Annotated in this window: 47 protein-coding genes (2 of these 47 cut by a window edge); 17 read left to right on the forward strand and 30 right to left on the reverse strand. The window is 67.9% G+C overall.

The features are described from left to right. The 3 genes in view from NOV74_RS09315 to rlmN are tightly spaced (at most 29 nt apart) and all read left to right on the forward strand, a layout consistent with a single transcriptional unit that may run on beyond the window. Positions 1-323, forward strand: partial view of a hypothetical protein gene (locus NOV74_RS09315; RefSeq protein ID WP_257311413.1) — the 3' portion only. Its footprint begins 118 nt before the window's first position; only the last 323 of its 441 coding nucleotides appear in the window; its start codon lies beyond the left edge, outside the window; it ends in the stop codon at positions 321-323. Next, positions 320-1,204, forward strand: a complete 885-nt coding sequence (locus tag NOV74_RS09320) for a DMT family transporter (protein WP_257311416.1) — start codon at positions 320-322, stop codon at positions 1,202-1,204. The genes NOV74_RS09315 and NOV74_RS09320 overlap by 4 nt, the downstream gene beginning before the upstream one ends. A 29-nt stretch (positions 1,205-1,233) precedes the next feature. Continuing rightward, positions 1,234-2,310 carry a 23S rRNA (adenine(2503)-C(2))-methyltransferase RlmN gene (gene rlmN / locus NOV74_RS09325; protein WP_257311419.1) on the forward strand — a complete coding sequence of 359 codons (1,077 nt, stop codon included), beginning with the start codon at positions 1,234-1,236 and terminating at the stop codon, positions 2,308-2,310. Positions 2,311-2,319: 9 nt separating this feature from the next. Here rlmN and NOV74_RS09330 read toward each other — a convergent pair whose 3' ends face one another. After that, positions 2,320-2,871 (reverse strand): metal-dependent hydrolase, encoded by a 552-nt coding sequence (locus NOV74_RS09330; protein WP_257311422.1) that lies wholly within the window; start codon positions 2,869-2,871, stop codon positions 2,320-2,322. A 143-nt stretch (positions 2,872-3,014) separates the two neighbouring features. Then, positions 3,015-4,115 (reverse strand): hypothetical protein, encoded by a 1,101-nt coding sequence (locus NOV74_RS09335; protein WP_257311425.1) that lies wholly within the window; start codon positions 4,113-4,115, stop codon positions 3,015-3,017. Between the two features lie 183 nt (positions 4,116-4,298). On the opposite strand from NOV74_RS09335, the gene dut reads away from it, so the two are divergent. Then, the gene (dut, locus tag NOV74_RS09340; RefSeq protein ID WP_257311428.1) at positions 4,299-4,754 is read left to right on the forward strand and encodes a dUTP diphosphatase; all 456 of its coding nucleotides are present in this window, start codon (positions 4,299-4,301) and stop codon (positions 4,752-4,754) included. Here dut and NOV74_RS09345 read toward each other — a convergent pair. Next, positions 4,733-6,691, reverse strand: a complete 1,959-nt coding sequence (locus NOV74_RS09345) for a sensor domain-containing diguanylate cyclase (RefSeq protein ID WP_257311430.1) — start codon at positions 6,689-6,691, stop codon at positions 4,733-4,735. The genes dut and NOV74_RS09345 overlap by 22 nt on opposite strands. Positions 6,692-6,821: 130 nt before the next feature. Here NOV74_RS09345 and NOV74_RS09350 point away from each other — a divergent pair, with 130 nt between their 5' ends. After that, positions 6,822-7,580, forward strand: a complete 759-nt coding sequence (locus NOV74_RS09350) for a dienelactone hydrolase family protein (RefSeq protein WP_257311433.1) — start codon at positions 6,822-6,824, stop codon at positions 7,578-7,580. A gap of 48 nt (positions 7,581-7,628) precedes the next feature. Here NOV74_RS09350 and NOV74_RS09355 read toward each other — a convergent pair whose 3' ends face one another. The 4 genes from NOV74_RS09355 to NOV74_RS09370 all read right to left on the reverse strand — a co-directional run bounded on the left by NOV74_RS09355 (position 7,629) and on the right by NOV74_RS09370 (position 14,873). Next, the gene (locus NOV74_RS09355) at positions 7,629-10,919 is read right to left on the reverse strand and encodes a S41 family peptidase (RefSeq protein WP_257311438.1); all 3,291 of its coding nucleotides are present in this window, start codon (positions 10,917-10,919) and stop codon (positions 7,629-7,631) included. A 246-nt stretch (positions 10,920-11,165) separates the two neighbouring features. Further along, positions 11,166-12,191 (reverse strand): 16S rRNA (cytosine(1402)-N(4))-methyltransferase RsmH, encoded by a 1,026-nt coding sequence (gene rsmH, locus NOV74_RS09360; protein ID WP_257311441.1) that lies wholly within the window; start codon positions 12,189-12,191, stop codon positions 11,166-11,168. 16 nt (positions 12,192-12,207) lie between these two features. Beyond that, positions 12,208-13,680, reverse strand: coding sequence for an aminotransferase-like domain-containing protein (locus NOV74_RS09365; protein ID WP_257311443.1), 1,473 nt, complete (start codon positions 13,678-13,680; stop codon positions 12,208-12,210). A 50-nt stretch (positions 13,681-13,730) separates the two neighbouring features. Further along, on the reverse strand, positions 13,731-14,873 hold the full coding sequence (locus NOV74_RS09370) for a TIGR03118 family protein (protein ID WP_257311446.1): 1,143 nt from the start codon (positions 14,871-14,873) through the stop codon (positions 13,731-13,733). A 173-nt stretch (positions 14,874-15,046) separates the two neighbouring features. On the opposite strand from NOV74_RS09370, the gene NOV74_RS09375 reads away from it, so the two are divergent. Continuing rightward, complete coding sequence (locus tag NOV74_RS09375; protein WP_257311449.1) at positions 15,047-16,105, forward strand: hypothetical protein; 1,059 nt, start codon at positions 15,047-15,049, stop codon at positions 16,103-16,105. On the opposite strand, the gene NOV74_RS09380 is transcribed toward NOV74_RS09375, so the two are convergent. Continuing rightward, positions 16,106-16,792, reverse strand: coding sequence for a cupredoxin domain-containing protein (locus NOV74_RS09380; RefSeq protein WP_257311452.1), 687 nt, complete (start codon positions 16,790-16,792; stop codon positions 16,106-16,108). Positions 16,793-16,846: 54 nt separating this feature from the next. On the opposite strand from NOV74_RS09380, the gene NOV74_RS09385 reads away from it, so the two are divergent. Beyond that, positions 16,847-18,982: a serine/threonine-protein kinase gene (locus NOV74_RS09385; RefSeq protein WP_257311455.1), complete on the forward strand. Its 2,136-nt coding sequence runs from the start codon at positions 16,847-16,849 to the stop codon at positions 18,980-18,982. A 7-nt stretch (positions 18,983-18,989) separates the two neighbouring features. On the opposite strand, the gene NOV74_RS09390 is transcribed toward NOV74_RS09385, so the two are convergent. Further along, a complete protein-coding gene (locus tag NOV74_RS09390; RefSeq protein WP_257311457.1) occupies positions 18,990-19,856 on the reverse strand; it encodes an alpha/beta fold hydrolase in 867 nt (288 codons plus the stop codon). On the opposite strand from NOV74_RS09390, the gene tsaA reads away from it, so the two are divergent. The 3 genes from tsaA (at position 19,850) to NOV74_RS09405 (ending at position 21,786) form a co-directional block, all read left to right on the forward strand. Beyond that, positions 19,850-20,374, forward strand: a complete 525-nt coding sequence (gene tsaA / locus NOV74_RS09395; protein WP_257311460.1) for a tRNA (N6-threonylcarbamoyladenosine(37)-N6)-methyltransferase TrmO — start codon at positions 19,850-19,852, stop codon at positions 20,372-20,374. The genes NOV74_RS09390 and tsaA overlap by 7 nt on opposite strands. A gap of 81 nt (positions 20,375-20,455) precedes the next feature. Continuing rightward, a complete protein-coding gene (locus NOV74_RS09400) occupies positions 20,456-21,019 on the forward strand; it encodes a hypothetical protein (protein ID WP_257311463.1) in 564 nt (187 codons plus the stop codon). Beyond that, entirely contained in the window at positions 21,019-21,786 is a 768-nt protein-coding gene (locus NOV74_RS09405) for a class I SAM-dependent methyltransferase (RefSeq protein WP_257311466.1), read from the forward strand. The genes NOV74_RS09400 and NOV74_RS09405 overlap by 1 nt, the downstream gene beginning before the upstream one ends. Here the strand turns inward: NOV74_RS09405 and trhA are convergent. Beyond that, positions 21,783-22,541 (reverse strand): PAQR family membrane homeostasis protein TrhA, encoded by a 759-nt coding sequence (trhA, locus tag NOV74_RS09410; RefSeq protein WP_257311469.1) that lies wholly within the window; start codon positions 22,539-22,541, stop codon positions 21,783-21,785. The two genes, NOV74_RS09405 and trhA, sit on opposite strands and share 4 nt — an antisense overlap. 45 nt (positions 22,542-22,586) lie before the next feature. Here trhA and ggt point away from each other — a divergent pair, with 45 nt between their 5' ends. After that, complete coding sequence (ggt, locus tag NOV74_RS09415; RefSeq protein ID WP_257311471.1) at positions 22,587-24,239, forward strand: gamma-glutamyltransferase; 1,653 nt, start codon at positions 22,587-22,589, stop codon at positions 24,237-24,239. A gap of 136 nt (positions 24,240-24,375) precedes the next feature. Here the strand turns inward: ggt and NOV74_RS09420 are convergent, their stop codons facing one another. The 11 genes from NOV74_RS09420 to NOV74_RS09470 all read right to left on the reverse strand — a co-directional run bounded on the left by NOV74_RS09420 (position 24,376) and on the right by NOV74_RS09470 (position 40,660). After that, complete coding sequence (locus tag NOV74_RS09420) at positions 24,376-26,727, reverse strand: S9 family peptidase (protein ID WP_257311473.1); 2,352 nt, start codon at positions 26,725-26,727, stop codon at positions 24,376-24,378. A 50-nt stretch (positions 26,728-26,777) separates the two neighbouring features. Next, positions 26,778-29,570 (reverse strand): AAA family ATPase, encoded by a 2,793-nt coding sequence (locus NOV74_RS09425; RefSeq protein ID WP_257311476.1) that lies wholly within the window; start codon positions 29,568-29,570, stop codon positions 26,778-26,780. Next, a complete protein-coding gene (locus NOV74_RS09430; RefSeq protein WP_257311479.1) occupies positions 29,567-30,691 on the reverse strand; it encodes an exonuclease SbcCD subunit D in 1,125 nt (374 codons plus the stop codon). Before NOV74_RS09430 ends, NOV74_RS09425 begins: the two co-directional genes overlap by 4 nt. Before the next feature lie 97 nt (positions 30,692-30,788). Then, positions 30,789-32,546 carry a 30S ribosomal protein S1 gene (locus NOV74_RS09435; protein ID WP_257311483.1) on the reverse strand — a complete coding sequence of 586 codons (1,758 nt, stop codon included), beginning with the start codon at positions 32,544-32,546 and terminating at the stop codon, positions 30,789-30,791. A 342-nt stretch (positions 32,547-32,888) separates the two neighbouring features. Then, entirely contained in the window at positions 32,889-33,449 is a 561-nt protein-coding gene (locus NOV74_RS09440; protein WP_257306194.1) for a NifU family protein, read from the reverse strand. A gap of 2 nt (positions 33,450-33,451) precedes the next feature. Then, the gene (sufU, locus tag NOV74_RS09445; protein WP_257311485.1) at positions 33,452-33,901 is read right to left on the reverse strand and encodes a Fe-S cluster assembly sulfur transfer protein SufU; all 450 of its coding nucleotides are present in this window, start codon (positions 33,899-33,901) and stop codon (positions 33,452-33,454) included. After that, positions 33,898-35,133, reverse strand: a complete 1,236-nt coding sequence (locus tag NOV74_RS09450) for a cysteine desulfurase (RefSeq protein ID WP_306672396.1) — start codon at positions 35,131-35,133, stop codon at positions 33,898-33,900. The genes sufU and NOV74_RS09450 overlap by 4 nt, the downstream gene beginning before the upstream one ends. Further along, a complete protein-coding gene (gene sufD / locus NOV74_RS09455) occupies positions 35,130-36,407 on the reverse strand; it encodes a Fe-S cluster assembly protein SufD (protein ID WP_257311488.1) in 1,278 nt (425 codons plus the stop codon). The genes NOV74_RS09450 and sufD overlap by 4 nt, the downstream gene beginning before the upstream one ends. Next, a complete protein-coding gene (sufC, locus tag NOV74_RS09460; protein WP_257311489.1) occupies positions 36,404-37,168 on the reverse strand; it encodes a Fe-S cluster assembly ATPase SufC in 765 nt (254 codons plus the stop codon). The genes sufD and sufC overlap by 4 nt, the downstream gene beginning before the upstream one ends. A gap of 117 nt (positions 37,169-37,285) precedes the next feature. Continuing rightward, entirely contained in the window at positions 37,286-38,725 is a 1,440-nt protein-coding gene (gene sufB, locus NOV74_RS09465; RefSeq protein ID WP_257311492.1) for a Fe-S cluster assembly protein SufB, read from the reverse strand. 81 nt (positions 38,726-38,806) lie between these two features. Next, positions 38,807-40,660, reverse strand: coding sequence for a tetratricopeptide repeat protein (locus tag NOV74_RS09470; protein ID WP_257311494.1), 1,854 nt, complete (start codon positions 40,658-40,660; stop codon positions 38,807-38,809). Between the two features lie 71 nt (positions 40,661-40,731). Here NOV74_RS09470 and NOV74_RS09475 point away from each other — a divergent pair, with 71 nt between their 5' ends. Together NOV74_RS09475 and NOV74_RS09480 are read left to right on the forward strand one after the other, a co-directional pair. Beyond that, the gene (locus NOV74_RS09475) at positions 40,732-41,253 is read left to right on the forward strand and encodes a tetratricopeptide repeat protein (protein WP_257311497.1); all 522 of its coding nucleotides are present in this window, start codon (positions 40,732-40,734) and stop codon (positions 41,251-41,253) included. Between the two features lie 143 nt (positions 41,254-41,396). Beyond that, positions 41,397-41,765, forward strand: coding sequence for a cytochrome c3 family protein (locus NOV74_RS09480; protein ID WP_257311499.1), 369 nt, complete (start codon positions 41,397-41,399; stop codon positions 41,763-41,765). Between the two features lie 8 nt (positions 41,766-41,773). Here the strand turns inward: NOV74_RS09480 and NOV74_RS09485 are convergent, their stop codons facing one another. Further along, positions 41,774-42,727 carry a hypothetical protein gene (locus NOV74_RS09485; protein ID WP_257311501.1) on the reverse strand — a complete coding sequence of 318 codons (954 nt, stop codon included), beginning with the start codon at positions 42,725-42,727 and terminating at the stop codon, positions 41,774-41,776. Between the two features lie 519 nt (positions 42,728-43,246). On the opposite strand from NOV74_RS09485, the gene NOV74_RS09490 reads away from it, so the two are divergent. Beyond that, on the forward strand, positions 43,247-44,056 hold the full coding sequence (locus NOV74_RS09490) for an MqnA/MqnD/SBP family protein (protein WP_257311503.1): 810 nt from the start codon (positions 43,247-43,249) through the stop codon (positions 44,054-44,056). A 138-nt stretch (positions 44,057-44,194) separates the two neighbouring features. Here NOV74_RS09490 and NOV74_RS09495 read toward each other — a convergent pair whose 3' ends face one another. Next, the gene (locus NOV74_RS09495) at positions 44,195-45,289 is read right to left on the reverse strand and encodes a S1C family serine protease (RefSeq protein ID WP_257311506.1); all 1,095 of its coding nucleotides are present in this window, start codon (positions 45,287-45,289) and stop codon (positions 44,195-44,197) included. 194 nt (positions 45,290-45,483) lie between these two features. On the opposite strand from NOV74_RS09495, the gene NOV74_RS09500 reads away from it, so the two are divergent. Next, complete coding sequence (locus tag NOV74_RS09500; RefSeq protein WP_257311509.1) at positions 45,484-45,945, forward strand: Hsp20/alpha crystallin family protein; 462 nt, start codon at positions 45,484-45,486, stop codon at positions 45,943-45,945. 50 nt (positions 45,946-45,995) lie between these two features. On the opposite strand, the gene NOV74_RS09505 is transcribed toward NOV74_RS09500, so the two are convergent. The 7 genes from NOV74_RS09505 to NOV74_RS09535 all read right to left on the reverse strand — a co-directional run bounded on the left by NOV74_RS09505 (position 45,996) and on the right by NOV74_RS09535 (position 54,501). Beyond that, positions 45,996-47,195, reverse strand: coding sequence for an FG-GAP repeat domain-containing protein (locus tag NOV74_RS09505; protein WP_257311511.1), 1,200 nt, complete (start codon positions 47,193-47,195; stop codon positions 45,996-45,998). A gap of 100 nt (positions 47,196-47,295) precedes the next feature. Beyond that, complete coding sequence (locus NOV74_RS09510) at positions 47,296-48,654, reverse strand: acyclic terpene utilization AtuA family protein (RefSeq protein ID WP_257311514.1); 1,359 nt, start codon at positions 48,652-48,654, stop codon at positions 47,296-47,298. 30 nt (positions 48,655-48,684) lie between these two features. Next, a complete protein-coding gene (locus tag NOV74_RS09515) occupies positions 48,685-49,950 on the reverse strand; it encodes an ABC transporter permease (protein WP_257311517.1) in 1,266 nt (421 codons plus the stop codon). Further along, complete coding sequence (locus NOV74_RS09520) at positions 49,947-51,179, reverse strand: efflux RND transporter periplasmic adaptor subunit (protein WP_257311520.1); 1,233 nt, start codon at positions 51,177-51,179, stop codon at positions 49,947-49,949. The genes NOV74_RS09515 and NOV74_RS09520 overlap by 4 nt, the downstream gene beginning before the upstream one ends. 113 nt (positions 51,180-51,292) lie before the next feature. Next, complete coding sequence (locus tag NOV74_RS09525) at positions 51,293-52,516, reverse strand: ABC transporter permease (protein ID WP_257311522.1); 1,224 nt, start codon at positions 52,514-52,516, stop codon at positions 51,293-51,295. Next, positions 52,516-53,760: an efflux RND transporter periplasmic adaptor subunit gene (locus tag NOV74_RS09530; protein WP_257311525.1), complete on the reverse strand. Its 1,245-nt coding sequence runs from the start codon at positions 53,758-53,760 to the stop codon at positions 52,516-52,518. The genes NOV74_RS09525 and NOV74_RS09530 overlap by 1 nt, the downstream gene beginning before the upstream one ends. Next, the gene (locus NOV74_RS09535; protein WP_257311529.1) at positions 53,761-54,501 is read right to left on the reverse strand and encodes a YIP1 family protein; all 741 of its coding nucleotides are present in this window, start codon (positions 54,499-54,501) and stop codon (positions 53,761-53,763) included. Between the two features lie 216 nt (positions 54,502-54,717). On the opposite strand from NOV74_RS09535, the gene rocD reads away from it, so the two are divergent. Both rocD and NOV74_RS09545 read left to right on the forward strand, forming a co-directional pair. Further along, positions 54,718-55,929 carry an ornithine--oxo-acid transaminase gene (gene rocD / locus NOV74_RS09540; protein ID WP_257311533.1) on the forward strand — a complete coding sequence of 404 codons (1,212 nt, stop codon included), beginning with the start codon at positions 54,718-54,720 and terminating at the stop codon, positions 55,927-55,929. Between the two features lie 100 nt (positions 55,930-56,029). Further along, a protein-coding gene (locus NOV74_RS09545) for a hypothetical protein (protein WP_257311536.1) crosses the window boundary here: on the forward strand, positions 56,030-56,406 show its 5' portion. Its footprint extends 34 nt past the window's final position; the window shows 377 of its 411 coding nt (coding positions 1-377); the start codon lies at positions 56,030-56,032; its stop codon lies off the right edge, out of view.

Here is a 56,406-nt window from a genome sequence, read left to right on the forward strand (position 1 = left end):
GGGGGCCGGGCCGGGGCTACGGCACCTTCGCCAACTTCATTAAGTACACCGCGCAGGTGAACAGCTTCATGCCGGCCCGCACCATCCCCTTCCTGGCCTGGGCGGCCACCGTCGCGGAAGCCAGCCTGGGCCTGGCGCTGCTCCTGCCGCTGCGGGGCCGGGCGGCCCGCGTCGTGGCCCTGGCCAGCGCGGCCCTCCTGGCCGTCTTCGGCCTCGCCATGGCGGTGTCCTTCGGCCCCAAGGAACCCCTCGACTACTCTGTCTTCTCCGCGTCCGCAGCGGCGCTGCTCCTGGCGCGCCGCTCTGAATCCGAGGCTCCATGAACGATCTGTCCCTCTACCTTGTGTCCGTGCTGATCTGGGGGTCCACCTGGATCGCCATCACCTTCCAGTACGGGCGGGTGGCGCCCGAAGTCTCCGTGGTCTACCGCTTCGCCCTCGCCGCCCTCCTGCTGGCGGCCTGGTGCCTTCTGCGGGGGCTAAAGCTCCGGTTCACACGGCGGGAGCACGGCTGGCTGGCCCTCCAGGGCGCCCTGATGTTCGGGATCAACTACGTCTGCGTCTACCTCGCGGAGCAGCGGATCCCCTCGGGCCTCATGGCGGTGATCTTCTCCCTGCTGGCCATTCTGAACCTCCTTGGCGCGCGGGTCTTCTTCGGGACGCCGGTGGCGCGGAAGGCCCTCGCCGGGGTGGCGCTGGGCATCGCCGGGGTGGGCCTGGTGTGCCTGCCGGGCGCGGGGTTCGGCGCCGGGTCCCTCCAGGCGGGGCTGGGCCTCGCCCTGGGCGGCACCGTGGCCGCCAGCCTCAGCAACCTGGTCTCCCAGCGCAACCAGCGGCACGGCATCCCGGTCATGCAGGGCAACGCGGTGAGCATGGCCTACGGCGCGGCCTTCGTGGCCCTCTACTGCGCGCTGGCGGGCCGGCCCTTCACCTTCGACGCCTCGCTCCACTACCTGGGCTCCCTGGCCTTCCTGGCCGTGTTCGGGTCGATCCTGGCCTTCGGCGCCTACCTCACGCTCGTGGGTCGCATCGGCGCGGGCCGGGCGGGCTACGCCATGGTCGCCATCCCCGTGGTGGCCCTGGCCCTCTCCACGGCCATGGAAGGCCTGCGGTGGCACTGGGGCCTGGCCCTGGGCGTCGGCCTGTGCCTGGCGGGGAACCTCCTCGTGCTGCCCGGGACCCGCCCGCGCCTGGCTCGGGCGTGAGAGATCGGCCGGGCCGATAGACTGGAGGCATGACGAACGCCGCGCCCATGCCCTGGGATCGCCCCGCCCCCGAGCGGGAGGGGATGCCTTCGGCGTGGTCGCTGTTCCCGGAGGACCTGGCGGCGCTCGGCTGCCCCGGCAGCGCCCTGGAGACGTTCAAGCGCCTGCACCGGCCCTGGACCTGGCAGGACGGCGCGCCGGACCTGGGCTCGGGCATCCGCCGCTGGCTGGAGGGCGTGGCGGACCTGCGCCTGCCGCGCCTTGCCGAGCGCCAGCCCTCGGCGGACGGCTCCACCAAGCTGGCCCTGGAGCTGGCGGACGGCAAGCGCATCGAAGCCGTCCACATGCCGCGCAAGGTGCGGAATCCGCGGGTGACCTACTGCATCTCCAGCCAGGTGGGCTGCGCCATGGGCTGCACCTTCTGCGCCACGGGCAGCATGGGCATCCTGCGCAACCTCCAGCCCGGCGAGATCCTGGGCCAGGTGCTGGCGCTGATGTCGGCCCTCGGGCCCGACCGCGGGCACGAGCTCACGCTCGTGTTCATGGGCATGGGCGAGCCCCTGCACAATCTCGACCATCTGCATCACGCCATCCGCCTCATGTGCCACCCGGCGGGCCTGGGCCTGGGGAAGAACCGAATCACCGTGAGTACCTCGGGCCTGGTAAGCGGCATCGAAAAGCTGGCGAAGCTGGAGCCCCGGCCGCTGCTGGCCCTCAGCCTCAACGCCACCACGGACGAGGCGCGCAGCCGCACCATGCCCGTGAACCGCGTGTGGAACCTAGCGCGGCTGCGGCAGGCTCTGGACGACTGGGGCCCCAAGCGCGGCGAGAGGTTCTGCTTCGAGTACGTGCTCATCGCCGGCGAGAACGACACCGAGGCCGACGCCCAGCGTCTTGCCGACTGGCTGGGCGACCTGCGCAGCGGTCACAACCTGAACGTCATCCCCATGAACGAGCATGCTGCCAGCGCCTTCCGCGAGCCCGGCGAGGACCGCGTGCAGCAGTTCGCCGAGTGGCTGAAGGCCCGGGGCTGCTTCGTCACCGTCCGCCGCAGCCGGGGCCGGGATGTGCAGGGGGCCTGCGGGCAGCTGGTGAAGGGCCGCTGAGCGGCCGGATCAGGGTGTTTCCTCGGAGCGCTTGCGCAGGCGGAGCCACTGGAAGGCCCGGGGCGCACTGAACACCAGCAGGGCCGGGATCCCGATCCACACGACTTCAGTGCCCAGGGAGAACAGCAGCCAGTCGAACAGCTTCCCGGAGAGGGGGATCGGCGACACGAAGATGGGTTGCCAGACGCAGACGAACCGGGCCTTCGAGAACGGCAGCAGGAAGGCCACGCCGGTTCCGCCGAAGGTGCAGGCATCCAGCAGGCCATGGGAGAAGGCCGCTGAAAGGAGGCAGGCCCAAGGACGCGGGTTGCGGAGCTCGGACCGGAAACCGATCAGCATGGCCCCGGTGGCGATGAGTACGGCGGCGATCAGGGAGTGGCTCATCCCCCGGTGGGAGAGGCTCGTGCCATCCAGGAACGGAAGGAATCCCGTAAACCAGTCCAGGTCCGGCGCCAGCGCGCAGGCCATGGCGAACGCCCAGGTCCGGCGGGGGGGCCGGCCCTTGGTGAAGGCTGCGCTGATGGTGAGGCCCGCGAGGGCGTGGCCGAGAAGGGAGGACATGGGGGTTCCAGGAGGTCAGAGTCGAGACAGGCCCGGTTCAAGGGGAACCCGACACGCTCGCAGGTGGTTCGACCGAATCCCGCCCGGGGGACTGATGACTGCTCGGCAGAACGCGCAAGCCACCATGGTATCCCAGCTGGCGGTCACTCCGCGACGGCGAACACCACCTTGTCGTTCTTGAAACGGGGCAGGGAAAGCAGTTCCACGGTGGCGGTCTGCCGATCGGTGCTTAGGGATAGGCGGTAGTGCTCGCCCTGGGTGTAGGACCCGGGGACGACGCTCACCTTGGCGATATGGCGCAGGCCGAGATCCTGGGCCCGGATTAGGATGGTGCGGCCGGACCGGAGATCCAGGTTCTGGGTGAACGCGGCGTCGCGCCAGGTGCGACCCGATTGGTCCTTGCCAAACAGGGGGACCTCGATGATCCCCGCCCTCTCAAGCGCGTCTTGCACGCCGACGAGGTAGTGCAGAGAGTTCAGCCGGGCGAGCTGCTCGGCATTCTCGGACTGAAGGCGGGCTTGCCCTTCGAGGACAAGCGCCCGCTCCGCCTGGATGGCGGCGATCTCCTGTTCGATGTCCAGTTTTTGACTCTCCAGGGCCTGCAGATCCCGCTGGAGCTGGCGGCCGACAGCCACGGCCTGGTCGCGCTCGCCGATGAGCGGATTCGGATTCTGCCGGGCGAGGCTACGGGGGGCGATCGAGGCCATGCCTTGCGAGACCCAGGTGCCGTATCCGCCGTTGGCGTAGAAGTGGTAGACCTCGAAGCCCGGGGCGAGGCGCTCCGAGATGATCACGCGGCTCAGGGCTTTTCTGGCTTCTGCGTCTGAGAGCCCGTGACTCTTGAGGAACCGCAGCGCCAGCCCGTAGTGGCTGTCATTGGGCCTTGCGATTTCCGGCGCAGGCAGGGCGGCCTTGAGCTCCACCAGGTGATCGTTGAGGGCTCGGAGCTCTGCATCCTTCTGCAGGATCTCCCGGAGCAGGCCCTGGCGGGAGGTGTCCTTCTCGATCCGGAGCCGCGCCTCGAGGGCCTGCTTCTGGTCTTCGGTCAGCAGCAGGGGATCGGCCGCGAACCGGAGGTCCCCGACCCCGGCCAGGCCGAGCCTCCGGAACTGCTCGCTCCAGGCCTGCCGGAGCTGCTGCGCGGCCTCGTCGGCCTGGGACGCCTTCGCCGTCAGGGCGAGGATTTGTGGATCTTCCCGCTTGCAGGCCACGAAGGCCGTCGAGAGCGAGGCCAGCAGAAGCATGGACGAGATCCACCGGCGGCCAACCAAGACCAACACCCCCCCGAGCTAAGGACAGCCCAGAACGCCCGGGACAGCCCTTCGAGTGTATTCAGCCTGGAGGATCCAGCCAAGGAACCGGCCTGGGCGTGAGAGGGAGGCCGATTTCCCTTTGCACCCCCGCGCCCTTGCGCTGAATCTTTTTGGATGCGCATTCCTGTCCACCAACTCCCCCACGGCCTTGGCCTCGATCTGCCGGAAGCGGCCACGGCGCATGCGGCGGGCATGGACTTGCGGGCCGCAATCCCCGAGGGCGATCGGTGGGAGATCACCCCCGGCCAGCGGCGGCTGGTGCCCACGGGACTGGTGCTGGCCATTCCCCAGGGCTTCGAGGGCCAGGTGCGGCCCCGCTCAGGCCTGGCCCTGCGGCACGGCCTCACGGTGCTGAACGCGCCCGGCACCATTGACGCCGACTACCGGGGCGAGGTGCAGGTACTGCTCATCAACCACGGCGAGGCCCCCTTCGAGCTGCGCCGCGGCGAGCGCATTGCCCAGCTCCTGGTGGCCCCGGTGGAGAGCTGGACCTGGCTCCCCGAACCCAGCGTCGAAGCCCTGGGCGACACCGGGCGCGGGGGCGGCGGCTACGGCAGCACGGGGCGCTGAGCGGCTGGATTCGACGCCACCCGGTTCCGGCCACCCTCCTTGGCGCGATAGAGGGCCGCATCGGCCCTGGCCAGGATGGCATCCGGATCGGCGTCGCCCGGATCGAAGGTGGTCAGGCCGAGGCTCACGGTCAGGGTGATGGGCCCCGCGCCGGATGGGACCGGCGTGTGCGCCACCTGATGCCGGAAATGTTCCGCAAAGGCCACGGCGCCCGCCTCGCCGGTGCCGGGAAGCAGGATGCCGAACTCCTCCCCACCCAGGCGGCCGAAGAGGTCCAGCCGCCGCAGCCGCATCCGGGCCAACTCCGCGAGGTGCCTGAGCGCGAGGTCCCCGGTGGCGTGGCCGTAGGTGTCGTTCACCCGCTTGAAGTGGTCGAGATCCAGCAGCAGGAAGGCCGCGGGTTTCTGGAAGCGCTTATGACGCGCCAACTCCATGTCCATCTCCTGGAGGAAGCGGCGGCGATTGGCCACCCCCGTGAGGGGATCCGTGGTGGCCAGGCGCTGCAGTTCCTCCTCCATGGCCTTGCGCTGGGTGATGTCCTCCTTGACGGCGAGGTAGTGCGTCGTCCGCCCGCCGACATCCACCACGGGGGAGATGCGCGCCAGTTCCCAGTATTCCTCGCCGTTCTTCTTCCGGTTGACCAGTTCCCCTTCCCACGGGAGGCCTCGGTTGAGGGCGGCCCACATGTCCTCGAAGGTCTTCGGGGGGGTGTGGCCGGACTTGAGGATGCGGGGATTCTGGCCGATCGATTCCGCCAGCGTGTAGCCCGTGGACCGGGTGAAGCCCGCATTGACGAACTGGATGTCGGCGTGGGTATCGGTGATGACGATGGAGGCGATGCTCTGCTCGACTGCCGCGGACAGGAGCCGCTGGGATTCGGCCAGCCTCTCCCGCTCGGTGACATCCTGGCCGAGGGCCAGCAGGCCGATGATGGTGCCGTCGGCATCCCTCAGGGGCTTATCGTGCCACTCCACCAGGATCCTCCGCCCGTCCCGGGCCAGGATCCCGCTGGTGTTCGCGGTGCTCCTCCCTCCGGCCACCGCCTCCTGGAAGCGTGCCCTTGCCTCGCTCTGCTCCGCTTCCAGCGGGAAGATGGCGAACCAGTCAGCGTTCTGGAGCTCAGACTGGGCGTAGCCCGAGAGCTCCTCCATGAAGCGGTTGAAGCGGAGGATCCGCCCCTCCAGGTCGAGGACGATGACGATGGCCTGGGCCGTGTCGATCAGCCCTTCCGCGAAATCCCGCTCCCGGCGCATGGCCTCTTCCAGGTCCTTCCGTTCCGTGAGGGTCCGGGCCGCGGCCGCGTGGGCCTGCTCGAGGCTCTCGGCGAGGCGGCCCTGCTCCAGGCCCAGCCGGATCGAGACCTCGAGCATCCTGTGCAGGTGCTTGGCTCCCGAGAGGATGTAGCCCATGAAGACGAGGCTCATGAACCCGAAGGCCCACTGGACGGGGGTGTGGGCCTTGATCAGGACCGCGGCCGCCATGGGCAGGCCGGCCAGCCCCACGAAGGCCTGGAGGGCCGCCGGGACGGAGACCAGGAGCGGCACCACGCCGGCGACCATCCCGGCCACCACCAGGCCCGTGAACAACCGCGCCCCTTCGCCGCCGGTGAACACGAACAGGAGGGCGCCCGCGCCCCAGCTGGCGGACAGGAAGGCCGTCGCCCGCACATAGCGCCGCTGCCAGGCGAGGGGCGTTTCAGCGTTCGGAGAGATGGCGTGGTGCCGGGCCAGCGCGTAGCGGGCGGTGCCCGCTGCAGCAATCAGCGCCCACCAGCCCGCGGCCACCCACGGCGGGGTGTCCTGGGTGGCGTTCACCCCGGCCAGCAGGGCGGCGTTGACCAGATGCGCGGCCCAGGTGAAGGGGGCGTTCCTGAAGAGCTGATCGGTCAGCCGCCGTTGGGTTTCACATTCGATGTCGGAAAGGAGGGAGTTTGCCATGCTCGGGTCCTGAGAGGCCGGTTCCGCGGAGGGGCCGCGAAAGGACCACCCCTTCTTTTCGGCCGGTGGACCTCCGGCCTGGAATTCCAGTTCAAACAGCTATAGGATCGGTCTCCCAGCCGGAGGCACCATGCGATCCGCCGCCCTCGCCCTCTCCCTCGCCGCTCTGCCCATGTTCGGGGGCCAGCCGCTCACCTATGCCGATGGCGCCACGAAGCTGGCGGGCTACCTGGCCAAGCCCTCTGCCGCCAAGGGCAAGGTGCCCGGCGTGGTGGTCATCCACCAGTGGATGGGGCTCACGGACCATGAACGCAAGGTGTCGGACAACCTGGCCAAGCTGGGCTACGTGGCCCTGGCGGCGGACATCTATGGCGAGGGCGTGCGGCCCGCGAACACCGCCGAGGCCGGCAAGCTGGCGGGCCAGTACAGGGGCGACCGGGCCCTCTACCGGCGCCGCATCGCCGCGGCCCTCGACGCGCTCAAGGCCCAGAAGGGCGTGGACGGCAGCCGCGTGGCGGTGATCGGTTTCTGCTTCGGCGGCACGGGTGCGCTGGAAGCGGCCCGGGCGGGCCTGCCCGTGAAGGGCGTGGTCTCCTTCCACGGCGGCCTGGATGTGCCGGCGGACTTCAAGCCCGGTCCCATCTCCGCCAAGGTGCTGGTCTGCCACGGGGCGGACGATCCCTTCGTGCCCGCCAAGGACGTGGCGGCCTTCCAGGACGAGATGCGGGCATCCAAGGCGGATTACGTGTTCGTGGCCTACGCCGGTGCCGTGCACGCCTTCACCCAGAAGGAGGCGGGCAGCGACAACTCGAAGGGCGCCGCCTACAACGAGGCCGCCCACCGTCGCAGCTGGCAGCACATGAAGGACTTCTTCCAGGAGATCTTCTAGCGGTACAAGGCTGCGCCCCGCGGTCGCGGGGCGCAGGTGTGGAAAGCCTCAGTTGGCGCGGTTCGGATACGCGGGCTTGCGGGTGGCGGCAGGCTGCTTCTTGATAGCCGCTTCCACTTCCTGGATGGCCCGGTCCAGCTGGGGGTCCTTGCCCTGGGCCAGCAGCGCGGGATCGTCCATCACCTCGATGTCGGGGTCCACGCCGTGGCCTTCGACGATCCACTTGCCTTCCTTGGAGTAGATGCCGAAGGTGGGCACGGTCACGCCGCCACCGTCGATGAGGGCGGGGGCGCCGCTGATGCCGATGAGTCCGCCCCAGGTGCGGCGGCCGATGAGGGGGCCGAGGCCGGCCTGGCGGAAGTAGTGCGGGAAGAGGTCTCCGCCGGAGCCGCTCCAGCCGTTGATGAGCATGGCCATGGGGCCCGCGTGGGCGATCTGGGGCCACTGCCAGTCCTTGCCATCGCGCACGCCCCAGTAGTTGAGGGTCTTGCGCCCGAGCATCTCGATGAAGCGGTCGGGGATCTGGCCGCCGCTGTTGAAGCGCTCGTCGATGATCAGGCCCGCCTTGTCCCACTGGCCGCGGAACTGGCGCACCAGGTCGTTCTGCCCGCCGATGCCCGTGTCAGGCACGTAGATGTAGCCGATGCGGCCATGCGAGGCCTTCTCCACGTACCTCCGGTTGGCCTCGATCCAGGCCCAGTAACGCAGCTGGTAGTCATTGACCAGCGTGTCCACCGTCACCTCATGGGCACCGTCCAGGGAGGGCTTGTCATTGACGGTGAGGAGCACGGTCTTGCCGGCCAGGCCCTGGAAGGCCGCCCAGGGATCTGTGTGGGTATCGAGGGGGTTGCGGTTCACGGCCAGAAGGTAGTCGCCCTCCTTCACCTTCAGGCCCGGCTGGGCCAGAGGGCCTCGGACCTGGGCATCCCAGTCGGCGCCACGGAGGATGGTCTTGATGCGGAAGGCGCCGTTCTCCAAGGCGAAATCCGCGCCCAGCAGGCCCACACCCAGCTTGGCTGGCACCTCCTGGTCACCGCCGCCCCGGTAGGCGTGGGAGGCGTTCAGTTCGGCGATGAGCTCGCCCAGGACGAAGTTCACGTCCTCGCGGGTGACGCAGTCCTTGAGCAGCTTCTCGTAGCGGGCCTTCTGGGCCTTCCAGTCCACCCCGTGCATGCCCGGGTCGTAGAACAGGTCGCGCTCCAGGCGCCAGGTGTCGTTGAAGATCTGCTGCCATTCGGCTTGGGGATCGACGGTCATCATCAGCTCGCCCGTCGGCAACTTCTTCTCGAACTTCTGGTCGGGCTTGAGGTCGATGAGGGCGTACTCCTGCTTCCGGTTCACCAGCACCTTCTTGCCGTCGCCGCTGAGGAGAGCGCCGTCCACGTCCGCCAGCACGGCCTTCTCCTCGCGCTGCTCCAGATCGTAGGTGTATAGGGTTGCCTTGGTTTCGCCCATGGGGTTCAGCTGGGCGGCGCGGCGGTAGACCAGCTTGCCCTTCGCTGCAGCCAGGTCTGAGTAGTAGCCGGCAGTCGGTGACAGCAGCACCATGCGGGCTTCCAGGCCCTCGAGGTCGATCTCCACGGGCTTGGTCGGCTCCTTCTTGCCGGCATCCTTCTTGTCTCCGTCCTTCTTGTCCGTGCCGTTGCCTTCCTCCTTCTTGTCCTCCTTCTTCTCGTCCTTTGCGCCCTCCGCCTCATCCGCATCGTTGCGGGGAGCCATGGGCGAGGCCACATCCTTGCGGAGGGGGAGGGCGGCGAGGCGGGTGGTGGCGGCGTAGACCCAGGTGCCATCCACGTCGCTGTAGGTGGGGCTGAACTGCTGGCCGGTGGTGAGGAAGAGATACTTCCCCTCGGGATCGAAGACCGGATCCTCGGCGTTGTAGAAAGGCGACGTCGCCTCATGCCGCTGGCCGGTCCGGGTGTCGTAGAGGGCGATCACCCGGTTGCGGTTGGCGGTGTCGCAGGGGTAGGCGAACCAGCGGCCGTCGGGGGACCAGCTGGCGCGGAATTCCTCCAGGGGGTTCTCGAACATGTAGAGGCCCTTGTCCACCGCCTGTACTTTGCCGGTCTCCAGGTTGCAGAGGTTGATCCGCATGGCCTGGTCCGCGAAGACCACGTGCTTGCCATCCGGGGACCAGGAGATGCGGTAGCGGAAGCCCGGACCCAGGTGTGTCACCTGGCGCTCCTGGCCGGAACCGTCCGCGGGCCGCACGCACAGCTCGTACTCGCCGCTGCGGTCACTGAAGTAGGCGATCTGCTTCCCGTCATGGGACAGCGCGGGGAAGCGCTCCGCGGCACCGGGTGTGCGCGTGAGGTTGATCACATAGCCCTTCTCTGCAGGCACGGAAAAGGCTTCGCCGCGAGCCTCGAAGACCGCGCGCTTGCCCTGGGGAGACAGCGTGGGATTCTTCAGCAGCTTGCTGGCGTTCTCTTCCCGGGGCTTCAAGGTGGCCTGGTCTGTCACCACCTCGACCTTCACCTCCACGAGCTTTTCGGAGGGCAGCTCGATGCGGTAGAGCTGGCCGCCGGCCTCCAGCACGATGTCCGAGGGGCCGACCGCCGGGAAGTGGGCGTCGTAGTCCTTGAAGAAGGTGATCTGCTGGAAGGCCTTCGTGGCCAGATCGTAGGACCAGATGTTGGCTCGCTTCACGCCATCGCGATCCGACAGGAAGTAGAGCTTCCCGCCGTGCCACATGGGCTGGGAGTCGTTGGAACCACCTTCGCTGGGCAGGCGGCTGGCGGTCTTCTTCTCCAGGTCGTAGAACCAGATCTCCGAGGCCATGCCGCCGCGGTAGCGCTTCCAGGTGCGGAAGTCCGTGCTGATGGGCTGGTAGGCCAGGATCTTCCCGTCCGGGGACAGGGCGCCGAACTCGGCGTAGGGCAGAGGGAGGGCCCTCGGCAGGCCGCCGTCCTTGGGCACGAGGAAGAGCTTGTTGAAGCGATCCTTACCGGATTCCATGCCGGAGGCGAACAGGATGGATTTCCCATCGGGAGTCCAGTCCACCATGCGGTCGGCCATGGGGTGGTGAGTGACCCGCGTGGGAACACCGCCAACCACGGGCAGGGTGTAGACATCCAGGTTCCCGTCGTAGTTGCCGCTGAAGGCCACTTCCCGGCCGTTCGGCGAGAAGCGGGCGAAGGACTCCTCGCCCTTGGGCGTGGACAGCCGCTGGGCCATGCCCCCGGTCTTGGGGGCGATCCACAGGTCGTTGGCGTAAGTGAAGACGATCTGCGTCGCCGACACATCGGGATAGCGCATCAGCCGGGCGTCGATCTGCGCCGTGGCGCTGACGGAAGCCGCCACGACAATGGCGGTGGCGAAGAAGGGAAGCAGGCGCATACGGCTCTCCGGGTTCCTGAGGGGTCCAGGCATGTTACGCAGAAGCCGCCGGGAAGGTTGAGGGCCGATGCTCACTTGCTTTGGACAACCTGATCGTTCCCGCTTGCGCTCGGACCACTTCCCCTTCATGCAACGCTACCACCGGCCCTCGGACCGCTACGACCTTGCCTGGAACCCGGAGGGCCTGATGCAGCAGGCCCCGCTTCGCGCTGGAGCTGGGGCGGCTGGCGGCTTCGGCCCGCTGACTCAGGACGCCCGCACGGCCCAGCGCAGCTTGGCGCTGGTGGAGCGGGGATTGGCGCGGCGCTCCTCGGGCGAGGCGCGGAGGGGCTCGGGCGCGGCCTCCGCGTAGAGGCCTTCCCGGAGGCCCTGCTGGAAGGCCTTCTTCACGCGGCGGTCCTCGCCGGAGTGAAAGGTGAGGATCGCCACGCGGCCGCCGGGCTTCAAGGCGCCGGGCAGCTGGGCCAGGAAGCGGTCCAGCACGCCGAACTCATCGTTCACGGCAATGCGCAGGGCCTGGAAGGTGCGCTGGAGGGCCTTCTTGATCTCCTCATCGCCGAGGTCTCGCAGGGCTGCCCGCATGGCCTCCGCGAGGTCGCGCGTGGTGCGGATCTCCCGGCCCGCCACTTCCTGGGCGATGGCGACCGCATGGGGCTCGTCGGCGTTCTCCGCCAGTAGCTCCGCCAGGGCCGGCGCGTCCAGCGTGGCGAGCAGGTCCGCGGCGGGGCGGCCCTTCTGGGGGTTGAGGCGCAGGTCCAGGGGCCCCTCCGCCTTCCAGGTGAAGCCGCGGGCCGGGTTGTCGATCTGCATGGAGGACACGCCCAGGTCCGCCAGCACCAGGTCGAAGGGACCGAGCTCCGCCGCCACCTTGGCGAGGCTGGCGAAGTTGGTGCGGCGCACGACCAGCGCGGTATCGTCGAAGCCCAGGGCCCGCAGCCGCGCCTCGGTGCGGGGCAGCTCGAGGGGATCCACGTCCAGGCCTACGAGGCGCCCGCCGGGCTGGAGCCGCGTCAAGATCTCCCGAGCATGGCCGCCGTAGCCCAGGGTGGCGTCCAGGGCGACCTCACCCGGCTTGGGCGCCAGCGCCTCGAGGATCTCGTCCACCATGATCGACCGGTGAGTGCCGGCGGGCGTGTGCCCCCGGGCCGCCACCTTGGCCTGCTCCTCGGCGTAGCGCTCCGGCGCTAGCTCCTTGTACTTCTCCTCGAAGCGCCGGGGGTGGGTGCCCTTGTAGCGGGGGCGGCGCGGGGGTCGCTGATCCTGGTCGTTCATGCAGCCATGGTAGCCGTCAGCTGCCTCTGACCTCGGCCAGGGCCAGAGCCATGCGTCGGCAGGCCTCGTTCTGTTCGTCCAGGTCGTGGGCGGCGAAACCCAGGCTCAGATAGGGCACGGGCTGGTGGTGGAGGTCGTACAGGCTCCCCGGGTAGACCACAACGCCGTGGGCCAGGCAGCGCTCGGTCCAGGCCTCGAGGGGCACGTCCTCGGCCACGCGGACCCACAGCGAGAGGCCTTCCCGGGGGTTCTTCACGGAGATGGCGGGGTGGAGGTGGAGCAGCAGGCGATCCACCATGGTCTCCCGCCGCTCGTCCGTGAGCTTCCGCACCCGCCGCAGGTGCCGCACGATCTCGCCGTCGCGCAGGGTCTCCTCGATGGTGGCCTCCTGCACGAGGTTGCCGGGCCAGTCCACCAGCTGCCGCTGCTGGGCCAGCGTCTTGATGAGACCCGCCTCGCCCGCCAGGAAACCCACCTGCAGGCCCGGGGCGAGGATCTGCTCGAAGCTGCTGAAGTAGAGTACGCGGCCTTTGGGATCCTCGCTGGCGAGCGGGAGCCGTGGGTTGCGTTCGCGGTGGAAGCCCAGGGCCGGGTCGCCCTCCAGGATGCGGAAGCCGTGGGCTTCAGACAGCTGCAGCAGCCGCTGGCGCCGGGCGGGGTCGAGGCTCACCTGGGTGGGCTGCTGGGGCGCCGTGGTGAGGTAGAGAAGGCGGATGGGTTCCCGACGCAGGAGAAGCTCGAGGGCCTCCACATCCAGGCCGTGAGCGTCCACGGGCACCGCGAAGAGCCGGACGCCGGCGGCCCGGAAGGCCTCGGCCACCCGGAACTGCCCGGGGTTCTCCACGGCCACCGCGTCCCCGGGCGCGAAGAGCACCCGCGACACCAGATTGAGCGTGCTCATCAGGCCCCGGGTGAGCAGGAGGTTGCCCGCTTCCACCGAGAGGCCGCGCAGGTCGCGCAGCATCTTGCAGAGCGAGTTCCGCAGGTCCAGCAGGCCCCGGGGATCCCAGCCGGGCTGGAGTAGGCGCTCCGGATGCAGGCGCAGCACCCGGCCGTAGGCGCGGTGGATGGCATCGGTGGGCGTGAGCCGCAGATCCGTGGTGTCTGGAAGAAGCTGGAAGGATTCCGGTGCGGGCATTCCGGGCTGGAAGAAGGGGCCCTCCCGGGGCGTGGTCCGCTTCCAGGAGGCCGAGTCCTGGGCGGCGATGCCCGCAGGGGCGTCGAGGACCACAGGCTGGTTCCGGGCGATGAAGGTGCCGCGATCGGGGGAGGCCTCGATCCAGCCCTCGGCCTCGAGCTCGCGATAGGCGGCCAGGGTGGTGTTCCGGTTCACGCCGAGGAGCTCGGCCAGGGCCCGGGTCCCCGGGAGGGCATCCCCGGGCTTGAAGCGCCCGTGGCGGATGCCCTCCTCGATGGCCTTCACCAGCTGGAGGTACAGAGGCTCGGCATTGGATCGGTCCAGCGCGATGGCGAGATCCCAGCTGCCCATCCGACTCCCTGTCACGACCAGCATCCGATTCGAAGATGTTCCCGTCAAGGTTAGTAGCCGTACGGGCCGCCGCCAGTCCCGCCGCCCGTTCCGGTGGCGCCGTAGCTGATGGTGGCGAAGAGGCCGTGGGTCTGACCCTGCGGACCCGCCGCGACGTAGAGCTGGGTGGACTTCCCCGCCGAGGCGTCATTGCCGAAGGCCATCCCCCAGAGACCGCTGACGGAAATGGGCGTGCCCGCCGGTCCCTTGAGCTGTCCCATCAGGGCCCCGGTGGCGGCGTTGTAGGCGGTGATGCGCCCATCCCCGAAGTTGCCCACCAGCAGCGCGCCTCCGAAGGGACCGAAGCCTGCCGGAGCCAGGGCGAGGCCCCAGGGCGCGTTGAGGGAGCCGCCCGTGGCGAGGCGCTGGACGAAGGTGCCGTCGAGGTTGAAGACGCTCACGATGCCAAGTCCGGTGCCAGTGGTCTCCCGCGGGTTCCCGGCGCTGTACTGGGCGTAGGTCACGTAGAGCTTTCCAGCCAGCACCTGGACGTTGTACGGCGAGTAGCCGGCCGGGAGAGCCGGATCCACCAGGGCGCCCGTCCCAAGGGTCACGGGGGCATAGGCGGCGTCGAACACGTCGACGGTTCCCCCGGCCAGGTTGGCGGCGTAGAGGTAGGTCGCGCTGGCCGAGATGCCCTGGGCCAGCCCGGTGTAGATGGCGCCCGAGGCGGAGTGGTCCACCCTGCGGGTGACCGTGGTCCCGGTGCTCCACCCGGAGATGCATCCGTCCAGGGAGGCCATGATGAAGCGGTCCCCCATGAAGCCGGAGCTGGCGTTGAACACCATGCCCGTGGGGCCGCCCACGGTGCGGCCCGCCACGATGGGATCGGATACCACAAGGGGGGTCGCCAGCATCTGGCCGAGCCCGTCATACACCGTGGCGGTGGCCGTGCCCTGGTTGGCCAACCAGAACCGCGTGGTCGGACCGTAGGCCAGGCCCCAGGGGTTCACCAGGTTGGCGTCGGTGGTGGTGGCGGCAGCCGTGGCCTGGTCCGCCACGAGGCTGGTGATCTGGTAGGTGGGCGGAGGTGGGGGCGGGGTGCTGGTGCCGCCACCACCCCCCCCGCCGCAGGCCGCCAAGCCAAGCAGGGCCGCGCCGAGGAGGCCGGTCGAGAGGGAACGCAACGTGGGACTGGCAAAGTGCAGGGGCATGGATGCCTCCAGTTCGTGGGCGGGTCCCTGAGTCGGGGCCCGGGGTCGAATGCGTCCAGGGTGGGGTGTGGGGGAGCGCGCTCCAGATCCGGTCCGGAGATGAGAGGCCCTCCGGTGCCTCGGGGACGATCGGGGTGGGCTACCATCGCCAGGACCGCTTCCTTCGGAGGCTGATGAGACCGCTCTGCTGGATCCTCCCCCTGGTGGCCCTGGTCCTCGCGGCCCAGGAGTCCAGTCCCTTCGCCCCGGAGGCTACCAACCTTTGGGCGCCCGCCTGGGAACTGACACTCCGGGGGGACCAGCTTTCGGCTCCGGGGGCCCCGGACGAGGCCTTCCACCGCATGGACGCGCAGCTGCGCCTCCGCTGGACCTGGGAGTCCGGCCCGCTACGCGTCGAGGCCGGCACGCGCTCCGCCGTGGGCTCCGACGGCAACCGCTTCAACGCGGCCCGCTGGGACCAGCAGCCTTCCAACGGGACCCAGGCGGATGTGGCGCGGGGGATCGCGTCGTGGGTCTCTGAGCGGGCCTTCGGCTCCCTGAGCCTGGGGCTCCAGGGCAGCGGCCTCCTGGCCCCCCAGGCGCTGTGGGATCCGGACCTCCGCTTCCTGGGCGTCGGCGGGCGGTTCGGGCTGCGGGGCGCCGGGGGCATGCTCGAGGAGGCGGGTATTCGCGTGGCGGCCGGCCGGGTCCGCGACCTCCTGGGCGGACGCGTGGACCTCGCCGCGGGACAGCTGGTGCTTCGGGTCGACACCGGGCCCTGGTCCTGGACGGCCCATGCCGGGCGCTGGGATCTGGCCTGGGATCCCGGCGGCGAGCGGCTTCGCCAGTTGCCGGGCCACGATCCGACGGCCCGCCAGCGGCTGGTGGTGGACGCGGCCGGGGCCTCGGGCACCTGGCACGCGATCCTGCCCGTGGAAGCCGGGTGGTCCGGCGCCAGGAACCGCGAGACCGGCGAGACGTCGGAGGAGGTCCAGGTCGCCGTGGGCAGCCGCGAGCGGGTCTTCTGGCCCCAGCTCGCCCTCACCTGGCAGCGACTGTCCTCCACGGGCACCCTCTACCCGGTGAACGGGGACGAATGGTGGTACTACCGGCGGGCGCGTGGGCCCCGCGCCGACCTGTCCCTGCCGCTGCCCCATCACTGGATCGCCACGCTGGTGGTCCTCCGGCAGCGGACGGACGGCGCAGAGGAAACGGTCACCCGGACGATGCTGGTGGTGCAGAAGCGGTTCTGATCAGTAGGCCCGGTCGTCCGCCAGGGGCGGGTAGTCCTGTCCGAACTTGTTCTTGTGGGGCTCCAGGGCGGGCAGGGACAGGTCCAGGTCCCAGCTGCCGTGGGTGACCTCGGCGCCGATCCGCACGGTCCAGGCCTTCTCGCCGGATTCCGGGTGCCAGAGGCGCAGCCGGTAGGTACCCGGCGGGACCCGATCGAAGGCCACCCCGGCGCGGCCGTCCAGCACCTGGGCGAAGGGCGTCGTCACCACCCAGAGGAAGGCGTTCATCTGATGGTGGACATTGCAGTAGAGCTTCACGAGGCCCGGCCGGGCCACCGTCACCTTCGGCGCGTCTCCGGGCTGGTACTGGCCCGTGTCGAAGCGGTTGCCCTGGGTGACGCTGAACACGTTGTGCAGGATGTGGTCGAGGTTGGGGAAGGCCACCTTGGTGCCGGGCGTGGCCAGGGAGACTCGGGGACGGAACTGCTTGCCCAGGGTGCGGATGGTCACGGGCTTCGAGGGTCCGGGCGGCGGCACCGGCGCGTCGATGGGTTCCAGGATGGCCACACAGTCCTTCAGGGAGGCGCGGATCCGGCCGTCCTTCTCGTGCAGCCGCACGGGGCCTTCGAGACCGCCCGCCAGCAGGGGGACGGCCAGGGCCAGGGCCAAGGCCAAGGTCGGCAGGCCGTTCACGGGGACTCGAATCATGCTGGGCATCCGGGGTAGATTCGAGCCAGTATAGCCACCGACCAAGGAAGGCCGATGCCGCAGCCCATGAGCTGGTACCGAACGCTGGCGTGGACCTTCTTCCTCCGGCAGGCGGCGGCCATCGCCGCCCTCATCGCGCTCATCCTCTGGGTGGCCTACAGCGAGGCGGAGCGTGGCGCGCGGACCACGGCCGCCGCGAGCCTCTCCGCCGGACGGTACGTCGTGGAACGCGCCTTCGAACAGCAGGGGCGGTCGCTGGATGCGGGCCTGGAGGTCTTCACCGAATATTCGGGCAACGTCGCCCTAGTGGAGCAGGCGCTGGAATCGGGCGCCTCTGCGAGCCTGGCGGACACGTTGGCGGACAACCTGCCGCGCCTTGGGGCCGACCTCGCCCTGGTGGTGAAGCCGGACGGCAACCTGCTGGCCACCACCGGCCCCGGCGGGCGCACGGATTTTCCGGAGGCGGGGATCCTGCAGATGGCCCTGGCGCCCGAGGACGCCGAGGCGGCCGGTCATCCCGGGCCGTCCTACCGGGGCTTCCTTCGCGTGGACTGGGGGAATCGTCCCGGGGTCTACCATGCGGTGGCCCGACCCCTGCGATCCCCCGGCGGCCGCGCGCTCGGGGCCATGCTCGTGGGTGTGCGGGTGGATGACCGGATCGCCCTGGACCTGCGCCGCATGGCCGTGGCCGGGCCCCAGCGGGGCGATCCCGCGCCCCACCTGGTCCTGCTCAGCCGCTTCCAGACCCTGGGTGCCACCCTCCAGGGGTCCGAAGAGCTTGATCGCCTCCTGGCCCGGGACCCGTCCCTCCTGGCGGTGCGGGGCCGGGTCCTCGATGGCCAGGGCTCCGGCGTGCTGCGCTTCCGGGTGGGCGGGCTGAATTACCTGGGCCTGGTCTCCCCCATCCGGGGCGTGAATGCCCTCGATCTGGAGATGGCCGACGTCCTGCTGATGCCCGTGGATCCCTTGCTGGCACCGTTCCGCAATCTCCAGCGGGCCATCCTCGCCGCCGGGGCCGTGGGGCTGCTCGTGACCCTGGGCCTCAGCCTGCGCTCGGCCCGGAAGGTGACGGCCCCGCTCAAGGAGCTCGCCACAGCCACAGAGGCCCTGGCGGCCGGGGAGCATCCCGGACCCCTGGCCCTGGTGCCCAGCCAGGACGAGGTGGGCGTGCTGACGCGGACCTTCAAATCGATGGTGGCGGAGCTGAAGGCCAAAGATGAACTCCTGGCCCTGCTGGCCGCGACTCAGCGTCCTTCCGCGCCTTCCCCGCCGGCCCGCGACGGCGAGGCCACCTTGCACCTGGTGCCATCGGCAGCCATGCCGGCGGGCGAACCACTCCCCGGCCCGCTTCGGATCGGGGGGACCTTCGCCGGCCGCTACCGGGTGGAACGGCTGCTGGGCCGGGGCGGGATGGGTGTGGTCCTACAGGTGCGCGACCTGCAGCTCGAGGAGGAGGTGGCCCTGAAGGTGGTCCGGCCAGCTTTGGCCTCGGTGCCCGCCTTCCTGGATCGCCTCAAACAGGAGATCCGTCTGGCCCGGCGGATCACCCACCGCTACGTGCTCCGCATCCATGATTTCGGCGAGAGCGATGGCATTCCCTTCGTGACGATGGAATACCTGCGCGGCACCACCCTCCGGGAGCTGCTGGACGGGCGGGGACGCCTCCCGCTGCCGCTCGTGCTGCGCATCGTCCGCCAGGTCTCGGAGGGCCTGGAAGCGGCCCACCTCGTGGGCGTGGTCCACCGGGACATCAAGCCGGCGAACGTGCTGTTCGACACCCGGGGCGACGCCAAGATCATGGATTTCGGTCTCGCCGCGCCGGCCGCGGGTGCCGCGCCGGGGGACGCCGAAAACCTCATCGGGTCGCCGCGATACATGTCCCCCGAACAGATCCGCGGCGAACGGGTGGATGCCCGGGCCGATCTCTACGCGCTGGGGATCATGCTCTTCGAGCTGTGTTCGGGAAGCCCGCCCTTCGAGAGCACCCGCATCGAGGAACTGCTGGCCCTGCACCTGGACGCGGCGCCGCCAGCCCTGGCCGAGGCCGTGCCGGACCTTCCTCCGGACCTGGGCCTCCTGGTGGCCCGGCTCATGGCGAAGCGTCCCGAGGATCGGCCCCAGTCCGCCGCCGAGGTGGTGGAGATCCTGAAGGCGCTAGCCTCCAGCGGTGGCGCCACCTCCCGGTTGTGAACCGCCCTCAACGCCGGGGCAGCTCGCCGACGAAGTCCGCCATCGCTGAAAGCACCTGCGCCTCCTGGTCCTGGTGGGGGGCGTGTCCGCACCGGGGCAGCTTGAGCAGTCGCGTCTCCGGCACCTGCTCGGCGAGGACGTCGACCTGCCGCAGGGTGGCGTATTCGTCGTCCTCGCCCTGGATGGCCAGGACCGGACAGCGGATGTCGCGCAGGCAGGCCTCGATGTTCCAGTCCCGAAACGGGGCCGACAGCCAGAGGTCGTTCCACTCGCAGAACACCCGGGGCGCGTCCGCATGGTACCGGGCCAGCTTCCGCGGCCAGTCGGTGGTGGCCCAGGCCTCCCGGGCCGCCCGCAGGCCCGCCAGAGTCTCCTCCTCCACGAACGCGTGCGGCGCCATGACGGCCACGCCCAGGGGCGCGTCCGGAAAGGTGCTGGCGAAGATCAGGGCGATGCTGCCGCCGTCGCTGTGGCCGATGAGCACGGGGTGCTCGATGCCCAGGGCCGCGAGGAAGGCGGGCAGGGCCTCCTCCGCTTCGCGGTGCAGGTAGCGGGGCGTGCGCGGTTCCGGGTAGGGGTCGGACGAGCCATAGCCCGCGCGGGATCCCGCCACCACCCGGCATCCGGTGGCCGCGGCTAGCCTGGCGGGGAAGCTCCGCCACATCTCCACGCACCCCAGCCCCTCGTGCAGCAGCACCAGGGTGGGCCGCCCTTCGGCGGAGGCGCGGAAGTCGCGGTATTCGAGGCGCAGGGCAGCGACGGTGAGGTGCCTCATGGGCTCCGGCCGGCGTGCGTGGATGGGGGCGTCCATGGCCCCAGCATAGCCGCCGGGGCCCAGGATGGCCGCCGGGGCGCTACCCTTCGGGCATGGCATCCTTCACCTTCCGTCCCATCGGAATCCTGCGCTCGCCCTACGCCACGCGCATCGACGCGCCCCACCAGCCCACGGTGGTCGAGGGCACGGAGACGGGCGCCCCCGTCGAAGCCACGCTGGAGCTGGACCCCTCGCTGCCCGAGTCGGTGCTGCGTGACCTGGAAGGCTTCGAGCGTGTGTGGCTTCTCTTCGCCTTCCACCTCAGCGAAGGCTGGGCACCGCTGGTGCAGCCGCCCCGGGGGCCCCGGACCAAGCGTGGCGTGCTGGCGACGCGCTCACCCCACCGGCCCAACCCCATCGGCCTCTCCTGCGTAGAGCTGGTGGCCGTGGAAGGCCGCACCCTGCGCCTGCGCGGTGTGGACCTGTTGGATGGCACGCCGGTGCTGGACCTGAAGCCCTACGTGCCCTACGCCGACGCCTTTCCGGAGGCCCGCGCCGGGTGGATCGACGCCGTGGACGCGGCCACGGGGCACCGCTCTGCGCCGGGCCCCAGGAAGCCGCGGCAGCCGAAGGCTTGACGCCGGCCTGGCGCGGGCTTGACGCGACCGGGCGCGCAGGGCCACCCTGAGGCACCCCAACCCCTCACAGGAGCCCACCCCATGGTCCCGTTCTCCCAGCTCTGGCTGCCCATCGTGCTGTCCGCGGTCATCGTCTTCGTGGCCAGCAGCCTCATCCACATGGTCCTGAAGTGGCACAACTCGGACTACCGCGCCCTCACGAACGAGGAGGAGGTCCGCGCCGCCATCCGCAAGGGCTCGCCCGTCCCGGGTCAATACGTGCTTCCCCACTGCGGCGACATGAAGGAGATGGGCAAGCCCGAGGTCCAGCAGAAGTACAAGGACGGCCCCGTGGGCTTCCTGGTGCTTAGCCCGAACGGCGCCCCCAACATGGGCAAGGCCCTGGGCATGTGGTTCCTCTACGCCGCGGCTGTGGCCTTCATGGCGGCCTACGTGGCGGGCCACACCTTGGGCGCCGGCGCCCACTACCTGAAGGTGTTCCGCATCGTGGGCACCGTGTCCTTCCTCACCTACGTGGGCGGCAGCGTGCAGATGGGCATCTGGATGGGCAAGCCCTGGGGCAGTGTCCTCAAGGACGTGCTCGACGGCCTCATCTACGGCCTGCTGAGTGCGGGCGTCTTCGGCTGGCTCTGGCCGAAGCTCTGATGACCGCGGAACCCGGCGATCCCTACGGGCGCGTCCACTACCGGCACCTGATCGACTGGACCCAGCGCCTGCGCCGCGAGGCGCCGCTGATCCAGCGGGTGCTGGAGGGCGCGCCCTCGCGCCGGGTGCTGGACCTCGGCTGCGGTACCGGGGAGCACGCCCGATTTCTGGCCTCCCTGGGCTTCGAACCCACGGGCGTGGACGCCTCCCCATCCCAGCTCGCCGCGGCCCGCGAGGCCGATCCAAAGGGCCGCTACCTCCAGGGCAGCCTTACAGACCTGGCGCACCTGGCGGAGGCAGGGCAGGGCGGCGCCCTCTGCGTGGGCAACACCCTGCCGCACCTCACGAAGGAGGCCGACCTGCGCCGCTGCTTCGAGGGCCTGGCCAGCCGGCTGCTCCCGGGAGCGCCGGTGCTGCTTCAGATCCTGAACTACGACCGCATCCTGGACCGCGGAGAGCGCACCTTTCCGGTGACGGTGCGGCCCGGCGAGGACGACGCGGAGACCGTCTTCCTGCGCCTGATGACACCCCATGTGGATGGCCGCGTGACCTTCACGCCCGCCACCCTGCGCTGGCGTCCCGGTTCCGATCCGGCCCTGGAGCTGGTTTCCGCAAAGGAGGTCGAGCTCCGCGGCTGGCGTCGGGCGGAGGTGGAGGCGCTGCTCGCGGCCACCGGCTTCGAGGTGCGCGAGGTGCTCGGCACCATGACCGGCGAGCCCTGGAGCCCCACGTCGGCGGACCTGGTGGTGGTGGCGCGGCGATCCTAGCCCGGGATCACGTGGAAGAGCACCGCGAAGACGTGGCAGGCGCTGCCGGCCACCACGAACAGGTGCCAGAGCGCGTGATGATAAGGCAGCTTCTTCAGGCTGTAGATCCCCGCCCCCACGCTGTAGAACGCACCACCGCCGAAGAGCCAGTAGAGGCCGTGGGTGGAGAGTGAGCGGCCCAGCGGCGCCGCAGCGATGACGATGATCCAGCCCATGAGCAGGTAGATGCCTGTGGAGATCCAGCCCATGCGCTTCACGAAGGCAGGATCCACGGGCGTGACCAGCGGTGTGTGCAGGTGGTCCACCGGCGGCGGACGCAGGGCCGACTTGGCGATCCGGGCGTAGAAGATGGCCTTGAAGGTGATTCCCGCCACGGCGAGGCCCCACACCAAACCGAACACGGTCCAGCCCCAGCCGGCGCTGATCCGGCCCAAGGCCGACAGGCAGAAGGGCGTGTAGGTCCCCGCGATGAGCACGAAGATGGCCGAGTGGTCGAAAACCTTGAAGACCAGCTTCACCCGGGGACCGCGAAAGGCATGGTAAAGCGTGGACATGAGGTAAAGCAGGATGAGGCTGGAGCCGAAGATGGCCGCGCCCACCACGTCCCGGGCCGTGCCGTGGAGGGCCGCATCCACCACCATCACCACCAGGCCCGCGATGGCCAGGCCCGCGCCCAGCCCGTGGGTGAGGCTGTTGGCCAGCTCCTCGCGGGGGGTCTGTGGCGTCGAGCCGGGAATGACGGCGCTTCGGGACATGCCCCAAGGATGACAGACTCGAGGCATCCCCCGCCCGGAGCCCCCGTGTCCTTCCGCCCTTTTCTGGCCCTCGTCCTTGTGCTCAGCTTGGGCGCCCAGCCTCCCCGTGGCCTGGTGGTGAGCCAGGAGCGGCTGGCCTCCGAGGCCGGCGCCCAGGTGCTGCGCGAGGGCGGCAGCGCCGTGGATGCCGCCGTGGCCACCGCCTTCGCCCTGGCCGTCGTCCATCCCGCCGCCGGGAACCTGGGCGGGGGCGGCTTCCTGCTGTCGCGGACTACCCGGGGTCAGGCCTCGTTCATCGATTTCCGCGAGGCGGCGCCGGCCTCCGCCCATCCGCGCATGTGGCTCAAGGCGGATGGCACCTACGACAAGGCGAAGCATCACGACAGCCTGGCCAGCGTAGGCGTGCCGGGCACGGTGTCGGGGCTGCGCGAGGCCTGGAAGCGCGAGGGCCGCCTGCCCTGGGCGCGGTTGCTGAAACCCGCCATTCACTTGGCCCGCACAGGCTTCGTGCTGACGGACAACCAGGCCGCCGGCCTGGCAGAACAACTGCCCGCCTTCATTCGCCACGCGCCGACCCTGGCGCAGTTCAGCCGGAAGGGGGAACCGCTGCGCGCCGGAGACCGCCTGGTGCAGCTGGACCTGGCCCGCACCCTGCGGCGGCTGGCGAAGGACTGGACCGACTTCTACCGTGGGCGGACCGCGGCCCTGATCGTCCGCGACATGACGGCGAATGGCGGCCCGATCACGGCGGCAGACCTGCGCGGCTACCGCCCCGTGCGGCGGGAGCCCCTGCGTGGAACCTACCGGGGCTTAGAGTTGCTGGCCGCGCCGCCCCCCAGCTCCGGTGGCCAGGTACTGATCGAATCCCTGAATCTCCTCGAAAGCTTCGACCTGAAGGCGGCGGGGCCTGGGTCGCCGATGGCGGTTCACCTGGCCGCGGAAGCCCTGCGCCGCGCCTTCGCGGACCGGGCGCAGTTCCTGGGCGATCCCGCATTCAATTCCGGCATCCCCCTGGCACACCTGCTCTCGAAGGCCTACGCCGCCGAGTTGCGCGCCACCATCCGGCCCGACCGCGCTTCGACCTCGGATCCCAGCCGGTTCACCTGGGAGCCGGATCGCCCGCACACCACGCACCTGTCCGTCCTCGACCGCGAGGGCAACGCCGTGAGTCTCACCTACACGCTGGAGGAGAGCTACGGCCTCAAGCGCATCGTGCCCGGCGCGGGCTTCCTGCTGAACAACGAGTTGGGCGACTTCAACGCCGTGCCCGGCCTCACGGACGCCACGGGCCGCATCGGCACACCACCAAACCTGGCCTGGCCCGCCCAGCGGCCGCTGTCGAGCATGTGCCCGGTGGTCCTCGTGAAGGATGGCGCCGTGGTCATGGTGAGCGGCAGCCCCGGCGGCCGCACCATTCCCGCCACCGTGCTGGCCACCGTGCTCAACGTGGTGGATTTCGGCCTGGACGCCCGCGCCGCCGTGGACGCCCCGCGCATTCACCACCAGTGGCTGCCGGACCGCATCCAGGTGGAAGCGGATCTCCCCGCCGCTACCCGCGCGGCCCTGAAGGCCATGGGCCACACCCTCAAGGAAGTGCCGAAGCAGGGCTGCGCCCAGGTGATCCTGGTGCGCAACGGTCACGCCGAAGGTGCCGCCGACACCAAGCGCTGGTCCGATAGTGGCGTCGCGGTGGAATGAGAGCTAAAGCAAGATTGGCCACGGAAGACACAGAATTCCACGGAAGTCGCAGAAAGGCGTCGAGTGCTCGCCGCCAAGGCCATTTCTGTGCCTTCCAGCTGTTTTCCGTGACTTCTGTGTCCAGCGCTTTTCGGACCTACTTCAGATGCCTGTCGAACCAGTGGAGCATCTCCCAGAGGGTGTGCTCGACGGATTCACGGGCGACGTAGCCGTGGCTCTCCAGGGGCAGGGTGACGTAGCGGGCGGTCTGGCCGTTGCCCTTGAGGGCGGCGTAGAGGCGCTCGCTCTGGAGGGGGAAGGTGCCCTGATTGTTGTCCGCCTCGCCGTGGATGAGCAGGATGGGCGCGTTGAAGTGGCTGGCGGCCATGAAGGGCGAGACCTTCAGGTACATCTCCGGCGCCTCCCACAGCGTGCGCCGCTCGCTCTGGAAGCCGAAGGGCGTCAGCGTGCGGTTGTAGGCACCGCTGCGGGCGATGCCGGCCTTGAAGAGATTGGAGTGCGCCAGCAGGTTCGCCGTCATGAAGGCGCCGTAGCTGTGGCCGCCCACGCCCACGCGTTTCGGATCGATGACGCCCAGCGCGTCGGCCTTGGCGATGGCGGCCTTGGCGCTGGCCACGACCTGCTCCAGGTAGGTGTCGTTCACGGTCTTGGGATCGCCCACCACGGGCATGGTGGCGTTGTCGAGCACCACGTAGCCTGACAGCAGGAAGAACAGGTGGGACATGCCGCCGATGGTGGTGAACCGGTTGGCCGAGCCGCTCACCTGACCGGCGGTGCCGGCGTCCGAGAACTCCAGCGGGTAGGCCCACACCACGGCGGGGCGGCGCTCGCCCTCCTTGTAGTCAGGGGGCAGGTACAGCGTGAAGCTGAGGGCCACGCCGTCGGGTCGCGTGTACGTCACGAGCTTCTTCTGAATCTTCCGCAGCTCAGGCAGGGGGTCGGTGAAGGCGGTAAGAGCTTTTGGGAATGAGGCATGCAGGATGTAGTTCGGCGCCTCGGTGGGGCTTTCGCGCCGCGTGATGAAGGTGCCGCTCGGCAGCAGGGCCACGGGGGCCTCGTAGACGCCCTCGCCGCAGCGGAAGAGGCGCTCGGTCTGGAGGGTGGCGCGATCGAAGCGGGCCAGGAAGGGGCGGTCGCCGGCGGGCGTGGCGCCGGCCCCCGTGAGGAAGAGCTTGCCGGCCTCTTCGCGCAAGGCGGTGTGGCCGTTGGGCAGCAGGCGGGTCAGGAACGTGCCCGGAGCCTTGTAGCGGTCGTTGGCGCTGAGGTCGAAGGCCAGGCGGGCATCGGCGGGCTTCGCGGGGTTCACCAGCCAGGTCCGGGTCCAGCGGCGGTCGCGCTCGTACTCGCGCACCACGGCCAGGTCGCCGCGCTCGCCCCACTCCAGCCCCATGAGGCGGGACTTGAGGCGGATCAGCTCGGCGGGTGCGGTCTGGAACGGCGCCGCCTGGGTTCGCACGGAGTCGCGGAACTCGGCCTTCTGCCGGGGGTCGCCGCAGTCCAGGGCCTCGGCCCAGGCCAGGGTCGCCGGCTCCGTGGGCCGCCAGTGCAGGCGGCGGGGGCCCGTGCGGACGCCCTCGATGGGAATGCCTTCCGCCAGGGGCAGGTCCGCCGCCGTGTGGATGAGCCTGCCCGCGCGATCCCAGACCTCCTCGCGGACGGGGAACTGGAAGGCCGGCACCAGGTAGGAGAACGGACGCTGAAGACGCGCCACCAGGATCAGCTTCCCATCGGGCGAGGGCTGGATGTCTGCGTAGAGGCCGGGCCTGCCGATGGGTTTCAGCGCCCCGGTGGCGAGGTCCACGCGCACCACCTGGGCCTGGCCCAGGAACTCGAACAGGCTTTCGTCGAAGGCGTTCTGGAGCAGATCCTGGTAGGTGGGTGCGGGGGCGGCCTTGCCCTCGGTCTCCTGGATGCGGGGGCCGACGGGCACCTCCGGCGCCCTGGGTTCCGGCCCCTGGCCCGCGGGCACGGCCTTGGCGATGAGGTTGCCGTCCGGCAGCCAGTCGAAGGGGTCCCCCAGCACGGCGTTGAGCTTCAGGCCCGGCACGCGGCGGAGCCTCCCGGTGGCGGCCTCCCCGATCCACAGCTCCGTGGCCCCGGCGGTGGCTCCCGCCAGCGCGAAGCGCGTGCCGTCCGGCGACCAGCGGGGCTGGCCCAGGGCCACGCCCGTCGGCAGCGCGAGGGGCCGGGCGGGGCCGCCCTTCACGTCCTGGAGGGCCAGGGCCTTCAGGCGCGGCGGGTGGTGGGGGCCGCGGGTGCGTGGGTTCAGCCGCAGGCCCGCCAACCGTGCCATGGGCTGGGCCAGGGCCTGGATGGGGGGATTGCGTTCGAACTCCGCCAGCAGGAAGCGGTCGCCGGTGGGGCTGGCCACCAGGGAGGGCGTGCCCGGGGCATCCAGCACGCGCTCGATGGCCTTGGGCGCCTTCTGGTAGGGCGTGGGCTGGGCCACGAGGGCCAGGCACAGGAAGGGCGCGACAAGACGCAGCATGGGCACTCCGGGGGATCCCGGGAGCTTACCACGCCTTGCGAGGTAAATGCTCAATCGACCCGGAACCGGGCGTGGCTGCCGCCGGGCCCGGGTGTCACCTCCAGGCGGGCCGAGATGCGGGCCTTCACATCGTCCAGGTGGCTGATGAGGCCCACCAGGCGCCCGCCCTGGTTCAGCTCCTCCAGGGTGCGGAGGGCCAGGTCCAGGGCCTCGGAGTCCAGGCTGCCGAAGCCTTCGTCGATGAAGACGGTATCGAGGCGGATGCCGCCGGCATGGCGCTGCACCACGTCCGAGAGGCCCAGCGCCAGCGCCAGGCTGGCCTGGAAGCCCTCGCCGCCCGACAGCGAGCTCACCGCCCGGGCGCGGCCCGTGTGGCTGTCCGTGATCTCCAATTCGAGGCCGCCCGCCCGCCGCAGATCGCCGCCAGCCGTGGCCCGCTGCAGGGCGTAGCGCTGCTTGCTCATGCGGCGCAGCCGCTCCGAGGCCGAGACCAGCACCTCGTCCAGGAGCGCGCCCTGGACATAGCGCTCGAAGGAGACCCGGGCGCCATCCTCGCCTCGGGCCACGCGGGCCAGACTGGCGGCGGCGCGGTGACGGCGTTCCTCCGCGCCCTGCCGGGCTTCCAACGCGGCCAAGGTCGTGGCGAGGCGCTGAAGCGCCTCTTGCTCGGATTGCGCCTGGCCCAGGGCCTCGCCGGCCTGAGAGAACCGCGCCTGGGCAGCGTCTCGGGTGGTCTGCAGCGAAGTCAGCTGCGGAATTGACTGTTGCCCGATTGGGAGGTCAACCCCGGCCGCTGTCAGAGCCGCCTGGAAATCGCCCTCGGTCTTCCGGGCTTCAGTCCGGCCGGCCTCCAGGCGATCCCGGTGGGACTTGAGCGTCGCCTCGGCCTCGATGGCCGCCGTCTGGGCCGCGTCCCGGGCTGCGCGGGCCGCCTTCAGTCCAGATTCAGATTGGGCCAGATCTTCCTCGGCCTGCCGCCGCCGGGCCGCGAGTGCCCCCGGAACCCTCAGGTCCTCCGCCAGCGCCTCCTCGTGGACCTTCATCCTGGCCTGGTCCTCGGCTGTCTGGAGCGCCACTTCCGACTGACGCTGGGTGGTCGTGGCAAGCTGGCTCTCCGCCTGCGTCTGAGCCGCTTCCGCCTCGGCCAGGGTCCGCTCGGTCCGGGTCAGGTTGGTCTCAGCCTGGCGGCTGTGCTCCAGGGCTTCCAGGCATCGCGCTTCCTCGGCGGCCAGGGTGGCGGGATCCGCGTGTGCGTCCTCGCCCAGGTGGTGGGCGAGATCCTCGCGGCGGGCACGGGCGGTCTCCAGGGCGGAGGAGCGCGCGGCGGCAGCCTCCTGGGCGCGGGCCAGGGCCGCCTCCGCCGCGTCCTGTCGCGCCTGGGCCTGTTGGAGCTCCGACTCGCCGGGCTGATCCGCCGAGGGTCCGGCGGGATGGGGATGGGCTTCGCTGCCGCAGACGGGGCAGGGCTCGCCGGGCTTCAGGTTCTGGGCCAGGTGGGCAGCCTGAGCCGCCAGGCGTCGTTCCTGGAGGTCGCGGTGGTGGTCCCGGGCCTGCTTCACGGCCTGCAGGGCGGCGTCCAGGTGGGTGCGGGCGGTGTCCAGAGTGAGGGAGGCGCGCTCGAGTTCCTGGCCTGCCTGCTCGAACTGCGCCCGTTGCTTCCGCTTCTGGCTGGCCAGGCGGAGCAGGCCCTCGCGACCGGTGAGCTGGGCGGCTTCGGTCCGCAGATCTTGCAAGAGGGCCTTCTGGCGCGTGGCCTCCAGCCGGGCGGCATCACGTCGCTGGGTCTGGTTCTTGGCAAGATCCTCAAGCTGCTTCCGCTCCCGGGCGGCTTCTGCGGTGGCCTTTCGCGCCTGCTCCAGGGCCACCAGTCTGGGTTCGAGGTCCTTCAGGCGGTCGATGGTGCGGCGCAGGTCCCCGCGGCGGGGCTCGTCGCGTTCAGCTTCGGCCAGGGCACCTGTGGCTGCGGTGAGGGCCAGGGCCTGTGATTCAGCGGCCTCCGCCAGTCGGATGACCTCTTGTTCCAGCGTGTGGACCCGGGCGAGAGCCTCCTCCAGATGCTGCCCCTCGCGCAGGACTGCCTCCGCCCGATCGAAGGCGACCCGGGCTTCCGTCTGCTCGTGGCTTCGTTCCTTCACACGCAGGGCGGTGGCTTCCAGACGGTCGGGCAGGTCCTGGGTGGTCGCCACGCCGGCCTGCTCAAGGAGCTGCCGGGCCTCGGCCTGCGCCGTGAGAAGCGAGCCGCGCAAGGTCTTCTCCTCCTCGGCCAGGGCCTCGGCGATGGCGGCGTAGCGGGCGGTCTGGAAGAGGGTCTGGAGGATGGCCTGGCGCTCGGCGGAGCCCGCCAGCATGAACTCCTGGAAGCGGCCCTGGGGCAACAGGACCACCTGCCGGAACTGGCTGGCCTTGAAGCCCAGCAGGTCCGCCACCTTGGCGTCCACCACCGTGGGTTTCTCCGTGGCCAGGGGCACCTCGGCGCCATCCACCAGCTCCCACAGATGGGCGGCGTAGAGCTGCTTCTTGGTGCCCCCGCCGCGTTGCTTCGGCACCTGCTGTTCCGGTGTGCGCTCCACCCGGTACGTCTTCCCGCCCAGGGCGAAGTCGAAGGTCACGCAGGTGGGGAGGTCCGCCGTGGCGAAGTGGCTGCGCAGGTCGCGGGTCTCGCGCTGGCCGCCGCTGGTCTGGCCGTAGAGGGCGTAGCTGATGCCGTCGAGGATGCTGGTCTTGCCCGCGCCCGTGGGGCCGTGGATGAGGAAGAAGGACTGGTCCCCCAGGTCCGCGAAGTCCAGCTCCTGCCGTCCGGCGTAGGGGCCGAAGGCCTCCAGAGTGAGGCGCAGCGGTTTCATTCGGCCGCCTCCCCGGACAGCAGCCGCCCCGCCACGGCGCGGAAGAGGGCCCGCTCCTCGTCGTCCATCTCCCGGCCTGCCGTGTCCTGGAAGAAGGTCTCGAAGAGGACGGCCGGATCCAAGTCACGATCCGCGGTGCGTACGATGTCCTGAGCCGATGCGGCCGGCGGAGCGGGCTGGATGCCGAGGATGTTGGGGTAGATCTGGCGCAAGCGGGCCATGGCGTCCAGCACCGGGCCTTGGTCCAGCAGGTCGAGGAACAGGTAGTCGTCGGGATTGCCCTGGGGCCCTCGCAGCAGGTCGTCGAAGTGCCCGCGCAGGCGCCGCAGGTCGCGCCGGGGCGTGAGGGGCAGCGACTCGGTGTGGGCGGGGCCGCGCTCCGGCAGCTCCACCAGGGTCAGGGCCTTCACGTGGGTTGCCTCGGAGGCGCTGTACTTGAGCAGGCTGCCGGCGTAGCGCACGTGGGAGTAGCCGGCCACCTGGGGGCGGTGCAGGTGGCCCAGGGCCGCGTAGTCGCAGTCCTTGAACAACACTGCGTCCACCTCGCCGGTGCCGCCCACGGCCAGGCCCAGTTCGGAATCCGAGCCCTCGCCCCCGGCCACGAAGGCGTGGGCCACGGTGATGAAGCGGCGACCTGCCGGGTGGAGGGCGCGGGCCCGGGCCAGCTGGGCCGCAAGGGCGTCCTGGTGGGTACGGATGCCTTCGTCCTGGAGGGCGTGGCGGGCCATGACGGGATCCGCGTAGGGCAGGAGGTGGAACGCCGCGGAGCCGATGAGGACCGGGGCCGCTGCCTCCAAGGGGCCCGCCATGTGGAGACCCTGGGCTCCCAGGAAGCCCGCGGCGAAGCCCAGGCGCTCGGGGCTGTCGTGGTTGCCCGCGATGACCAGCACGGGCACGCCGAGGCCCCGCACGATGCGGTCCAGCACCTCGTCCAGCAAGGCCACGGCCTCCTTGGGGGGTACGGCCCGGTCGTAGAGGTCCCCCGCCACCACCAGGGCCCCGGCGCGGGTCTCCTTGACCATGGCCGCCACCTGCTCGAGGGCATGGGCCTGGTCCTCCAGGAGGTTGGCGTTGCAGAGGGTCTTGCCGAGGTGCCAGTCGGAGGTGTGGAGAAAGCGCATGGGGTTCCGGAAGGTGGGATGTCGCCTTTCGAGTATTGCATCCCAGAACGACGAAGCCCCCTTGCGGGGGCCTCGTCGTTCTGGATCGGAGGGATCGCTACTCGCGTTCCGCCCGGTTGAAGGCGTCGGCCAAAGTCGCCTTTTTGAACTCGGGCTGACGGGCCTTGGCGGCGTCCATGTCACCGCGCTCCTGATCCTGCTCCAACTGCTTGACGGAGAGGCCGATGCGGCGCTCGGTGGGATCGAGCTTCACGATCTTCATGGTGAGATCCTGGCCGGCGGCGAACTCCTTCTGGATGTCCTCCACCCGCTTGCGGCTCAATTCGGAGACGTGAACTAGACCCTCGATGCCATCGCCGAGGTCGACGAAGGCGCCGAAGTCGGTCAGGCGGGCGATCTTGCCGGTGAGCACATCGCCCACGTGATGGTTCTCGAAGAAGATCTCCCAGACGTTGGGCTCCATCTGTTTCACGCCGAGGCTCATGCGCTGGGCCAGGGGGTCCAGGTTGAGGACCTTGGCGGTGACTTCGTCGCCCTTCTTCACGATCTCGCCGGGGTGCTTGATCTTCTTGGTCCAGCTGAAGTCGGACACGTGGATGAGGCCGTCGATGCCCTCTTCCAGCTCGACGAAGGCGCCGAACTCCGTGATGTTGCGCACGGTGCCCGTGACGATCATGCCGGGCTGGTACTTCTCGGCGATGGCCATCCAGGGGTTGGGGGTGATCTGCTTCATGCCGAGGCTGATGCGGCGGTTCTCGGAATCCACCTGCAGGATCAGGGCCTCGACCTGGTCGCCCAGGTTGACCATGCCCTTGGCGGACTTGACCTTCTTGGTCCAGCTCATCTCGGAGACGTGGACCAGGCCCTCGATGCCGGGCTCCAGCTCCACGAATGCACCGTAGTCGGTGATCGAGACGACCTTGCCCTTGACGGTGGCCTGGATGGGATAGCGCTCCTCGACGGAGAGCCAGGGATCCGGGAACTTCTGCTTGTAGCCGAGGCTGACGCGCTCGGTCTCCTTGTCGTACTTGAGCACGGCCACTTCGACCTTGTCGCCCACCTGGAACATCTCGCTGGGGTGGTTGAGCCGGCCCCATGACATGTCGGTGATGTGCAGCAGGCCGTCCACACCGCCGAGGTCGACGAAGGCGCCGTACTCGGTGATGTTCTTGATGGTGCCCTCGACCAGCTTGCCTTCCTCGAGGCCCGCGAGGGTCTCTTCCTTCAGGCTCGCGTTGATGGTCTCGAGGAACAGCTTGCGGGACAGCACGATGTTGCCCCGGCGGCGGTTGACCTTGATGACCTTCATGTCGAAGGACTTGCCGAGGTAGGGATCCAGGTTGCGGACGGGCTTCATGTCCACCTGGCTGCCGGGCAGGAAGGCACGGATGCCGATGTCCACGGCCAGGCCGCCCTTGACCTTCTCGAGCACCGTGCCATGCACGGTCATGTTGGAACGGAAGGCCTTCTCGACCTCGTCCCAGATCTTCATCTTCTCGGCGCGCTCACGGCTGAGGCGCACGTTGCCGTTGGCGTCCTCGAGCATCTCGAGCAGCACTTCGACCACGTCGCCCACCTGGACGCCCTGGGTGCCATCCGGATTGTTGAACTCATCCAGATTGACGGTGCCCGACCCCTTGTAGCCGATGTCGATGATGACGTCCTTGCCGCGGATCTCGACGACGACGCCTCGCACGACTTCTTCTTCACGCAGGCCTCGGGTCTCGCCCTGCAAGGCGGCCATGAACTCCTGGCCTTCATCGCTCCCATCCTCGACATACCCCGAGTCGAGTACGGTGATGCGGCCCATCTGCTTGGAGCCCAGGCCCTTGATGATTGATTCTAACTTGGACATGTAAGTCCACCTCTTTTGGTTGCGCCCACGCTCTGGTGGTGCGCTGGAATCCCGGCACACGAAGTCCGGCAGAACGCCCAGGTTATCTGGGAATGCCTTGCGAGGCCAGGAAAAAGGGCTGGACTGCCTTCAGACCGAGATGACCACGATCTCAGGGTCCACTTCCTTCTGGAGCATGCCCTCGATGGCCACCAGGGTGCCGGTGAGGCTGGCCGGGCAGGAGCCACAGGCGCCCCCATGTGAGCATCCATCCGGATCATGACCTGCTTCTCGTGGCGACCGATGAGTTCCAGGCTGCCACCGTCCGCGGCCAGGGCCGACGGGAGGGCGTACGGGGCCGCCTCAGACCGAGATGACCACGATCTCGGGGTCCACTTCCTTCTGGAGCATGCCCTCGATGGCCACCAGGGTGCCGGTGAGGCTGGCGGGGCAGGAACCGCAGGCGCCCATATACCGGATCATGACCTGCTTCTCGTGCCGGCCGATCAGTTCGAGGCCGCCACCGTCCGCCGCCAGGGCGGGCAGGATGGCGCTTTCCAGGACCATGCGGATGTCCTTGAGCATGGGGTCGTTCTCGTCGTCCACCTTGCTGAAGACGCGGGGCCCCCCGGTCGCGGGGGCCTGACCGCCGCCCACGCCCGCGGCGGCGCGGATGGGCGCGGCCAGCAGGGGCAGCATCTCGGGCCAGCCCTTGTCGTCCGTCTTGGTGACGGTCAGAAACTTGTCCTGCATGAAGACCGAGGTGACGTTCCCCACGGCGAAGAGGCCCTTGGCCAGCTCGTCGTGCTCGGCGGTCTCCGCGTTGGGGAAGGACTTGGGGAAGCCCAGGGCCACGGATTCCTTGAGCACGAATTTCACGGCGTTGGGATTGGGGGTGTACTCGATTTCGGCGATTTTGGGCATGGCTATTCCGTACTCGCTTCTTCCTCGCCCTTGAGCGCGGCGTGGAGGGTGGCCCAGGGGAGGACGGCGCACTTCACGCGGCTGGGCAGGTCCTTGACGCCGCTGAAGAGCGTGAGCTTGCCCAGCAGGGGCGCCTGGGTGGCGGGATCCAGCTCGCCGCGCACCATGCCGCGGAACTGCTCGGCCATGGCTTCGGCCTCGGCCACCGACTTGCCCTTCACGGCCCCTGTCATGAGGCTGGCGCTGGCGGTGTCGATGGCGCAACCGCTGCCCTGGAACTTGATGTCCTGCACGACCCCGTCCTCGATCACCAGCGTCAGATCCAGCTCATCCCCGCAGAGCGGGTTGTGGCCCTCGGCGTGGTGGGTGCAACCTTCCAGCTTCCCGAAGTTCCGGGGCTTCTTGTTGTGCTCCAGGATCACCTGCTGGTAGAGCTCGCGGGGGTCGGTCATTTGAACAGCTCGATGGCCTTGAGGACGGCCGACACCAGGATGTCCACTTCCTCGCGGGTGTTGAAGTAGGCGAAGGAGGCGCGGGTGGTGGCGGGCACGCCGAAGCGGGTCATGATGGGCTGGGCGCAGTGGTGGCCGGCGCGGACCACGACGCCTTCGCCGTCCAGCAGGCTGCCCATGTCGTGGGCGTGGATGCCCTCCACCACAAAGGAAAGGACGCTGGCCTTGTCCTTCGCGTTCCCCAGGATGCGCAGGCCGGGAATGGCCGCCAGGCGCTCCGTGGCGTAGGCCAGCAGCTCATGCTCGTGGGCGGCGATGCGGTCCAGGCCCAGGGCCGTCACATAGTCGATGGCCACGCCCAGGCCGATGGCGGCGGCGATGGGCGGAGTGCCTGCCTCGAACTTGCCCGGGGCGGGGAGGTAGGTGGTCTTCTCCCAGGTGACGGAGCGGATCATGCTGCCGCCACCGTGCCAGGGAGGCATGGCCTCCAGGTGGGCCAGCTTGCCGTAGAGCACGCCGATGCCCGTGGGGCCCGAGAGCTTGTGGCCGCTAAACACGTAGAAGTCGGCGTCAAGATCCTGGACGTCCACCGCGAGGTGGGGTACCGCCTGGGCGCCATCCACCAGCACGGGCACGCCCTTGGCGTGGGCGTGGGCGATGATCTCCTTCACGGGATTCACGGTGCCCAGGACGTTGCTGACATGGACCACGCCAAGGATCCTGGTGCGCTCGGTGATGAGCTCGTCGAGGGAGTCCAGGACCAGCTCGCCGTCATCGGTCATGGGGATGACCTTGATGGTGGCGCCCTTCTCCTGGGCCAGCATCTGCCAGGGCACGATGTTGGCGTGGTGCTCCATGGCGGACAGGAGGATCTCGTCGCCTGCCTTCACGTTCATCCGGCCGAAGGTCTGCGCCACGAGGTTGATGGCCTCCGTGGTGCCCCGGGTCCAGATGATCTCCCTGCTGGAGCCAGCCCCGATGAACTTCCGCACCTTCTCCCGGGCGGCTTCGTAGAAGTCCGTGGCCTCCTGGCTGAGCGTGCTCACGCCGCGGTGCACGTTGGTGTGCTCGTCCCGCTGGTACTTCGTCATGCGGTCAATGACCTGGACGGGCATCTGCCCGCTCACAGCGCTATCGAGGTAGACCACCGGCTTGCCGTGGAGGATGCGGGAGAGCAGGGGGAAGTCCCTGCGAATGGCCGCCACATCGAGGGTCTTCAGGTCGATGCTCATCCGAGGTCTCCCAGGGAGGTGGCCTGGGTGCGGGCCATGACGAGCTGGCGCAGGGCCCGGCGCAGGCTGGCCACGGGGATGTGGGTCAGCACATCGGCCGCGAAGCCGTAGGTGAGCAGGTTGCGGGCATCGTCGGCATTCATGCCGCGGCTCTGGAGATAGAACAGCTCCTCGGGATCGAGCTGGCCCACCGCCGCGCCGTGGCTGCATTTCACGTCGTCCGCGTAGATCTCCAGCTGGGGCTTGGTGTCCACCCGGGCGGTCTCCGAAAGCAGCAGGTTGCGGCTCTGCTGCTGGGCATCCGTGCCCTGGGCGCCCTTGGCCACCATGATCTGGCCGTTGAAGATGGCCCGGGCCTTTCCATCCACGATGCATTTGTGGAGCTGGTGGCTGGAGGCGCCCGGCTCGGCGTGGTGCAGGAAGCTGTGGGTGTCGGCCACCTGTGCGCCATCCAGCAACGCCAGACCATCGAGGCTGGCTTCGGCCCCCTCGGCCAGGTGCACCCAGGGCTGCTGGCGGGAGAGACGGGCCCCGAAGCTGAGGGTGCGGGAATGGTACTGACCGCCTTTGCCGACCTCGGCCTTGAGGGTGCTGAGGTGGTAGGCCTCGGCGCTCTCCCGCTGCACGCGTTCATGCCGGAGGACGGCGCCTTCCGCCACGTGGACCTCGACCACCGGGCAGCTCAGGTAGGGACCTTCGCCAAGGTGTTCTTCCACCAGCTCCAGCTCTGCGCCGCGTTCCAGCAGCACGAGGATCCGGGGGAACACGGCGATGGGGGCCTCGGCCTTGGTGATGAAGAGCAGGTGCAGGGGAAGGGCCACCTTGAGGTTTTTCGGCACCAGGATCACGGCGCCATCCTCGAAGCGGGCGGTGTTCAGATCTTCGAAAAGCCCTTTGGCCGCCCCATTGCCGATGCTGCCCAGCGCGTGGCAAGCCTCGCTGGCGTGGGACATGGGGAAGTAGCGCACGCCGGCGGGAACGGCTGAGGCGCAGCTGGCGTGGGGGGCGTGGTGCCCATTCACGAAGACCTGGCGCGTGCCGACCATCTCCGGGAGCAGGTGGCCGCTGATGTCCACCGTGACCTTCGGTGCGGGTCCGAAGCTCATGCCTGCCAAGGCCTTCAGATCCGTGTACTTCCAGTCCTCGTCCGAGGACGTCGGCAGGTCACGCTCAGTCAGGCGGGCCTCGGCCTCCTCCCGCAGGTCCGCCCACTCAGCGGGCCGCGGCCCACTGAGCAAATCCGCAAGAAGGTTGGAACCGACCGCCAAGGTCATCGCTGACTCCCGGCCGCGGCTTCCTCCAGCACCCAGTCGTAGCCGCGCTCTTCAAGCTCGATGGCCAGTTCCTTGCCCGCGCTCTTGAGGATGCGCCCGCCCGACAGGACATGCACGAACTGGGGTTCAATGATCTCCAGGATGCGGGGGAAGTGGGTGATGATCAGCAGGGCGCGGTCGGGGCGCTGGAGCTTGTTCACGGCGTCGCCCAGGACGCGCAGGGCGTCGATGTCCAGGCCGCTGTCCAGCTCGTCCAGGATGGCCAGCTTGGGTTCCAGCACGGCCATCTGGAGGATCTCGTTGCGCTTCTTCTCGCCGCCGGAAAAACCCTCGTTGAGGCTGCGATCGAGGAATTCCTCTTTCATGGCCACGAGCTTGATCTTCTCGTGGATGAAGTCGTCGAACTCGAGCGGATCCAGCTCGTCGCGGCCCTCGGCCTCGGCCTTCTTGTTGTAGGCCAGCCGCAGGAATGCGGCATTGCTCACGCCCGGCACCTCGATGGGGTGCTGGAAGCCCATGAAGATCCCCGCGCGGGCCCGGGCATCGGGTTCCAGTTCGAAGAGGTTCCGGCCCTCGTAGAGCACCTCGCCGCCCGTGACCTCATAGGCCGGGTGGCCCACCAGCACCTTGCCCAGCGTGGACTTGCCCGAGCCGTTGGGGCCCATGATGGCGTGGATCTCCCCCGCCTTGAGCTCCAGGTCGATCCCCTTCAGCACCGGCGTGCCGTTGATCGAGGCGGTGAGGTTTTTGATCGAAAGCATTTCAACTCCAGATTTGTAACCGCAGATGACGCAGATGGCCGCAGATGAAAAGCGAAAAACCTGAATTGGGTTTTATCTGCGTCATCTGCGACATCTGCGGTTTCCAATTCATATCCATCAGCCCACGCTGCCTTCAAGCTTGAGCGACAGCAGCTTGGTGGCTTCGACGGCGAACTCCATGGGGAGCTCGCGGAAGACGTCCTTGCAGAAGCCGTTGATGATCATGCTGATGGCTTCCTCGGCGGGGATGCCGCGCTGCTGGAAGTAGAGCAGCTGCTCCTCGCCGATCTTGCTGGTGGTGGCTTCGTGCTCCACTCGTGCGCTGCGGTTCTGCACCTCGATGTAGGGGAAGGTGCTGGCGCTGCAGGACTGGCCGATGAGCATGGAATCGCACTGGCTGAAGTTGCGGGCGCCCTCGGCTTTCGGCTGCACCTTCACCAGGCCGCGGTAGCTGTTGGAGCTGTCGCCGGCGCTGATGCCCTTGCTGATGATGGTGCTCTTCGTGTTCTTCCCGATGTGCACCATCTTGGTGCCGGTGTCAGCCTGCTGCTTGTGGTTGGTGAGCGCCACGCTGTAGAACTCGCCGATGCTGTCGTCGCCCAGCAGCACGCAGCTGGGGTACTTCCAGGTGATGGCGCTGCCGGTCTCCACCTGGGTCCAGCTGATGTGCGAGCCCTTGCCCTTGCAGAGGCCGCGCTTGGTCACGAAGTTGAAGATGCCGCCCTTGCCGTCCTTGTCGCCGGCGTACCAGTTCTGCACGGTGCTGTATTTGATGGAGGCGTGATCCAGGGCCACCAGCTCCACCACGGCGGCGTGCAGCTGGTTGGTGTCGAACTGGGGCGCGGTGCAGCCTTCCAGGTAGCTCACGCTGGCGCCTTCTTCCGCCACGATGAGGGTGCGCTCGAACTGACCCGACTCCTTGTTGTTGATGCGGAAGTAGGTGCTCAGGTCCATGGGGCAGGCCACCCCCTTGGGGATGAAGACGAAGCTGCCGTCCGTGAACACCGCGCTGTTGAGAGCGGCGTAGAAGTTGTCCGAGGAGGGCACCACGCTGCCGAGGTACTTCCTGACCAGCTCGGGATGGGACTTCACGGCCTCGCTGAAGCTGCAGAAGATGATGCCGACCGTGGCCAGCTTCTCCCGGTAGGTGGTGGTCACGCTGACGGAATCGAAGACCACGTCCACGGCCACGCCCGCCAGGGCCTCCTGCTCGTGGATGGGCACACCCAGCTTCTCGAAGGTGCGCCGAAGCTCGGGATCCACCTCATCCATGGAGGCGTACTGGGGCTTCTTGGGCTTGGGGGCGCTGTAGTAGACGATCTTCTGGAAGTCGGGTTTGGGGTAGACCACATTGGCCCAGTCGGGCTCGGTCATGGTCAACCAATGGCGGTAGGCCTTGAGGCGGAACTCCAGCAGCCAGTCGGGTTCGCCCTTCTTGGTCGAGATGAACCGGATCACGTCCTCATTCAGGCCGGGCGCGACGCTATCCGCTTCGATGTCCGTCACGAAGCCGTACTTGTATTCCTGGCTGGTGACCACATTGAAGGTTGAGGTCATACACCACTCCCGAGACATTCCATTCTGGAATCTCGACTAAAATTGTCAACTTAATACGCTGTGCGGTCGATCACGCCCGATTCACGTCTCGGGAACCGCGTCCAGCTCCTTCAGCAGGCCGCGGATCTGGTTTTTCACGCCCTTGGCCTGGCTGTCGTTGAGATCGCCGGCCTCGGCGTCCAGGCCGGCCTTGAGCAGGGTCCGGGCTTCCTCCCGTTCACCCAGGCCCGCCAGGGCGGCGCCGAGCTGGAAGTGGTTGATGAGGGTGGGTTCCTTCTCCAGCAGAGGATCGAGCAGATCCAGCACTTCCTGGTGCCGCTTGAGCGCCAGGAGGTACTGGCCCAGCAGGGTGCGGGCGCGGGGCTCCATCCCGGGCAACGGGTGGGCGTGGAGGCGGCGGACCTCGACCAGATCCTGGTCCGTGGCCTGGCCGTTCATGAGGCGGTAGGCCTGGCGCATGAGGGCGGCCTCCCAGGCGCCGGTGCTCTTGGGGTGCCGGGTGAGGTAGGCGTCCAGAATCCGGGCGATCTCCGCCTCCCGCTTCTGGGCCATCAGGTGCTCCAGGGCGAGGCGCAGGGCCAGGAAACAGAGGCGCGGATGCCGGTCCGAGCACGCGAAATCCAGGGCCGGCTTCAGTGTCTTTTCCGGGTTCTGGAGGAAGGCCAGACGCAGATCCAGCCACTCGGAGCGCTGGCTCTTCCCCTTCCGCCGCACCCGCTTGAGGAGGAGGGAGGCGGGTTCCAGCTGGTTCTCGTCCAGCAGCGTCTCGGCCTCGTCCAGCAGGGTTTGGGTGCCGGTCTTGCCGTCCCGGGCCTCCCGGAGCTGGGGGTGGTTCTCGGCGTCGAGCATGAGGAGGAGGTGGGGATCGCCGGGATTCTGGGTGAGCAGCTCCTGAAGGATGGCGAAGGCCTTGGACCGGTCGCCCTGCTGGAGGTAGGCCTCGGCCAGGGATTCGCGCACCTGGAGTTCGCCGGGCAGGTAGGCGCTGGCCTCCTTGAGGGCGGGGACCGCCAGGGCACTTTCGCCCCGGGCCAGGTGGACCTGACCCAGCAGCAGCAGGGTTTCGCCATCCTTGCGGCGGGCCACGGCTTCCTGGGCGGCCTCTAGCGCCCCTTGCAGGTCCTCCTCATCCAGCAGCAGCTCGGCCAGCAGCATCCGGGGCTCAGGATCTTCGGGGCGCAGGTCCGAGGCCTGGTGCAGGGCCTCGATGGCCTGGTCGGCCTGGTCCGGCAACTCCTGGAGCAGCTTGGCGAGCAGCATCCAGGCCTCGAAGTGGCGCGGGCTCAGGCTCACGGCCTTGCGCACCAGACCTTCGGCTTCCTCGAAATTCTGGGCGGCTTCGTGCAGGGAGGCGGCCGTGAAGATCAGCTCGTAGTTCTTGGGATCCATGGGCAGGGCCTGACCCAGGCGCTGGGCGGCGCCCGGCAGGTCGGCGGCCTCCAGCAGGGCCGTGGTCTCCAACAGGGCACGCTTGAGCTGGGACATGGACTTGGGCCGGGCGATGGGCAGGATGCGGGCACGATAGCGGGTGAACAGCTCACGGGCGCTGATGAGGTGCAGGTTCTCCTCCACCAGCTGCTCCCAGCGTTCGGAGAAGGCGTGGGCGTCCAGCTGGCGCTTGTGTTCCATCTCCTGCACGAGGGCCATGAGGCCATTGCGCAGCATCACCTCGCTGCGCTCCAGCTTGCCCAGCTGGTCGGAGACGGTCTCCAGATAGGTCTCCACCCGGCGGAGGGTCTCCTCCAACCCTGTGATGCGCTCCAGGAGGTGTTCTTCCAGGTCCTCTCCGCCCTCGGGTTCGTCCGGCTCGTCTTCCCAAGTCTGGTCGCCGGCCAGGATGAGTAGTCGCGTTCCGCACTTGACGCAAGTCTCCCGGTCCCCAGGGTTCCAGGTCAGGCAGTTTTGGCAGTAGGAGCCGGGCAGATCGTTGGCCATGATTCCAGGATAGAAGGTAAGGTGGTCGTCGCGGTCTGAAGGTTTTATCCTGGGGGCGGCGAGGGCGGCACATGAGCGACGAGCAGGAACGCCAGGACAAGCGCCAGGAAGCCATGGAGTGGGTGGGGAAGGCCTACCAGCTTCACATGAAGGGCGAAGTGGCGAAGGCCGTCAGCCTCTACACCAAGTCCATCGAGATCTGTCCCACGGCGGAGGCCTACACCTTCCGCGGCTGGGCGCGCTCCTTCGAGAAGGACTATGCCGCGGCCATCGAGGACTGCCATCGGGCCATCGATCTGGATCCCGAGTTCGGCAACCCCTACAACGACATCGGCGCCTACTACGTGGAGCAGGGTGAGCCCGACGAGGCCATCCCCTGGCTGCGCATGGCCCTCAAGGCCCAGCGCTACGAAAGCTACTGCTATCCCCACTTCAATCTGGGCCGCGTGTACGAAGCCAAAGGCCAGCTGGACAAGGCCCTCGAGCATTTCCGCCATGCCCTGGATGAGAACCCGCGCTACGCCCTGGCGGCCAAGGCTGTCGAGCGTGTGAAGGGCAAGCTGGCGCCGAAGGATCCGGAGAAGATCGGCTGACCTAGCTGGGAACAGGGTGAGCGGCCCATCCAACGGAGGGAGCCATCCAGGTCTGTTTTCGTCGTTGCCCGCTGACGGGGGCCTGGGTTCGGAATACGCTGGTGGAAACCCAGAGCATCCAGATCTGTCATGAGGGGCAATCCATGAGACCCAACGCGATGGCGGCGCTTGTTCTGATCTCTGCTGCTTTGATTGGCGATTCAGGTCTGGCGGCCACGCCCAAGCCCCTTCCCAGCAAACATGCCAAGAGCGGCCTCATCTGCTTTGACTGCCACCGCAACGAGAACCCGACGCAGGCCGCGGTGGCCGAGGAATCCTGCATGGTCTGTCATGGGGACTATGCGGCCATGGCGGCCTATACCAAGCACCTGTCCGTCAATCCCCATGACCCGCCCAAGAAGAAGGACCACCCAGGTCCGTTCCCCTGCACCGACTGCCACCATCAGCACAAGGCGCCTGAGGTGAAGTGCCTGGAATGCCATACGGATTTCAAGTTGAAAGCGCCCTTGTAGCGGGAGAGCTATTCCGAGCTCCCGGGATGGCTGGAAGGGCCTGGCTTCCGCCGGGCCAGCCTGGGTGGGGGAGGGGGCGGCTCGACCGTAGCCAGCTGGCACCAGACCAGGTCGCAGTACCAAAGGGCCTTCCGGAATCGTTCCATCAAGGCGATTCTCGCGTGAATACGAACGGTGTTCATGGCTGGATCGCTGAGCACCTCCGAGGCCCGTTCCTGGTCCAGGACCCTCAGGGCTCGCTCGTTGAGCAGGTCCACCAATGGATTCCAGGTTCCTGAAAGATCGGGAAGGAGCAGATCGGTGACGGCCATGCGGTTCTGGGCGTCATTCTCCTTTTTCGTGACCTCCGTAAGGGGAATCGCACGTTCTTCTGGCTGTTTGGGGGCTCCGCCAAAGTGCGCGTCCGAGAAGTTGTCCTCCTCATCCTTGGATCTCCAGCCCGCATCCAGCCGGGTGACGTGCTGGAGCCGTCGAGAGGGCGCCTGCAGGGCCAGCAGCCCCTTCTTTTTGGCATCTTCATACTGCCTTGAGCGAGGTTCTGGGGCCTTGGGCGAGGCTTGGACGGGCTTTGCAAGTCCACCTTCCACCAAAGCCGCTTGCCACCCCTTCCAGGTGTCCAGATAGGCACGTTCGAGCCGTGCATATTGAGGGTCATCAATGACGCCCACCAGCACGACTCCCTCCTCCGCCAACTCCGGCGGGACCGAGAGATCCGCGGCCAAGGCCTGACTGGCCTCCGGCCTTCCATACAGGGCCTGCAGGCTGAGGTTCAGATCCTCCATGGCTGCCCGGATCTGGGCATGGATCTCCTTGAACCCGGTCCGGCCTTGGCTTCCCGTCAGGGGCAGTGGCGGCAGGGTGATGGACCGGTCCTCGACTTTCACCTCAGTTCCGGCGGCCTTGGCTTTTGGGGGAGGGCCCGGATGACCGGGAAGGATGAGGGCAAGCGCCAACAGGATCATGCGTGGCCTCGATCGGAAGGCTTGCCACCGAGGAGCGGGTTTCTGACGAGGCGCCTGCTTGAGCGCCTGGAGGTACCCGGACGAGATTCGCTTACCTGGGGCACTTGCCCTCCGTCATTAGCAGGAAATCGGAAGAGTGCAGGCATGTGGGGCTGAGAGAAGATTGAGTTTAATCCATCCGGAAGTGACCTTTACTTGGGATCTCGGAGAACAGGCCACCGTTTGTCGATATTCAGCCGGAATAAGGGAACCTGACCCAGGCAGGAGGGGGGCTCCGCTGGAACCAACGACCGCCTCTGGGGGGGCTGAACCTAAAGCAGCCTGAAGAGCGGCCTCGAACTCTATGAATGAACCGGGTATTCCTGGTTGTCGCGGCAGTCGTGCAAGGGTGGCTACGTATTCCAGACCATTTGCCCTGGAGACTCTAAGCTTAGGGTCCACGCCTGCGGTCCGAGTTGTGGCGGATTCGGGGACCTCCTCCAAGCCGGAATCTGTGCTGAACTGGAGGGGAGGTCCGCCATGAAGTTCACCATCGCCCACAGCCCGGATTCCGACGATGCCTACATGATGGCGCCCCTGGCGCTGGGGTGGCTGGATCCCGAGGAGTTCGACATCACCTTTGTCCGCAAGGACATCGAGACCCTGAACACCGAGGCCCTGGAAAGCCGCTACGACGTCACGGCCATCAGCTTCGGCGCCTACCCGGAGCTTCTGGCGCGCTATGACCTGCTTACGGCGGGCTCCAGCATCCAGGAGGGCACGGGCCCGCTGGTGGTGAGTGGCGCGCCCCTGGACGTGAGCGGGCTGAAGGGCCTCACCATTGCCATTCCGGGCCGGCGCACCAGTGCCTACCTCGCCATGCGGAAGTGGTGTGCGGAGCACGGCTTCGAGCCCAAGGTCGAGCTGGTGCCCTTCGATCAGATCCTGACGGCCGTGGCCGGAGGCCGCTTCCAGGCCGGCCTGCTCATCCACGAAAGCCAGCTGATGTACCACGACGCGGGCCTGCGCCTGGTGGTGGACCTGGGCGCCTGGTGGAAGCACGCGTACGACCTGCCCCTGCCCATGGGTGGCAACGCCATCCGCCGCGATCTGCCCAAGGACGTGAAGCAGCGCTTCGCCGTGCTCATGCGCAAGAGCGTGGAGATGGCCCGCGCCCGCCACTGGGAGAGCGTGGACTATAGCCAATCCTTCGGCCGCGGCATGGACCGCGAGATGATCGGCCGCTACGTGAACGCCTGGGTGAACGACTTCACCGTGGATCCCGGCCCCCGGGGCCGCGAGGCTGTGGAGAAGCTGCTGGGCCTCGAGCCCGTGTGGATCCAGGGCTGAAGAGAATAGGCATCTAGCGGCGAGGTACAGGAGAAACGGTGAGGCTGCGAATGCCCTTCTCGCCGTTCCTCACCGTTTCTCACCGATGATTCTCTACTTTGCTTTTCCAGCGTGTTCCACGGTTTCCACGATCAGCCGTCAATCCTTGGCGGGCTCCAATCGGATTCCTACGCGCAATTTCTGGCCTTGTCGCTGGACATCCAGGTTCACGGTGCCGCCCAGGGGCAGGGTCTCCACGGCGTCCAGAAGGCCATCCCAGTCTTCGACGGCCTTGCCATTCACGGCCTGGATGAGGTCGCCAGGGAGGACATTGCGGCCCTCGACTCCCACGCCCTGGAGGCCTGCCCGGGCCGCGGGACCGCCGCGGTAGACCTTTCCCACCATCACGCCCTGCTGGGGGCCGAAGGCCCGCTCCACCAGCCGCGGGGCCACGGGCTCGAAGCCCAGGTCGGCCCGTTCCAGCTTGCCTCGGGCGATGAGCTGGGGCACCACGCGGTTCACGGTGTCCACGGGCATGGCGAATCCGATGCCGGCGCTGGCCCCGCTGGGACTCTGGATGGCCGTGTTCACGCCCACGAGCCGTCCAGCGCTGTCCAGCAGCGGCCCTCCGCTATTGCCAGGGTTGATGGCGGCATCCGTCTGGATCACGCCCGCGATGCGCCGTCGGGTGACGCTCTGGATCTCGCGGCCCAGCGCGGACACCACGCCGGTGGTCAGCGTCTGGTCCAGGCCGAACGGGTTGCCGATGGCCAGCACCGCCTGGCCCACCTGCAGGTCCGCGCTGGTGCCCAGGGGGATGGGCCGCAGCTTGGGCGGGGTCTTCGTCATGAGGAGTACGGCCAGATCCTTGTCCGGGGCGCCGCCCACGTAGGTGGCCTCGTGGCGGCTGCCGTCCGCCAGGGTGATGAAGGCCCGGGCGGCGCCCTGGATGACATGGAAGTTCGTGACCACATGCCCCTGTGCGTCCCAGATGAAGCCCGTGCCGGAGCCCGTGGGCACCTCCACCACATCGAGCCCGAAGAAGTCGCGGGCGCGCTCCTCGGTGGTCGTGATGTAGACCACGCTGGGGGCAGCCTCCTTGAAGCGCCGGATGGAAACCTGCTCCCACTCAGGCAGGGGCCCCCGAGGCTCCACGGCGCGGGGCTTCGCCAGGCTGGGCGTGAGGGCATGGCCACACCAGCCCGCGAGGAGCCCCGCGGACAGCAGGCCGATGATGAGGACGCTTCGGCGCATGGTACCTCCCAGGCGGAACCCAATTTATCTGCTCGCGGGGATAGGTCAACCCCTTGGAATCGAATAATTATGATTTTTTTGAAGCCAATGGTTGACATGTGACTTGATTGCACTAATATTTTATTCGGCAGTGGCGGCATGGCCTGCGACTCAGGTGCATGGACGCCCAGGAGCCACTTTCACAGGAGGAACTCATGACCATCCTTCGGACCCGCAACCCGCAGACCCTGCCGGCCACCGCCGCCAGCCTGGAGCCCTTCCGCCTCATGCGTGACTTCATGCGCTGGGATCCGCTCCGGGACTACGATCTGGCCACCCCGACGGCCGCCTTCATGCCGAGCTTCGACGTGAAGGAAACCCCGGATGCCTACCAGTTCAAGGCCGATTTGCCCGGCATTCTGGAAGCCGACCTCGAAATCAGCCTCGAAGGGACTCGCCTCACCGTCGCCGGCAAGCGCGAGGAGGAGACCCTGAAGGATGGCGAGCGCATCCACCTGGCGGAGCGCAGCCACGGCCAGTTCAGTCGTACCTTCACCCTGCCCGAGGATGTGGAGGGGGATAAGGTCGTGGCCGAGTTCCGCAACGGCGTCCTCACGCTCATGGTGCCCAAGCGCCCTGAGGTGCGGCCACGCAAGATCAGTGTCCACCTCGGATAAGGCTGTCGCCTGACAAGAAGAAGGCCCCAGTTTCCGGGGCCTTCTTCTTGTCAGTTGTAGAAGAACTGCGGGGGTCCGAAGATGCCGGGCGTGGTGGCGTTGTTGAAACGCACCACGATGTCGCCGTCCGCCAGCACCAGATCCGGGAGGCCATCCCCGTTCATGTCGCCGATGGCCACGCCCATGGGGCCCCAGGCACCACGGTAGGCCGTGGGTGTAAGCAAGGCGCCAGCCGTGGCGGGATCCTGGAGGAACACGGACACACTGCCGGGGTCGCCGGGCAGGCCCGAGTTCGCCACGGCCACGTCCAGCTTGCCATCGCCGTTCAGGTCCCCCACGGCCAGCGCAGTGGAGCGGTAGCTGGTGGTGTAGTGGACTGGTGGCAGGAAGCTGCCTGCGGTGGCGCCCTGGATCAGCACGCTCAGGCCCAGGGTGCCGGGAGTGAGGGATGCGCCATAGTTGGCGGTAAGCAGGTCCAGCTTGCCATCGCCGTTGAGGTCCGCGGCCTTGATGGCCACGGGCTGGATGCCGGTGGGGTAGTCCACGGCGCTCTGGGCGACCAGGGTCGGGGAGAACTGGAGCTGACGCAGGACGGAGACGGTGTTTGCCGTCGTGGCCACGGCGATGTCCGGCTGACCGTCGCCATCCAGATCCGCCACGGTGACGGCCTGGGGATCGCCGCCCACGGGGAACGTGACGGGACTGAGGAAGGTGCCCGCGGTGGCTCCCTGGAGGAAGACCATGACGTTGTTGGCGCCGCTAGCCGCCACCACGATGTCCGTCTTGCCGTCGCCATCCAGGTCACCCACAGCCACGTCCAGTGGGGTGCGGCCTAGCGTGGCGAGCACGATGGCGGGCTGGAAGAAGCCCGGCCGGGCCGGATCGGCCAGCCGCACGCTCACGGTCTGGTCATGGGCGTTGGCCACCACAAGATCGGGCAGGCCATCTCCATTCACGTCAGCCACCACCAGGTTGGCGGGGCCGGTGCCCACGCCGAAGCGGGTGGGCATGGCGAAGGCACCCGCAGGCCCCTGGAGCCGGGTCGAGACATAGCCCTGGGTGGGAACGCCGCCGAGGTCCGTGGAGACCAGGCCCAGGATGTCGGGCTGCCCGTTGCCGTCGATGTCTGCCACGGCGATGGCGTTCACCAGGTAGCTGGATGAGGGGCCGTCGTGGTAGTCCGATCCTGAACAGCCCAGCAGGGCCAGGATGCCGAGGGATCCGAGGACGAGGGAGGTGCGTGGGCGCATGGCGGCTCCGTGAACCTGTGGAAACAAGGATGTGTGACCCGACTGGTGCCTGCAAGAGGGCAGGAGGATGGACCCAGGGTGACGCGCCGAGGTTGAGGCCTCAGACGGATTCGACACTCACGTTCCAACTGACCAGTTCCCGGGGCAGCAGGGCCGGCCAGTAGGCCACGATCTCCTGGGCCTTGGGCCGCCCGCCCGCGAAACCGGTGACACCCGCAGGGCCGGCGGTGACGAGCGGCGCGATCTCGCGGCCGAAGCGCTCCACTTTTTTCCGATCCGGATCTTTGACGCTCAGGCGCAGGACGATCTCGGCGGGATCCGCCGGGGCCGGGGCGATGCCGGCGTGGACCGTGCTGGCCCCCAGGAACTCGGCGTCCGTGTGCTCGTATTCAAATCCAGCAGCTTCTAGGCGCTTCCAGACGATATCGGCGCAGAGCTGGGCCTTCTCCAGAGCCCGGGGACCGCACAGGGTCAGCTGGCCCGTGGCCTTGTAGCCCCGGAGGTAGGCACCGCTCACCTTGAGGAAGGGCGTTCGGGGCTTGCCGGTGATGCCCGACACGCGCACCCGGTCAGGGCCGGCCGGTTCGAGGTGGATGCTGGAGAATTCCGCCACCACGTCCGGCGTGATGTAGTTCTGGGGATCGCCCATCTCATAGACCAGCTGCTCGCTCACGGTGTCCACCGTCACCAGGCCGCCGGTACCCGCATGCTTGGTGATGACGAAGGTGCCGTCCTCCGCGACCTCCGCGATGGGATAGCCCACGTTCCAGAGGTCAGGCACCTCCCACCAGCGGGTGAAGTTGCCGCCGGTGCTTTGCGCGCCGCACTCCAGAATGTGCCCGGCCACGGTGCCCGCCGCCAGGCGGTTCCAGTCATCCGCGGCCCACTTGAACTCGTGGATGAGGGGCGCCAGGGTGAGGCCTGGATCCGTGCAGCGGCCCGTCAGCACGATATCGGCGCCGGTATCGAGGGCCTCCACCATGGCCTGGGTCTGCAAATAGACGTTGGCGTTGAGGATCTCCCGCGGCGCGTCGAAGAGGCCCTCGCCCGTGTCCATGTTGGCCAGCTTCAGGCCCTTCCCCTGGAACTCGGGCAGCCGTCCCAGCACGTCATCGCCAGTCACCGTGGCGATCTTCACACCCTTCACGCCAAGCTTCCGCGCCACCTCCAGCACCGCCGTGCGGCAGGCTTCGGGGTTCACGCCGCCGGCGTTGGCCACCACGCGGATGCCCTTGGCCTTGAGCTGCGGCAGCACGCGCTTCATGAGGTCCACGAAGTCGGTGGCGTAGCCTAGCTGCGGGTCCTTCCGCCGCTGCTTCTGCATGATGGACAGCGTCACCTCTGCCAGGTAGTCCAGCGTGAGGTAATCAATCCCCCCCGCCTCCACCAGCCGGACGGGGGCGTCGATGCTATCCCCCCAGAAACCCTGCCCGTTGGCAATGCGCACAACCTTTGACATATGAAACTCCGATCGAGACGGACCTCCAGCTTACTCGTACCGGAGCGCCTCGATGGGATCCAGCTTGCTGGCCTTGGCGGCGGGGTAGAGGCCGAAGCCCAGGCCGACCGCCGCGGGGACGAGGAAGGCCGAGGCCACGGTCCAGGGAGGCACATGACCCACCTGCTTGAGCAGCACCTGGCTGAGGATTCCGCCCAGTGAGAGGCCGAGCCCGAGGCCGATGAGGCCGCCCACGAGGCAGAGCAGGGTGGCCTCGATGAGGAACTGGAGGAGGATGGTGCGCCGGCGGGCGCCGAGGGCCTTGCGGATGCCGATCTCGCGGGTGCGTTCGGTGACGCTCACCAGCATGATGTTCATGACGCCAATGCCGCCCACCAGCAGGCTGATGGACACCATGCCCCCCGCCGCCAGCATGAGGCTGCCGGTCAGTTTCTCGACCATCTCCACCTGCTTCTGGTTGGTGGACAGATCGAAGTTGTCCACGTCATCGCCCCGGAGTCCCCGCGCCCGGCGCAGGCTGATGCGGAGAAGCTCTTCGGCCTCAGCCATCTTGAGGGAGGGATCGACCTGCAGCCGGTAGCTGATGTTGTCCCACATCCAAGGCTGCATGAACTCCTTGAAGCTGCCGAAGGGGATGAACACCTCGTTGTCCGTCCCCCACATCGCCTCATCATCCTGCGAAGCCTGGAAGGGGATGTCTCCCTGCTTCTTGAGGAGGCCGACGACCTCGGCCGTCTGACCGTTGATCGTGAAGGTCTTCCCGACCGCGTGTTCAAGGCCCATCTCTTCGGCGATCTTGGCGCCGAGCACGACCACCGGGGCGCGGGTACTGCGGTCTGTGGGGGTGAAGGAGCGCCCTTCCTCAAGCTTGAGATTGGCGAGATCCAGGCCATTCTCGCCGATGGCGTGGAGCAGCACCCGGCGGCTCACATCGCCCGCTTTGGCCACGTTGCGGCCCCAGACCATGACGTCGGGGGACACTTCCCGGATCTGCGGCACCATCACACGGAGGTCTCGAATGGTCTCTGCATCCAGCGGCTGACGCTTGACCTTCTTTCCGGCCCGCCAGTCTTTGTTGGACATGCCCGGGCTCAGGAAAAACGTGAGGCTGCCCTCCTGGTTCACATCGGCCATGATGCGGGCTTCGAGGCTCTTGGTGAGGTTCACCACGGTGATGACGGAAGCCACGCCGATGATGATGCCCAGGGTCGTGAGCACCGACCGCAGCCGGTGGGACCAGATGCTCTGGATGGCTGCGTGGAGCTGCTCCTGCGCCCGGAAGCGCCAGGCAATCACTTGGCCGCCCCGGCCTTTGCCAGCTTCACCTTTTGGCCGGCGGTGAGCCCGTTCATGCCCTTGGCCGGACCGGTGATGAGGGTCTCGCCTTCCTTCAGCCCTTCCAGGACTTCGGCCGTCCGGCGCGTGGAAGCGCCGAGGCGGACGGTGCGTTCCTCGGCGGTGCCATCCTTCACCAGGAAGACGGTGGTCCGAGTGCGCGGCATGAGGCCCAGCCCTCCAGACCGGTCTTCCCGTTCCATCACCGCTTGGAGGGGCACCGCGAGCGTGTTCTTGATCTCGTTGGCCAGCACCGCCACGCGGGCGCTCATGCCGGGACGGAGGCGGTCCAGGTCCGCGCGGTCGCCCCGCAGGATGACCCGCACCTTGTAGTTCTGGGGCTCCTGGTTGCTGCCACCGAAGAGGCTCTGGTTCTGGCCGCGATCAGAGCTGCTGGCCACATTGAACACCTTGGCCTGGAACACGACTCCCGGAAGCGCGTCCACCTGCACTTCCGCCGGCTGACCCAGCCGCAGCTTGGAGACTTCCAGTTCGCCCACCTTCGCTTCAGCGAGGATCTCGCCCAGGTCCGAGATCACCATGAGCACGGCCCCGGCGATGGAGGTCTGGCCGGCGATGGCCATCTCCCCTTTCTCGGCCTTGAGGCCCGTCACCCGGCCAGCCATGGGGGCGCGCAGCACCGTCTTGTCCAGGGCATCCCTCGAGAGGGCCACCTGGGCCTCAGCTTGCTGTACGGCCACCTTGGCGCGCTGGAAGGCGATGTCGGCGTTGTCGCGGGCGAGCTTGGCGTCCTGGTATTGATCCAGGGAAAGCAGCTCCTGCTTGAAGAGGGCCTCCTGACGCTGAAAGGTGCCCTGCTGCTTCCGGTAGACCGCCTCGGCATTGTCCCGATCCTGGTGGGCCATGCGCAGGCTCAGATCAGCGCGATTCAGATCCTGCTTGAAGCGCTCCTGATCCAGCGTCACGAGAAGGTCGCCGGCTTTCACTGTCTGGCCATCCTTCACATGGATTTGCTTGATCTCTCCAGTGACGGTCGTGCCGACATTCACCTTCGACAGGGCCTGGATCTCGCCGTTCGCGGTAACGCTCTCCTTCACGTCCTGCCGGCGGACCGTCTCTACCGTGAAGGCCAGGTCGGCCGCGGTGGGGCCTGCATAAGCCTTCCAGGCAATGGGCCCCCCTACGAGGAGGACGGTGCCACCGATGTACAGCCATTTTCGACGGAGCATGGGTTCTTCCGAATACAGACATCAACCGGTGAAGTCTCATTAAATGGGCGGGTTCGTCCATTTTAAGACTTTTGCATCGCCTATGTTGGAAAAATCTGGATCGGAGCGCGCCACTATTCGTAACGGAGTGCTTCGATCGGATCCAGTTTGCTGGCCTTGGCGGCGGGGTAGAGGCCGAAGACGAGGCCGATGGCGGCGGGGACGCCGAGGGCGCTGACGAGGGCCCAGACGGGCACAGCGCCCATGGTGCCCAGCAGGGCCTTGCCGATGGCCGCACCGAGGACGAAGCCCAGGCCCACGCCGATGGCGCCCCCCATGATGCAGAGGAAGGCAGCCTCGATGAGGAACTGCAGCATGATGTCGCGGCGCTTGGCGCCCACGGCCTTGCGCACACCGATCTCCCGGGTGCGTTCGGTGACGCTCACCAGCATGATGTTCATGATGCCAATGCCGCCCACTAGCAGGGCGATGGAGACCATGCCGCCGGCCACGGCGGTGATGGTGCCCGTGATGCCGCTGATGATGCCGGTGATCTGCTTGGGGCTGAAGACCTTGAACCCGCTGGGTTCCGTGCCGCGCAGACCCTTGATGCGGCGCAGGGATTCCTCCACCAGCTCGGCGCCGTCATCGGCCGTCAGGCGCGGATCCACCCGGGCCTGGAAGAAGAGCTGCCGCCGTTGGGCCTCGGTGAGCTGGGCCATGCCGGTGGTGAGGGGGATGAGGATGTTCTGATCGGGGTCGTTGCCCAACTGGGCGCCCTGTTCTTCGAGTACCCCGATGATCTCCAGGCTGAGGGTGGGCGTGCTGAGGAGGTGGCCCAGGGGATTGCCCTTGATGCCCAGCTTCTCGATCACCCGGGGGCCGATGATGGCCACCTTGTTCCCAAGGCGCAGATCCGACGGCACGAAGTTCCGGCCCGCCACCAGGTTGATGCTGTTGAGTTCCAGGTAGGTCTCGTCCGTCATGATCTGGTTGACGTTGGCGCTGCGGCCCCCGGCCTTCACTTCGATGCCGTTGAAGAAGAGGGGCGTCACCTGGGTGATCTGCGGTACCGAGCGGGCGAGCCGCCGCATCTCGTCCAGGGTCATGTCCTTGTTTTTGATCTTGGTGTACTCGGCCAGGGGCATGTCCATGGGGAAGACGGGCCGGATGAAGATGGTCTGGCTGCCGGCCCGCTCCACCTGTTTCAGCACGCTGGTCTTGAGGCCCTGGACGAGGCTCACCACCACGATGACCGCGGCCACGCCGATGATGATGCCCAGCGTCGTGAGGGCCGAGCGCATCTTGTTGGCCTTGAGGGCGCGGATGGCGGCGGAGAGGGGTTCGCGGACGTCCATTACTTCTTCGCGCCCTTGGTCTTCGCCAGCTCGCTATCGGATCGCGCCCGCAGGCTCACGGTAGCCTTGTCCTTCAAGTCCTTCAGCTTGCGGATGGGGCCCGTGAGCACCTTGTCGCCCTCGGCCAGGCCCTCCTTCAATTCGAAGAACTGCGTATTGGCGATGCCGATCTGCACGAGACGCTCTTCGGCCTTGCCGTTCTTGAAGACGAACACGATGTTGCGCGACGCCGGGGCCAGAAGGCCCTGTTTCTGCGCGTCCTCCAGGCTGCCTTCGCGTTCGAGCACCGACTGGAGAGGCACGCGCAGCACACCCTTGACCTCGTGGGTGAGGATGACGGCACGGGCGCTCATGCCTGGGCGGAGGTTGTCCAGGTCCTCGCGCTGCCCCGCGAGCACCACCTTCACCTTGTAGAGGTTGGCGTCGGTGCCGACCTTCTCGGTGCCCGTGGCCACCTCGATGACCGAACCCTGGAAGACCTTGCCGGGCAGGGATTCCACGGTGACCTGGGCGGTCTGTCCCACCTTGGTACGCACGACCTCGCTTTCGTTGACTTTGATCTCCGCCTGCATCTCGCTCATGTCGGAAATGATCATGAGCGTGGCGCCGGGGAGGTTGCTCATGCCGGGGATGGCCGTTTCCCCCTTTTCGGCCTTCAGGCTTGTGACGCGTCCCGCGATCGGGGCGCGCAGCGTGGCCTTGGACAGGCCATCCTGCATGCCCTTCAAGTTGGCCTCGCTTTGAGCGACGGCGGCCCGGGCCGAGTTGTAGGACAGCACGGCGCTTTCCTTGGCCAGCTTCTGCTGGCGGAAGTCCTCGTCGGACATGAGTCCCTGCTGGCGGAGAGCTTCGTAGCGGGGGAAGCTGTCCACGCTGCGGCGCATGGCGGCTTCCAGGCGGGACGCGTCCTGGCGGGCGGCGTCGAGGCCGGCCTGGGCCTGAGCCAGGGCTTGCCGGAGGCGCTCCTGGTCGATGGTGACGAGCAGGTCGCCGGCCTTCACGTTCTGGCCGTCTTTCACGTGGATGGCCTTGATCTCGCCGGCGACGGAAGTGCCGATGTTGATCTGGGTCTTGGCGCGGATCTCGCCGCTGGCGCTGATGGTTTCGCGGATGTCGCCGCGGCCCATCGCGTCCCAGGAATAGGCGCTGTCCTCGTCCCGGGAACCGCCGAAGGCGATGCCGAGGACAATCAGAACGACGAAGGTGGCCCCGCCGATGAGGAGCTTGGTGTTCCGAGAAATCATCTAGTTGGCTCTTAGAAGGCTGAACCCGACCATGAGGAACAGGGGCAGCAGAACGCAGATCAGGGCACCCGCGGTCTTCATGCGGACCAGATACCGGAGCGCCAGGAAGGCCAGGACGGCCTCAGCCAGGCGGAAGAACTCCAAGCTGAAGAGCACGGCCTGGAGACGGAGGCTTTCCACATGCAGGAAGTAGCCCAGGGACGTGGGCGCGATCCGATCCGGCGTCAGGCCGCCGATGGGACGCATCAGACAGATCACGGCGATCAGGAGCAGGAGGGGCAGTTTCACCAGGCCCGGCACCACGGCGGCGCTGAAGGCCTGGAGATAGCTGGGGGCTTCGCCCTGGGGCAGGGCCTTGCCCACCAGCCAGTAGAAAAGGCCCATGACGGCCAAGACTGCGGGCGTGCCGAGCAGGGCCCCCAGGATGCCGAAGGGCATGATGAACTTCTTCTGCATCTCGATGATCATGTCGATCTGGGACGACTGGATCTGGGGATTGCGCTCAAGGATGGGCCGCAGCATCTCCTCCACATCCACCTTCAAGCCCCAGATGACCGTGACCACCAGGCTCGCGACGATGATGGCGCCCAGGGCCCAGGCCCAGCTGGGGGCTTTGTTGAGCCGCTGGAAAAGGTCGACGGGGGCCGTGAACACGCCGGTGATCTGATCCATCAGGCCCGGCGGCTGGGGCCGAGGCGACTCGGGCTGGGTTCCATACAGGGAGGAGGGCTGCTCAGTCATGGGAGTCTCCGGGGGGCATGGCGGCAGGAATAGAAGACCGCATTGTCCCACCTCTTCTTATGATGGCCAGAGCTCCCATCGAGGAAGCAAAGGCCGATCTGCCCGAGGATGACACTTCGTCAAGACCTTTTGGGGAATTCTGGTGGTCTGGCTGGTCGGGCCTAGAATAATCCTTTTCCCGCCGAGCCTCCCCACCTTTCCCCTTTCGGAGATCCCATGGCCACTTCCACCCGGTCCGAAGCCCTGATCCAGCAGGAAAACCAGTTTGGCGCCCACAACTACCATCCCCTGGATGTCGTCTGCACCAAGGGTGAGGGCGTTTTCCTCACCGATGTGGACGGCAAGAAGTATATGGATTTCCTGGCCGCCTACTCCGCCGTGAACCAGGGCCACAACCACCCGAAGATCGGCGAGGCGATGATTGCCCAGATCAAGACCCTGGCCCTCACCAGCCGTGCCTTCCGCAATGACCAGTTCCCGCCGCTGCTGGAAAAGCTCTGCAAGCTGACGGGCTTCGACAAGGCCCTGCTCATGAACAGCGGGGCTGAAGCCGTGGAAACGGCCTTGAAGGCCATGCGCAAGTGGGGTTACGACAAGAAGGGCATCGAGTACGGCAAGGCCGAGATCATCGTGGCCGAGGGCAACTTCCACGGCCGCACCACCACCATCGTGGGCTTCAGCACCGATCCCGACAGCACCAGCAAGTTCGGCCCCTTCACCCCCGGGTTCGTGATCGTGCCCTACGGCGATCTCGAGGCCGTGAAGAAGGCCGTCAACAAGAACACCTGCGCCATCTTCATGGAGCCCATCCAGGGCGAGGCCGGTGTGGTGATCCCGCCCAAGGGCTTCCTGAAGGGCCTGCGCGAGGTCGCCGACCAGAACAACCTCCTGCTGGTGCTCGATGAGATCCAGTCGGGCCTGGGTCGCACCGGCAAGCTCTTCGCCTTCGAGCACGAGGGCATCCGCCCCGACGGCATCACCATCGGCAAGGCCCTCAGCGGAGGCTACTACCCCGTGAGCGCCTTCCTGGCCAATGACGCGGTGATGGACGTCTTCACCCCCGGCATCCACGGCAGCACCTACGGCGGCAACCCCTTGGGCTGCGCCGTGGCCAGCGCCGCCCTGGATGTGCTCGTGGACGAGAAGCTGGTGGAGAAGACCGCCGAGCTGGGCAAGCACCTCGAAGCCCGGCTCAAGGGCATGAAGACCGACAAGCTCAAGGAGGTCCGCTGCATCGGACTCTGGGCCGGCGTGCAGCTCAAGCCCGAAGCCGGTGGCGCCCGCAAGTACTGCTACGCCCTCAAGGACCGCGGGATGCTCTGCAAGGACACCCACGTGGACACCATCCGTCTGGCGCCGCCCCTCGTTATCACCAAGGAGCAGATCGACTGGGCCGTGGACCAGCTCGAAGCAGTCCTCCAAGCTTGAACTTCCAGGGAAGTCACACCCCCGTGACTGACGAACTTCACCAGTGATGGGAAAATGAAGGACGCGAGCGGTATTTTCATAAACCGCGGAGATGCCCTTCATGCTGAACATCCTCATGATCTGCCTGCTGGCTCTGGTTCCGGGGGAGGCGACACCGCCCCTGGAACCCAACGGCGTGCGCGCGTCCGGAAACCTCCCAGCCTTTCAGGGAGACCCGGCTCCGCCGGATTGGCTGCGGCTGGACTCCCAGGTCCTCGCGGATCCCGACTGTCGCCACTACGGCTACGAGGTCTATGCGGGCGACACCCAATGGCTGGTGCGGTACGTGATGTTCCCGGAGGAACGGGAGGACTTCCGCGAGATCGAGCAGATCTTCCTCTTCCCGAGGGCAAAGGGGAGGGCCAAGGTCGCGCGAATCGCGCCCGCCGAACTCCAGATCGAGCCCCTGGCGGTCCGCTGGAAGGGACAGATCTTCCG

The organism is Geothrix fuzhouensis, from assembly GCF_024609325.1.
Classification (GTDB): domain Bacteria; phylum Acidobacteriota; class Holophagae; order Holophagales; family Holophagaceae; genus Geothrix; species Geothrix fuzhouensis.

What these genes read in the sequence shown, in the direction of transcription:
- NOV74_RS09425 (WP_257311476.1), bottom strand. Translation starts at nt 29,570, where the DNA reads ATGAAACCGCTGCGCCTCACTCTGGAGGCCTTCGGCCCCTACGCCGGA.
- sufU (WP_257311485.1), bottom strand. Translation starts at nt 33,901, where the DNA reads ATGACCGACCCCCGCGAGCTCTACCAGCAGGTGATCCTGGAGCACAAC.
- NOV74_RS09475 (WP_257311497.1), top strand. Translation starts at nt 40,732, where the DNA reads ATGAGCGACGAGCAGGAACGCCAGGACAAGCGCCAGGAAGCCATGGAG.
- NOV74_RS09355 (WP_257311438.1), bottom strand. Translation starts at nt 10,919, where the DNA reads ATGCGCCTGCTTCCCTTCTTCGCCACCGCCATTGTCGTGGCGGCTTCC.
- NOV74_RS09365 (WP_257311443.1), bottom strand. Translation starts at nt 13,680, where the DNA reads ATGGGCAGCTGGGATCTCGCCATCGCGCTGGACCGATCCAATGCCGAG.
- NOV74_RS09420 (WP_257311473.1), bottom strand. Translation starts at nt 26,727, where the DNA reads ATGCTGCGTCTTGTCGCGCCCTTCCTGTGCCTGGCCCTCGTGGCCCAG.
- NOV74_RS09400 (WP_257311463.1), top strand. Translation starts at nt 20,456, where the DNA reads ATGGTCCCGTTCTCCCAGCTCTGGCTGCCCATCGTGCTGTCCGCGGTC.
- trhA (WP_257311469.1), bottom strand. Translation starts at nt 22,541, where the DNA reads ATGTCCCGAAGCGCCGTCATTCCCGGCTCGACGCCACAGACCCCCCGC.
- rsmH (WP_257311441.1), bottom strand. Translation starts at nt 12,191, where the DNA reads ATGAACGACCAGGATCAGCGACCCCCGCGCCGCCCCCGCTACAAGGGC.
- NOV74_RS09385 (WP_257311455.1), top strand. Translation starts at nt 16,847, where the DNA reads ATGCCGCAGCCCATGAGCTGGTACCGAACGCTGGCGTGGACCTTCTTC.
- NOV74_RS09335 (WP_257311425.1), bottom strand. Translation starts at nt 4,115, where the DNA reads ATGCTTCTGCTGGCCTCGCTCTCGACGGCCTTCGTGGCCTGCAAGCGG.
- dut (WP_257311428.1), top strand. Translation starts at nt 4,299, where the DNA reads ATGCGCATTCCTGTCCACCAACTCCCCCACGGCCTTGGCCTCGATCTG.
- NOV74_RS09350 (WP_257311433.1), top strand. Translation starts at nt 6,822, where the DNA reads ATGCGATCCGCCGCCCTCGCCCTCTCCCTCGCCGCTCTGCCCATGTTC.
- sufB (WP_257311492.1), bottom strand. Translation starts at nt 38,725, where the DNA reads ATGACCTCAACCTTCAATGTGGTCACCAGCCAGGAATACAAGTACGGC.
- NOV74_RS09490 (WP_257311503.1), top strand. Translation starts at nt 43,247, where the DNA reads ATGAAGTTCACCATCGCCCACAGCCCGGATTCCGACGATGCCTACATG.
- rlmN (WP_257311419.1), top strand. Translation starts at nt 1,234, where the DNA reads ATGACGAACGCCGCGCCCATGCCCTGGGATCGCCCCGCCCCCGAGCGG.
- NOV74_RS09390 (WP_257311457.1), bottom strand. Translation starts at nt 19,856, where the DNA reads ATGCCATGCCCGAAGGGTAGCGCCCCGGCGGCCATCCTGGGCCCCGGC.
- NOV74_RS09320 (WP_257311416.1), top strand. Translation starts at nt 320, where the DNA reads ATGAACGATCTGTCCCTCTACCTTGTGTCCGTGCTGATCTGGGGGTCC.
- NOV74_RS09380 (WP_257311452.1), bottom strand. Translation starts at nt 16,792, where the DNA reads ATGATTCGAGTCCCCGTGAACGGCCTGCCGACCTTGGCCTTGGCCCTG.
- NOV74_RS09345 (WP_257311430.1), bottom strand. Translation starts at nt 6,691, where the DNA reads ATGGCAAACTCCCTCCTTTCCGACATCGAATGTGAAACCCAACGGCGG.
- NOV74_RS09495 (WP_257311506.1), bottom strand. Translation starts at nt 45,289, where the DNA reads ATGCGCCGAAGCGTCCTCATCATCGGCCTGCTGTCCGCGGGGCTCCTC.
- NOV74_RS09530 (WP_257311525.1), bottom strand. Translation starts at nt 53,760, where the DNA reads ATGATTTCTCGGAACACCAAGCTCCTCATCGGCGGGGCCACCTTCGTC.
- sufD (WP_257311488.1), bottom strand. Translation starts at nt 36,407, where the DNA reads ATGACCTTGGCGGTCGGTTCCAACCTTCTTGCGGATTTGCTCAGTGGG.
- NOV74_RS09525 (WP_257311522.1), bottom strand. Translation starts at nt 52,516, where the DNA reads ATGGACGTCCGCGAACCCCTCTCCGCCGCCATCCGCGCCCTCAAGGCC.
- NOV74_RS09485 (WP_257311501.1), bottom strand. Translation starts at nt 42,727, where the DNA reads ATGATCCTGTTGGCGCTTGCCCTCATCCTTCCCGGTCATCCGGGCCCT.
- NOV74_RS09470 (WP_257311494.1), bottom strand. Translation starts at nt 40,660, where the DNA reads ATGGCCAACGATCTGCCCGGCTCCTACTGCCAAAACTGCCTGACCTGG.
- NOV74_RS09520 (WP_257311520.1), bottom strand. Translation starts at nt 51,179, where the DNA reads ATGCTCCGTCGAAAATGGCTGTACATCGGTGGCACCGTCCTCCTCGTA.
- tsaA (WP_257311460.1), top strand. Translation starts at nt 19,850, where the DNA reads ATGGCATCCTTCACCTTCCGTCCCATCGGAATCCTGCGCTCGCCCTAC.
- NOV74_RS09435 (WP_257311483.1), bottom strand. Translation starts at nt 32,546, where the DNA reads ATGTCCAAGTTAGAATCAATCATCAAGGGCCTGGGCTCCAAGCAGATG.
- NOV74_RS09480 (WP_257311499.1), top strand. Translation starts at nt 41,397, where the DNA reads ATGAGACCCAACGCGATGGCGGCGCTTGTTCTGATCTCTGCTGCTTTG.
- NOV74_RS09535 (WP_257311529.1), bottom strand. Translation starts at nt 54,501, where the DNA reads ATGACTGAGCAGCCCTCCTCCCTGTATGGAACCCAGCCCGAGTCGCCT.
- NOV74_RS09510 (WP_257311514.1), bottom strand. Translation starts at nt 48,654, where the DNA reads ATGTCAAAGGTTGTGCGCATTGCCAACGGGCAGGGTTTCTGGGGGGAT.
- NOV74_RS09370 (WP_257311446.1), bottom strand. Translation starts at nt 14,873, where the DNA reads ATGCCCCTGCACTTTGCCAGTCCCACGTTGCGTTCCCTCTCGACCGGC.
- sufC (WP_257311489.1), bottom strand. Translation starts at nt 37,168, where the DNA reads ATGCTTTCGATCAAAAACCTCACCGCCTCGATCAACGGCACGCCGGTG.
- NOV74_RS09450 (WP_306672396.1), bottom strand. Translation starts at nt 35,133, where the DNA reads ATGAGCATCGACCTGAAGACCCTCGATGTGGCGGCCATTCGCAGGGAC.
- rocD (WP_257311533.1), top strand. Translation starts at nt 54,718, where the DNA reads ATGGCCACTTCCACCCGGTCCGAAGCCCTGATCCAGCAGGAAAACCAG.
- NOV74_RS09375 (WP_257311449.1), top strand. Translation starts at nt 15,047, where the DNA reads ATGAGACCGCTCTGCTGGATCCTCCCCCTGGTGGCCCTGGTCCTCGCG.
- NOV74_RS09330 (WP_257311422.1), bottom strand. Translation starts at nt 2,871, where the DNA reads ATGTCCTCCCTTCTCGGCCACGCCCTCGCGGGCCTCACCATCAGCGCA.
- NOV74_RS09430 (WP_257311479.1), bottom strand. Translation starts at nt 30,691, where the DNA reads ATGCGCTTTCTCCACACCTCCGACTGGCACCTCGGCAAGACCCTCTGC.
- NOV74_RS09500 (WP_257311509.1), top strand. Translation starts at nt 45,484, where the DNA reads ATGACCATCCTTCGGACCCGCAACCCGCAGACCCTGCCGGCCACCGCC.
- NOV74_RS09440 (WP_257306194.1), bottom strand. Translation starts at nt 33,449, where the DNA reads ATGCCCAAAATCGCCGAAATCGAGTACACCCCCAATCCCAACGCCGTG.
- NOV74_RS09505 (WP_257311511.1), bottom strand. Translation starts at nt 47,195, where the DNA reads ATGCGCCCACGCACCTCCCTCGTCCTCGGATCCCTCGGCATCCTGGCC.
- NOV74_RS09405 (WP_257311466.1), top strand. Translation starts at nt 21,019, where the DNA reads ATGACCGCGGAACCCGGCGATCCCTACGGGCGCGTCCACTACCGGCAC.